The sequence below is a fragment of the Schlegelella aquatica genome (genome assembly GCF_026013905.1).
GTDB classification, from domain to species: domain Bacteria; phylum Pseudomonadota; class Gammaproteobacteria; order Burkholderiales; family Burkholderiaceae_C; genus Caldimonas; species Caldimonas aquatica.
This window is the reverse complement of record NZ_CP110257.1, coordinates 1-54,843: the sequence shown is the minus strand read 5'-3', so window position 1 is coordinate 54,843 and position 54,843 is coordinate 1. Positions and strand designations below refer to the sequence as shown.

Genomic DNA, 54,843 nt, shown 5'->3' with positions numbered 1-54,843 from the left:
CGAACCCGTCGAGCATCCGCGGGGTGTGCAGGCTCATCGCGCTCGCGAGCTTGGCCGTGCTGCCGGCATAGAGGCCGCGGCCGCCTCCGGCGTGCCGCGAGGGCGGCGCACACCGCCAGGGCCGCCAACCCCGCGCCGGAGGCGGCCCCGCCACCGGCCCCGGGGTCCTGACCCGTCGTCGGCTCGGGGCCCGCAGCGGTGCTGCCCGGCGCGCCCTCGCCCACTTCCACCGAAAAGCGCACCGCAGGCCCGGTCAGCAGGTCGTCGGCCGCCGCGACGGCGAAGGTGTAGGTGGCGCGCGCGGGCGTCGCCGGGACCTGCCACACCAGCTCATCGCCCTCGAGGCGAGCGCCGGGAGGCGCCTCCAGCAACAGCAGCGTGGACGGGTCGCCGTCCGCGTCGGTGACGGTGAGCCGCTGGCGCCAGCCGGCCCCGGGGGCCAGTCGCGCCGAGGGCACGGACGCCACCACCGGTGCGTGGTCGACCTGCACGGCGACGCGGTCGCGAGCTTCCACGCCGGTCGCCGAGGCGACGGTGACCTCGAACACCAGCGGCGCGCCGCGCACCGGCGGGGCGGCGAAGGCGGCCTGCGCCGAGTCGGCCCCGAGCAGCGCGACCGGGGCGCCCGACAGCTGCGCCCAGCGGTAGCGGTACGGGGCCGCACCCTGCGCGGCCTGGACGTCGAGCGACACCGTCGCCCCGCCGGCCACCACCGGCGAAGATGCGCTCACCCGCAGGGTGGGTGCCTGGCCGGCGCGCAGCAACGCGGCCTCGGCGTCCAGCAGGCCCGTGCCGCAGGTGCCGGGATGCAGCGCGCACCAACTGCCCGGCGGGTGGGGGCGCGCGCTGGAGACGAGCAGCGAGCGCACGTCCTGCGGGGTGAGCGCGGGATGCGTGGCCAGCACCAGCGCAGCGGCGGCGCTGACGTGCGGAGCGGCGGCCGAGGTCCCGATGAACTCGCTGTCGTAGGTGGGCACGCCGGGCTCATGGACGCCCGAGTTGCCGAGCGCAAGGATAGGGCGCGTGTCGCAGGCACCGGCCGCCTGGCAGCTGCCTCCGCCCGGCGCCGTGAGGGCCACGCCGGCCGCACGGTTCGAGTAGCGGGCCAGATCGCCCGAAGCGGTGTGCGCCGCCACCGCGATCACCCCCCGGCAGTTGGCTGGCGGCGGCAGGGCGCTCGCCGCCGCGTTGCCCGCCGCTGCCACGACCACGACGCCCCGCGCGACGGCGCGGTCGATCGCCGCCTGCAAGGTGGCGCCGCAGGCCACGCCGGGCGCCCCGCCCAGGCTCAGGTTGATGACCTGCGCAGGCGTCGGGTTGCCGGCCGCCGCCCCCGAGGCCCAGTCGATGGCGTCCGCGATGTCGGACATCCACCCACCGCAGCGGCCGAGCACGCGCAGGTGCTGCAGCGCCACCACCGGCGCGGCACCGCCGGCGATGCCGATGCCGTTGTTGGCGATGGCCCCGATCACCCCGGCGACGTGCACGCCGTGCCAGCTGGAGGGCAGCCCCTCGGCGAGGCAGTAGTCGCCCGGATCGGTGGGGTCGTCGTCGCGCCCGCCGGTGCCGTCTCCTTCGTAGTCCGGCGAGGTGACGAAGTCGCGCCCGGGCAGCTCCATGCCCTGCAAGTCCGGGTGCGGGCGCGATCCGGTGTCCAGCACCGCCACCCGCACGCTGCGGGCGCCGGCCAGGGGCCAGGCACGAAAGAGCCGCGCGCCGCCCAGGCTGTCGCCCCGCATCGACCAGCTCCCGACTGCCGCGCCGTCGTTGGGGACGGGTTCGACCTGGTGCGCTCGCATCCGCACGTCGGGCTCGGCCCACTCCACGGCCGGGTCGTCGGCCAGCCGCGCGGCCAGCGCGCGGGCCTGGGCGAGCGACACGGGCCCCTGCGTGCGGTACACCACGGAGCCGCCGGCCGTCTCGTGGGAGCGGTGCCACGCGAGGCCGGTGCGTTGCTGCCAGCGGGTCGCCGGGCCGGCCGCAGGCCCGGGGGCCGCGCGAGAGGCCGAGGCCCCGGGCACCCCCGCCCGGGCGGGCGCTTCGGTCGGGCGCAGCTTGACGACGAAACGGTCGGTGACGAGGGCCTCGGGGGCCGAGGCGCGCACCGGCCCGGCACCCGGGGGCGGAGCCGCCACGGCGGCGGCCACCCAGGCAGCCTGCGCCAGCCACACGGCGGCGCGCTTGGCGAGAGAAGGGATCGGCATGGCATCCGGGCGGCAGCAACCGAGGCCGCGCAAAGACAGAGCCCGGCAGTATGACCAGCGCCGCCCCGGCGGCCCAGGCAATAGTTCCGCCGCGCGGCCGCCACGTACACCCGCACACCCCCCGCGTGGAATCGTGCGCGCTTGCGGGCACGAAGGGCAGGTACGCCGTCTGCTCGCGGCTGCGAGGATGCTCTCATTGCGCTACCTCGTGATCTCACCCCATCTGGACGATGGCGTCTTCGGCTGCGGGCAGCTGCTGGCGGCGCACCCGGGCAGCACGGTCCTGACCGTGTTCGCCGGCGTGCCCGAAGCCGCCCCCGCTCCCGAATGGGACCGCCGGTGCGGCTTCACGAGCGCCCAGGCCGCGATGGCGGCGCGCCGAGAGGAGGACCGGCGGGCCCTCACGCAGCTCGCCGCGCGGCCCTTGTGGTTGAGCTTCCTCGACAGCCAGTACGGCCGGCCGCCGAGTCGCGCTGCCCTGTGCGACGCCCTGCGCGGTGCGATGCAGGCGCTCGCGCCCGGGGCCTTCGCCCCGCAGGGGCGACCACCCGCTCTCGCCGAGGACGCCGCGCCGCTCGCGGTGCTGGTGCCGATGGGGCTCTTTCACTCCGACCACGAGCTCGTGCACGAGGCGGCGCTCGCCGTGCTGAAGGAGCCGGGCGCGCCGCCCGCGCTGGCGTACGAGGACGCGCTCTACCGGCGCAAGCCGGGCCTGCTGCAAAGGCGCCTGGCGGCGCTGGCTGCGGCCGGCTGGTGCGCCACGCCGGCCACGCTGGGCCCGCTCGGTGCGCCGGCCGACAAGCGGCGCGCCGTGGAGGCCTACGCGAGCCAGTTGCGCGCTTTCGGCCCGGGCGGCTGGAGCGACGCGCTCGAGCCCGAACGCTATTGGCAGCTGACCCCGCCCCCGGCCACGCCGAGGTCCGGGGCCCGGGAGACCGCCGATGACCTTGCCCTTGCGACCCCTTGATGCAGCCCCCGCTGCAGCGCCTGCCTGCCGTGCCCTGCCCGAGCCGCTGCACCGACTGCACCCACCCCTGCACGAGCGCCTGAGCGTCGTCGTGCTCACCTACCGACGGCCCGACTCGCTGGCGCGTACGCTGCACGCGTTGCACGCGCTGCCGGACGTGCCCCGCATCGTCGTGGTCAACAACGACGCCCTCGACGCCCGGGTGGCCCGCGTCGTGGCCCGCTACCCCGGGGTGCAGTTGGTGCACTGCCCGCGCAACCTCGGCGCGGCGGGCCGCAACGAGGGCGTGCAACTCGTGCGCACGCCCTACGTGGCCTTTTGCGACGACGACACCTGGTGGGCGCCCGGCGCGCTCGAGCGGGCGGCCGACGCGCTGGCGGCCCACCCGCGGCTGGCGGCCGTCGCGGCCCGCGTGCTGGTGGAGCCGGCCGGCCGCGAGGACCCGACCTGCCATGTGATGGCCACCAGCCCGCTGGACGCCCAAGGGCTGCCCGGCCCGGCGCTCATCGGCTTCATGGCCGGCGCGGTGGTGATGCGCACCGAGGCCTACCGCGCGGTGGGCGGGTATGCCGAGCGGCTCTTCATCGGCTGCGAGGAGCGGCTGATGGGGCTGGACCTGCTCGCGGCCGGCTGGCGCATGGTGTACCTGCACGACGTGGTGGCCCACCACCACCCCTCGCCGCTGCGCGACGCGGTGGAGCGCCGCTGGCTCCATGCCCGCAACACGCTGTGGATCGCCTGGCTGCGCCTGCCCGCCGACAGCGCCTGGCACGAGACGCGACGCGTGCTGCGCGAGGCCCGGCGCGAGGGCCTGACTTGGCCGGTGCTGTGGCGCACGGCGCTCGGCCTGCCGTGGGTGTGGCGGCATCGACGGCCGGTGCCGCCGCAGGTGGAGGCCCTGCGCCGCCAGGTGCTCGGCGCGCCGCGGCCGTGGCGCGCCCGCGCGGCCGTGGCAAGCGCCTGAGCACGCCCCCGTCTCTGCCGGCTGCGCCCCGCACGACCATGGCCCGCCGCCACGTCAACGCGCGACCGACGCCCGCCATGCCCTCCACCGCGCCCGCCAGCGGCCTTTCCCGTCGGGCACCGGCGGCCGAGGACGCCCTCGTCCCACCCGACACCCGGACGGACCCCGAGGCCCGCTGGCAGGCGCTGCGCGCCCAGGCCGCCGGCTGCCGGGAGTGCCCGCTGGGCTTCCATGCGACGCAGACGGTCTGGGGCGAGGGCGACCTGCACGCGCCGCTGATGCTGGTGGGCGAGCAACCGGGCGACCAGGAGGACCGGCAAGGCCGCCCCTTCGTGGGCCCGGCCGGGCAGCTGCTCGCACGCGCCCTGCAGGCGCTCGGCTGGCCGCGCGAGCGGCTGTACGTCACCAACGCGGTCAAACATTTCAAGTACGAGTGGCGCGGCACGCGCCGCATGCACAAGACGCCCGGCCAGCGCGAGGCGGCCGCCTGCCTGCATTGGCTCGAAGGCGAGATCCAGACGGTGCGCCCGCGCGCCCTCGTCGCGCTGGGAGCGACGGCCGCCCGCTCGCTGCTGCACCGCGCCGTCCCCGTCACCCGCGAGCGCGGCCAGTGGCTCGTGCGCGCGGACGGCCGCCCGGTGCTCGTGACCTTGCACCCCTCGGCCCTGCTGCGGCTGCGGGGCCCCGACCGCGAGGCCGCCTACGCGCAGTGGGTGGAAGAGCTGCGCCGGGCCGAGACGCACCTGCCCCCGGCGGGCTGAGGCGCTGCGGCGTGTCCGGCGCCCACCGGCCCGTGACGACGCGCGGTCACGCCTGCACACGCCCTCCTCGGCCCGATCGGGGCATGCTGGGGGCGGACCTTGCCACGACTTCCGGAGGAAACCCCATGTCGATCGCCGACCGCGTGCGCGTGCGCCACGTCCAAGTCCTGTCGGACGACCACTACGTGCTGAAGAAGACGACTTATGACTTCCGCCGTCGCAACGGCCAATGGCAAGCGCAAACCCGCGAGACCTACGACCGCGGCAACGGCGTGACCGTGCTGCTGTACGACCCCACGCGCCGCACCGTCGTGCTCACACGCCAGTTCCGCTACCCGGCCTTCGTCAACGGGCACGACGACCTGCTGATCGAATCGCCCGCCGGGCTGCTGGACGACGCGGACCCCGAGGCGCGCGCCCGCGCCGAGGTGGAGGAGGAGACCGGCTATCGCCCGCGGGGGCTGCGCAAGGTGTTCGAGGCCTTCATGAGCCCCGGCGCCGTGACCGAGATCGTGCACTTCTACGTCGGCGAGTACCGCGCCGAGGACCGCGTGGACTCGGGCGGCGGGCTGGCCCACGAAGGCGAGGACATCGAGGTGCTCGAGCCCACGCTGGAGGAGGCGTTGGCGATGATCGAGGACGGCCGCATCAAGGACGGCAAGACCATCATGCTGCTGCAGTACGCCGCGCTGCACCTGCTGGCACGCTGACGGGAAGGCGCCCGGCCGTGTCGCCGACCCAGCCCGACCTCTTCGGCCCGCGGGCCGGCTGGCCCGAGGGGCTGGTGTACGAGCCCGCCTTCCTCACGCCGGAAGAAGAGGCGCACTGGATCGCGGTCGTGCAGGCGCTGCCCTTGCGCGAGGCCGACTACAAGGGCCACACGGCCCGGCGCCGGGTGGCGAGCTACCTGACCCGCTACGACTTCGACGGCAACCGCCTGCATGCGGGCGAGCCGTTGCCGCAGGCGCTCGCAGCGCTGGTGGAGCGCGTCGCGCAGTGGATGGGGGTGGCGCCGGGCACCATCGCCCATGTGCTGGTGGCCGAGTACCGTCCCGGCACGCCGCTCGGCTGGCACCGCGACGTGCCGTCCTTCGAGCGCATCGCCGGCGTCTCGCTCGCCGCCGATGCGCTGCTGCGCCTACGGCGCTACCCGCCGGTGGCCCGCGCGCCCACGCTCGACCTCACCCTCGAAGCCCGGTCGATCTACGGCCTGGCCGGCGAGGCCCGCTGGGGCTGGCAGCACGCGGTGCCTCCGGTGCCGGCGCTGCGCTACTCGATCACCTGCCGCACACGCGTGCGGCGCGGGTGAGCATTGCTGCACGGCACCGCCGGTTGCGTGAGCCCGGCGTCGGAGATGGCGCGCCGTCTCGCGCAGAATCGCGCCCGTCACCGACACACCGGAGTGCTTTCCCATGCGTTTGAAGGACAAGGTCGCCCTCATCACCGGCGCCGCCAACGGCATCGGTCTGGCCACGGCCCGGCAGTTCGCCAACGAAGGGGCCATCGTCGTGCTGGCCGACGTGCAACCCGAGGCGCTGGAGCGCGCGCAGGCCGAGCTGGCCGCCCGCGGGGCCCGCGCCGAAGCCCACCGCATGGATGTGACCGACCGGGCCCAGGTCGACGCGGTGGTGCAGCGCGTCCTGCAGCGCCACGGCCGGGTCGACGTGCTCGTCAACAACGCCGGCATCACGCGCGATGCGCGCCTGCAGAAGATGACCGAGGCGCAGTTCGACCTCGTGATCGACGTCAACCTGAAGGGCGTGTTCCACTGCACGCAGGCGGTCGTCGACTCGATGGTGGAGCAGGGCCGCGGCGTGATCCTCAACGCCTCCAGTGTGGTCGGCCTGTACGGCAACTTCGGCCAGACGAACTACGCCGCCACCAAGGCCGGCGTGATCGGCTTCACCAAGACGTGGGCGCGCGAGCTGGGCCCCAAGGGGGTGCGCGTCAACGCCGTGTGCCCCGGCTTCATCGCCACCGACATCCTCTCCACCATCCCCGAGAAGGTGCTGGAACAGATGCGCGGCAACTGCTGGATGCGCCGCCTCGGCGCCCCGGAGGAGATCGCCAAGGTCTACGCCTTCCTCGCCAGCGACGAGGCCAGCTACGTCAACGGCGTCGCGCTGGAAGTCAGCGGCGGCATGACGCTCTGAAGCGGCGGCGGCCGCTTCAGAGCGCGCCCACCCGCTACCGCGGCGGCCGGGGCCCCGCGGGCGGCTCGCTGTGGCCCGGGGGCGGCGTATGGCGGTCGTCGCGCGCGGCCAGCAGCCAGGCCCCGACGCGCTCGGGGTCGGTGCCCACCGCCCGCACCGCCTCGAGCAGCTGGGCCTCGCTCACCGCGAACTTCTCGGCCCAGCGGCGCAGGCTCGCCTCGTCGGCCGGGTCCAGCCGCTCGGGCTGCGGTTGATCCTGCACGGCCAGCATGGCGTCAATGCAGTGTCGGCGCGCGCGGACACAGCAACCGCGAGCCGCAGCTGCAGGGCGACGGCGGCGGGATCAGCTCGAAGGCGGTGTAGTCGGCGCCGCAGTGGGTGCAGTACCAGCGATAGCTCACCAACTCGCCGGAGGCGAGCGCCGCCTCGGTGATCTCGTCGTCCAGCTCCTGCAAGGCCTCGAGGAAGTCCTGCTCGTCGATCTGGTAGTACATGTCTACTCCTTTGCGACGCCCGTGGCCCGGGGGGGCTCGAAGCGTCTTGGGCTGTGGGTGCATTTCGCCACGTCGGGCTCGCACGCACAGTCGGCCGCGCACCGACAGGTGTGTCGGCGTCATCGCGCCCGGTGTCGGCGGTGGGGGCGGGCACGCCGCCTGCCGCACGGGGGAGCCGCCCTTGGCGTTCGTCCGCAGACCGGTCCGTCAAGGGGGTCGCTCATGAAGGAGCCGCCCATGACACGCCCCTCTCGCACCCGCCGCATTGCCGCGCTGGCCGCGGCCCTCTCTGCGGCCGCCACGTCGAGCGCCTGTGATCGCGAACGACCGCCCGTGCTGCCGCAGACCCCGGGCAATGCACCGGCGGGAACGCCGTCCGGCCCCGGCCCCGCCGCGACCGCACCGTCCGGGACCGCCAGCGCCCCGGGCGCGAGCGGCACCCCGGCGGCGCCCAACGCGAGCACCGGCCCCGCCGCGGGCTCCACCGCCCCGGGCGCCGGCACGGCCGCACCCCCGCCCGCGCCCGGCGCCAGCCGCTAGGAGGGGCGTGGAACTCCCGGGCGAAGCCAAGGTCCACTAGGATTCGATGCATACACGAACGCACCCAGGAGCCCGCATGAAATCGTGGTGGTTGGCCGGCATGATCGCCGCGATGAGCACCGGTGTCGCCCTCGCGCCCGTCGAGGCCGACGCGAGACGGCTGGGCGGCGGGAGCAGCGCCGGCATGAAGCGCACGCTGCCGGACCGCTCCGCGCCTCAGCAGCCGACCCAGCCTGCGCAGGGGCAGAACGCCTCGCCGACGCAGTCCTCGCCCACGCAGACCCCGCCGTCGCAGCAAAGTGGCACGCCTTCTCCCACCGCGCCCGCAGCGGCGGGAGCCACCGCCACCGGCGCGGCCGCGGCCCAGCAGGGCGCCCGGCGCTCGTGGATGGCGCCCCTCGCCGGCCTGGCCGCGGGGTTGGGCCTGGCCGCGCTGATGAGCCATCTGGGGCTCGGGCCCGCGTTCGCCAACTTCCTGATGCTGCTGCTGCTGGCCCTGCTCGCCGTCGTGGTGATCCGCTTCCTCCTGCGCCGCTTCTCGCCGGCCGCCCCGGCGCGCCGCGAGGCCTGGCAGGGGGCCGGCGCCCCAGGCGGGGCAGCGTTCGAGCGCGGCCCGGCGGAGAGCGCCGCGCGCGATCCCAGCGCCTGGACGCCTTCCGCGCGCACTTCGGTGGAGCGCGACACCGCCCCGGCGGCCTTCGTGCCCGGCGGCGGTGCAGCCCTGCCCGCCGACTTCGACCGCGAAGGCTTCGAGCGCCTCGCCAAGCTCGTCTTCATCCGGATGCAGGCGGCCAACGACGCCGGCAATCTGGACGACTTGCGACGCTTCACGACGCCGGAGATGTTCGCCGCCGCCCGGCTCGACCTGCAGGAGCGGCAAGGCCGGGCGCAGCAGACCGACGTGTTGCAGCTCGACGCGCAGATCGTCGACTTCACGCGCGAGGCCGAGCGCGACCTCGTGAGCGTGCGCTATCGCGGCCTGATCCGCGAGGAGGCGCAGGCAGCGGCCGAGCCGTTCGACGAAGTCTGGCACCTCGTGCGCCCGCACGACGGCAGCCGCGACTGGACGATCGCGGGCATCCAGCAAACGGGGACCTGAAGGCCCGGCGCTCGGCCGCCCGGAGCCGGGCCGACACCCCCGCGGGGGGTGGGGCGCAAGCCCCGGGGGCAAAGACATTCAGGCCCGAGCGCGCGCCGGGCCCCAGGCACCGGCGTTGCTGCCCGTCGGGAACATCCATCCCCACCGAGGAGTTCCCGATGGCCCCCTCCGACCCCACCTCCCACCCCCCTGAGAACGATCGCCGCGGCGACGCCGACCCGGGCGGCACTGCCGCCGGTTCCGGCCGCGTCGGTGGCGCCTACCCGAGCGGGCTGGCGGGCGACGTGCAGGTGCGTGAAGAGCGCATCGACCGCGGCCCGCGCGGCATGCTCGTCTCGCCCCTGGTGCGCTCCGACAGCGGAGGCCCGCTGCCCGCCGAGGGCCTGGACCGCGACAGCGGGGCGGGCGCTGCGGCCGGTCACGACACCGGCGGACGCGAGGCCTCGCGCGGCGCACAGGCCGCACTGCGGGCCGACGCCTCGACCGGGACGACCGCCCGCGCGCCGTCCCTGGCGTCCGCCTGGCAGCGGTTGCGCCGATGGAACGCCGAACGCGACAGCCTGCCCGGCGAACACTGGGCGGCCCTGGCCGCCGGCGCCTGGCTCTTCACGCGGCGCCCCGGCTCCGCGCTGCTGCGGCTCGCCTGCCTGGCGGGCGGCGCCGCGCTGATGTGGCGAGCCGCGAGCGGGCGCGACGGGCTGCGCGCCCAGTGGCAGGCTCGCCGCTCCGGCACCGCGCCACCGGAGCGGGCCCCCACCCCGGCGCGACGCCCCGCCGCGCAGCCGGACGACCTGCCGCCCAGCCCGCACCTCGCCGGCTCGCTGGAGGGCGTGCCGTGGGTGGACCGCCGGGAATGAGGCCGGCTTCGGGCGGCCGGGCGCCGGGCTTTGTGTTCGGCCCCCGGGGCTACGCCCCACCCCCCAAGGGGTTACGGCCCAGCTTCGGGCGGCCGGGCGCCGGGCTTTGTGTTCGGCCCCCGGGGCTACGCCCCACCCCCCAAGGGGGTTACGGCCCAGCTTCGGGCGGCCGGGCGCCGGGCTTTGTGTTCGGCCCCCGGGGCTACGCCCCACCCCCCAAGGGGGTTACGGCCCAGCTTCGGGCGGCCGGGCGCCGGGCCTCAGCGCGGCGGCCGGCCGATCAGCCCGAGGTGCGTGTGGCGAAAGCCGCTGGGGTACTTGAGCCCGTAGCCGAGCGCGCGGTCGAAGCCGATGTGCGCGGCCCAGATCAGGGCGGCCGGCACGGCCCATGGCACGGCGGCCAGCAGTCCCAGCGCGAGGCAGGCGGCCGGGCCGAGGTACGAATGGGCCGCGTTGTACAGGCGGGCGCCGACGCGGGGCCCGGCCAGGTAGCCGAGGAAGGACAGGTCCGGCGCGAGGAAGGCCGCGGCGAACAAGCCCCAGCCGGCGGCCTGCTGGTGGTAGGCCCACAGGGCCAGCGCGAGCACGGCCGCGCCTTCGAGCCGCAGCAGCCACCGCACGCCGCCAGTGGTGGCGCCCTCCGCAGCGCCCAGCGCCGCAAAGGGATGGGCGGCCGGTGCAGCGTCGGGCAGGGCCTGGGCGGCGTGGGGAGGAGCGGACGACGGGGAAGAGGAGGATGTGAGGACTGGCATGTACCCCAGTGTCGCACAGGGACATGGCGGGCACATGACGCCCCGGGCCAGCGCGCGTCCTCGGCCCGCTCAGAGGCGCCGCGCGCGATAGCCGCAGCCAATCTCGGGGCTTTAATCAATCAATGCACAACATGGTGCAGGTGTCCTAGGATGTGATCTCTGACACAACCTCAACCACCCCTCAGAGAGAGCAGAGACCATGTCACATCTCATCAACACCCAAGTTCAGCCTTTCAAGGCGCAGGCCTTCCACAACGGCAAGTTCGTCGAGGTCACCGAGCAGTCCCTGAAGGGCAAGTGGTCGGTCCTCATCTTCATGCCGGCCGCCTTCACCTTCAACTGCCCGACTGAAGTCGAGGACGCGGCCGAGCACTACGCCGAGTTCCAGAAGCTGGGTGCCGAGGTCTACATCGTGACCACCGACACGCACTTCTCGCACAAGGTGTGGCACGAGACCTCCCCGGCGGTGGGCAAGGCCAAGTTCCCGCTGGTCGGCGACCCGACGCACGCCCTGGCGCGCGCGTTCGACGTGCTGATCCCTGAGGAAGGCCTGGCGCTGCGCGGCACCTTCATCATCAACCCGGACGGCGTCATCAAGACCGCCGAGATCCACGACAACGCCATCGCCCGCGACGTCCGCGAGACGGTGCGCAAGCTCAAGGCGGCCAAGTACGTGGCCGAGCACCCGGGCGAGGTCTGCCCGGCCAAGTGGAACGAGGGCGCCAAGACGATCGCCCCGTCGCTGGACCTGGTCGGCAAGATCTGAGTCGCGTGAAGCGCGAACCGGCCGGGCACGCCCCGGCCGTGTCCCTGCGGGCAGCGGGCCGCCGGCTTGCTGCTCACCCGGCAGGGCCACACTGAAAGCCTCCGCGGGCGGTGAGTCCCGGTGGCTTTCGAGGTGGCCGGGCCTGCCACACCCTCTGAAAGCCAATCACCGAAGGACACCGCCATGCTGGACGACGCCCTCAAAGGCCAACTCAAGGCCTATCTCGAACGCATCACACAACCCATCGAACTCGTCCCGTCGGTGGACGAGAGTGAGGCCTCGCGCGACCTGCTGGAGCTGCTGCGCGAGATCGCCGAGCAGTCGCCGAAGGTCACGCTGCAGGCGAGCGTCGACGACGCGCGCAAACCCTCGTTCGTGATCCGCCGCACGGGCAGCGAGGTGCAGGTGCGCTTTGCCGGGCTGCCGATGGGCCACGAGTTCACGTCGCTCGTGCTGGCGCTGCTGCAAGTCGGCGGTTATCCGCCCAAGCTCAGCGACGAGGTGGTCGAGCAGATCCGATCGATCGACGGCGACTTCCACTTCGAGACCTACATGTCCCTGAGCTGCCACAACTGCCCGGACGTGGTGCAGGCGCTCAACGCGATGTCGGTGCTGAACCCGCGCATCCGCCACACGACGATCGACGGCGCGTTGTTCCAGGCCGAGGTGGAGGAGCGCCAGATCATGGCCGTGCCCGCCGTGTTCCTGAACGGCCAGTTCTTCGCCAGCGGCCGCATGGGCGTGGAGGAGATCCTCGCCAAGATCGACACCGGCGCGGCCCGGCGCGATGCGGCGCGACTGAGCGCCAAGGCGCCGTACGACGTGCTGATCGTGGGGGGCGGCCCGGCCGGCGCGGCAGCGGCCATCTACGCGGCGCGCAAGGGCATCCGCACCGGCATCGTCGCCGAGCGCTTCGGCGGCCAGGTGCTGGACACCCTGGGCATCGAGAACTTCATCTCGGTGTCGCAGACGGAGGGGCCGAAGTTCGCGGCCGCCCTGGAGCAGCACGTGCGCCAGTACGAGGTGGACCTGATGACCGCGCAGCGGGCGGACAAACTGGTGCCCGCCGCGGCCGAGGGCGGACTGGCCGAGGTGCACCTGGCCAACGGCGGCGTGCTCAAGGCGCGCTCGGTGATCCTGGCGACCGGCGCACGGTGGCGCAACGTCAACGTGCCCGGCGAGCAGGAGTACCGCAACCGCGGCGTGGCCTACTGCCCGCACTGCGACGGCCCGCTCTTCAAGGGCAAGCGCGTGGCGGTGATCGGCGGCGGCAACTCGGGCGTCGAAGCGGCGATCGACCTGGCCGGTATCGTGCAGCATGTCACGCTGCTCGAGTTCGCCGACCAGCTCAAGGCCGACGCGGTGCTCGTGCGCAAGCTGCAAAGCCTGCCCAACGTGACGATCCACACGAACGCGCAGACCACCGAGATCACCGGCGACGGCCAGAAGGTCAACGGCCTGACGTACACCGACCGCACCAGCGGCCAGTCGCACCACGTCGAGCTGGAGGGCGTGTTCGTGCAGATCGGCCTCGTGCCCAACACCGAGTGGCTCAAGGGCACGGTCGAGCTGAACCGCTACGGCGAGATCGTGATCGACGCGAAGTGCCACACGAGCGTGCCCGGCGTGTTCGCCGCGGGCGATGCGACCACGGTGCCGTACAAGCAGATCGTGATTGCGGCCGGCGAAGGCGCGACCGCGGCGCTCGGCGCCTTCGATCACCTGATCCGCACCAGCCCGCCGCAGGCGGCTTGAGGGCGGCGCCGAGGCGGCCCAAGCAGTATCACTTCAGCGCGGCCTCGGCACGCCATCTCAGCGCGCAGCCACCCGCACCCTGCGGCCGGACACGCGCGGTGGCGCAGCCGGCCGCGTCTGCCCGCGCAGCGAGCCGAGCGTGTGGGCGTACACCGAGGTGAACTCGGCCCCCAGCAGGAAGATCTGCGCCGAGTAGTACACCCACACGAGCAGCACCACGAGCGACGCCGCGGCGCCGAAGCCGGAGGCGACCGCGCTCGTGCCGAGGTACAAGCCGATCAGCGTCTTGCCGATGGTGAACAGGGCCGCCGTCACCACAGCGCCCACCCACACGTCGGGCCACTGCACGCTCACCCGCGGCATGAACTTGTAGATCATCGCGAACATCACGGTGATGATCGCGAAGCTGATCGCGAAGTTGAGCACCTGCGCGACGATCTCCCAGCCGCCGAGCATCGGCCCCCACCACTGCCCCAGGGCCGCGAGGGCGGCGCTGGCGATCAGCGAGACGAGCAGCAGGAACCCGAAGGCCAGGATGAGCCCGAACGAGAGCAGCCTCGCGCGCAGGAAGCGCCACAGGCCCTGCTGCGCGGGCGGCTCGGGCGCGCGCCAGACGAGGTCGAGCGCGCGCTGCAGCTCGGCGAACACCGTGGTCGCGCCGATCAGCAACACCGCGACACTGCCCACGGCCGCCCAGCCCGGGCGCACGCGCTCGCTCGCGCTTTCGAGCAGGCCCTGCACGGCCGCCGCACCTTCCTCGCCGAGCAGGCCGCGCAGCTGCGCGAGGATCTCGCCGCGCGCCGCCTCCTCGCCGAACACCAGCCCGGCGATGCTGACGACGATGAGCAAGAGGGGCGCGATCGAGAACACGGTGTAGTAGGCGAGCGAAGCGCCCATGCTGGAGGCGCTGTCGCGCGACCAGGACAGCACCGATTCCTTCACCAAAGGCCAGATCTGCGCGGATTTCATGGAGCCGGCGAGCCGCGGACGAAAGCCGCCTCGCCGTCGTTCTTCGCGGCAAGGCTTGTGCCTGCGGGCATCCCGTCTGCTATACCGGAAAGCGATGATCGTTCACCTGACCCTGCGGCGCCTGCGCGCCTGCATCACCGCCTCCCTCGGCCTTGCGGCCGAGCCGCCCCCACCCCGATTGCGCCCCTGGCGTGAACGCCTGCGCCCGGTGCTGCGCGCGGGCTCGCTGGCGGGATCGCTCGCGCTCGGGCTCGTCGGCTGCAGCGAGCCGGGCGGCCCGCTGGCCCCTGAGTTCCGTGCTCGGCCCGACGCTGCGGCCTCGGCCCCCGAGGCGCGCGCGACGGCGGCCGGTGGTGAGGCGGTCGAAGGCCGCGACGAGAAGCCCGCGGTGCTCGCCGCGCTCGGGGCGCTGAGAGCGAACGAGGCCGAACGCCAGGCCTTGCAGGCCCTGTATGCGCCCGAGGGCGGCTCGCGGTGGTGGACCGACGAGCGCGGCGGCCTCACGGCCCGGGGCCGGCAGGCGCTGGCGCTGCTCGCCGCCGCGGCCGACGACGGGCTGGAGCCGGCCGACTACCAGGCCCGCGAGCTGCAAGAGGCCCTCGCCCGCCCGGCCACCGCCGAGCAGGGCGCCGCCTTGGAGCTGCGCATCAGCCTGTCGGTGATGCGCTACCTGCGCGATCTGCAGGCGGGCCGCGTGGAGCCGCGCAGCGTGGGCTTCAAGCTGCACGGCGGCGGCCCGGGGCTGGACCTGGCGGCGCAGGTGCGGCAGCTCGCGACGGCGCCCGAATGGGATGCGGCGGTGGCGGCGCTGCGGCCGGCGTGGCCGCAGTACGCCGCCCTGCGCGAGGCCTTGCGCCAGTACCGGGATCGGGCCGCACGGGAAGGCGAGGCCCCGCCGGTGCCGGTCGTGACTCGCGTGCGGCCCGGCGAGCCCTATGCGGGCGTGCCGGCGCTGCGGCAGCGACTCGCCCTGCTCGGCGACCTCGAACCGGGCCTGGCAGCGGCGTCGAAGGCGCCAGCGTCGGCGCCCGCCGCGTCCGGCCCCGCCGACGGCGAGCGCGCCTCCACGCCGCGCTACGAGGGCGAGCTGGTGGAGGCCGTGCGGCGCTTCCAGGCGCGCCACGGGCTGGAGCCGGACGGGGTGCTGGGCAAGGCCACCTTCGCCGCGCTCGACGTGCCGCTGGCCGACCGCGTGCGGCAGATCGAGCTCGCGATGGAACGCCTGCGCTGGGTGCCGCGCATCGCCGAGCGCTTCGTGGCGGTGAACATCCCGATGTTCCGGCTGTGGGCCGGCGACAGCCCGGCCGCCACGTCGCCGCCGCTGGCGATGCGGGTGATCGTCGGGCGCGCACTGGACACCGAGACGCCGGTGATGTTCGACCAGATGCGCTACCTCGTCTTCAGCCCGTACTGGAACGTGCCGCGCTCGATCACCCGCAACGAGATCCTGCCGGCGCTGCGGCGCGACCCTCACTACCTGGAGCGCCATCAGATGGAGCTGGTGCGCGGCGATCGCGACGACTCGCCGGTGGTGGCGGCCACGCCCGAGGCGCTCGAGGCCTTGGCCCGCGGCGAGCTGCGTGTGCGGCAGCGCCCCGGCCCGAAGAACTCGCTCGGCCAGGTGAAGTTCATCTTCCCCAACGACGCGAGCGTCTATCTGCACGGCACGCCGGCGCGCGAGCTGTTCGGCCGCGACCGGCGGGACATGAGCCACGGCTGCGTGCGGGTGGAAGACCCGGTGGCGCTGGCCCAGTGGCTGCTGCACGACAAGCCGCAGTGGACGCGCGAGCGCATCCTGGAGGCGATGGAGGCGGGCCGTCCGACGCAGGTGGACCTCGGCCGGCCGGTGCCGGTGCTGCTGTTCTACGTGACCGCGATGGTCATGCCCGACACCGGCGCGGTGCACTTCGCGCAGGACATCTACGGGCACGACCGGCGGCTGCTGGAGGCGCTGGCGCGCAGGCGCCCGTCCTGACACCGGCCCCCGCGGTGCCCGCACTCCGAGGCGCGGCCGGCCTCACCAGAACCGCACGCGGCCCGTGTCCAGGTGCACGAAGTTCGACGCCGGGTAGTACCCCACACCGCCCGCGCGCAGCGCCAGCGCCGCGGCGCGCAGCTGGGGCAGCGCCACGTCGCCCAGGCGCACATCGATCGCGCGGCCGTCCATGTGCAGGCTGCGCGTGGCCACGCCATCGCTGCGCTCGCGCAGCGCCGCATTGGTGCGCGGCGAGCGGTAGCCCGAGATGATCTCGAACGGCCGCTGCGTGCCGGTGAGCGTGGCCACCCGATGCAGCACGTCCAGCAGCTCGGGGTCGATCGGATGCACGTCGTCGGTGCGGAAGTCGCGCAGCAGGCGGTTGACGGCCTCGAGCGCGTCGGGCAGGTAACGCCCGGCGTCGAAGTACTCGACGCTCAGGCGCTCGCCCGTGTGCAGGTGTAGGAATTGCAGGGCCCGGGGGGCGTCGGCGCGGGCCCGGGCCGCCAGCGGCAAGGCGGCAGCGGCGGCGCAGGCGCCGGCTTGGAGGAGGAAACGGCGGCGGGTCGGTGGTGTCACGGCCATGGCAAGCGGCAGGGCATCGCCAAGCGATGCTCGGTCGTAGGGGAGGATCGGGGCGCCCCGGCGGCCGTTGCACGCCACCGCCGCACGGGCGAAGGAGCGTGAGTCTGGCCTGGGCCGGGCGCAGGGGTCAACTCGCCAACATTTACCACGACGGCACGCGGGGTTGCTTGCGAGCAGGCAAGCAAGGGCGGCCCGGCCGTGGAATGCGCCCGCTCCGAGCCGGTGGTGCGCGAAGGCCATAGACCCCGCGCCCGGCCCGGAACGCCGCTTGCCGCACACGGGCGTCCCGTGCGCAGGGACGCCCGCAAGGAGGACGACGATGCGCCTGGTCGCCGACGTGATGACCCCCGCGCCCCGGTGCCTGGCCCCGGACGACTCGGTGCGGCAGGCCGCACAGGTGATGGACGAGCTCAACGTGGGGGTGCTTCCCGTGTGCGAGGGCCGCCGGGTGGTGGGCATCCTCACCGACCGCGATATCGCGGTGCGCGTGATGGCGCGCGCGCTGCCCGTCTCGACGACCCCCGTGCATGCGGTGATGAGCCGCGACGTGCTGTGCTGCTACGAAGACGTGCCGGTGGAAGAAGCCGCGGCCCTGATGCGGCGCGGGCGCGTGCGCCGCATGCCGGTGCTCGACCGCCGGCGTCGTATCGTCGGCATGGTCTCGCTCGGCGACGTGGCGACCAAGGCCAGCGCCGAGCTCGCCGGTCAGGCCTTGCAAGAGATCACCGAGCCGACTGCTGCCGGCTCGGGGCCCGACCAGGCCGTGCTGCCCCGGCGCCGCGGAACGCGCTCACCGGGCACGGTGCTGAAGTAGCCCCGAACACCTGGGGGTCGCCTGCCGATCGCCTGCTGATCCGGCTGCCCGTCGCCTGTGAGACCGGCCGCGGGGAGCCGGGCCGTGACCCCCTCGGGGGGTGGGGCGCACGCCCCGGGGGAAGACACACATGGCCGGCTCACGCCACGCTGCGCACCGCCGGGCGCGCGCAGGCGATCACTTGGCGGAAGAACTCGACGAGCTGCGGCACGTGCCGGTCGAAGCAGAAGTGCTCGCGCACCTGCCACACCCGCTGGCGCAGCCGCTGCATCGCTGCGACGTCGCGCAGCTGCGCCGCGAGGTCGTCCGGGTCGTCGAAGAAGAGCCCGATCCCCAGCTCGCGGCACAGCCTGTGCGTGGCCACCGTCGCGCCGTCGTTGCGCCGCTGGATCATCGGCAGCCCGGCGGCGGCCAGCGTGGCCATGCGCGCCGGGTAGTTGAGGTCGTCCCAGTTGGCACGGCGCAGCTCGCCCGCGTTGGTGCTGCGAAAGCTGTGCAGCCAACCGGCGTCATAACGCGAGAACTCCCGCACCCAGCCGCGCGCGTCGACGTTGGCATGCAGGTGCAGGTGGCGCGGCGCGAGGCGGCGGGTGCGCTCGATCCATTCGCGCCACTGGCCGTGCGTGAAGTCGCCGTAGAAGTGCAGGTGGATGCCGCGCTCGGCCAACGCGGCCACGTCCGGCGGATGCAGGCCGATCGGCCGCCCGGGCACCACCGTGTGGATCTCGCCGTCGCTCTCGCTGATCGGCACGCACCGCGGTGCGTCGAACCAGTCCCGCTTGGGCAGGTCGCCGTCCAGCACGTGCGTGGGTCTGCTGCGCGACAGGCCGGGCACCACGGTGTCGAACCAGTCGCGCATCTCCGGGCTGCTGAAGATCTGCCCGTCGCAGCCCTGGTGCAGTTCGATGAGCTCGCGCCACGTGCCTTTTTCGAGACAGATGAACGGCCCTTCCTTGAAATGCCACACGAACGGGATGCCGCGCGTGGCCTGCATCACCTCGTGCGCGAAAGGCACGGCCTGCCAGTTCAGCAGCGCATAGATGAGGTCCGGTTGCAACTCGCGCACGGCGCGCCGCCAGTCCTCGCGAGGCAGCTCGCGCACATGGCCGAAGGGCAGCGGCCCGACGCTGTTGTACCAGTAGGGTTTCGGCATCCACAGACCCCAGAGGCGATGCCCCGCCTCCTCCAGCGCGAGCACGCGGTCGGCGTTGTAGGCCAGCTCGCCCACCAGCAGGATCTTCAGCCCGTCGCGCGCGGCCGGCGTGTCGGCGCGCTCGCGCGCGGGGCCGTACTGAGCCGGCTCGTCGATCAGCTGGCCCACCGTGCTGTGGAAGCGCAGCGGCGTGCGCACGCGGTAGTGCTGCCGGAAGGGGTTGATGCCGCCCACCGGCTCGCGCATCAGCTTGTGACGCTGGTGCGGGTGGTCCACCCACTCGCAGCTCACGCGCGAGGTCGCCACGAACGCCCCGTGCGCACGCAGCTTGTGCCAGTACAGCCGCTCCAGGTCGTCGGACTCCAGCTCGTCGCGCTCCGTCCAGCGTTCGGGCAGGCGCCGGTGCATGCACTGCACCAGCTGCAGCGGCTCGCCGGGCACCGGGCCCGCGCACTCGCGGTTGTAGTGGTGGCGCACCCCGCTGTAGGCCAGCACGGCCTCGGGGTGGGCGTCCAGCGCCGCCTTCAGCCCGGCCAGGTGCTCGGGCCAGTACAGGTCATCGCTGGGCAGGTACGCCACGAGCGGCGCCCGGGCGCGCGCCAGTGCCTCGTTGATCGCGCGCCCCAGGCCCCCCTCGGCGATCCGCTCGTAGTGCACGCGGGGGTCGGCCAGCCAGGGCTGCACCGCCCGGGCCGTCGTGCCGCCGGGGCTCGCATCGACGATGACGAGCTCCCACTCGCCGTAGGTCTGCGCGCACAGGCTGTCCAGGGCGCGGGCGATGAACTCGGGCTGCTCGTAGGTGGGCATCAGCACGCTGACGCCCGGGCAGGCGGGGCGGGGCATACGCTCTCCTCATCGGCCGCGCGAAAGGCGCGCCGCGGCGCCAGCGGAGCAAGCCCGGTGCCCGCCGGCCCACGGGGTGCGCAAAGGGCCACGACCGCGCCGCGGCGGGCCGGCCCCCGGCACGGGCGGGCGGTTCAGCCGCGCCGTGACGACGAGTACAGCCGCTCGACCGCCCCCGCGTAGCGGGCCTCCAGGTTCTTGCGCTTGAGCTTGAGCGTGGGGGTGAGCAGCGTGTTCTCGACCGTCCAGGGCTCGAGCAGCAGGATCGCGCCGCGGGGCTGCGCGTAGTGCGGGAACGAGGCGGTCAGCTCTCGCATGCGGCGCACGACCGCCGCGCGCGCGGCCTCGGCCTCCAGGCTGGCGGGTTGCTGCGGGTCGAGGCCCAGCGAGCGGGCGAGCGCGGCCCAACGCGCGGGCTCCAGCACCGCTGCGCAACCGATGAAGGGGCGGTTGTCGCCGAAGGCCCAGACCTGCGCGAACAGCGGATCGGCTGCGATGGCCTGCTCCAGATCGGCGGGCGCGATCTTCTCGCCGGTGGAGGTGACGATGATCTCCTTGACGCGCCCGAGGATGCGCAGCCGGCCGTTTTCGATCGCCGCCTGGTCGCCGGTGCGCAGCCAGCCGTCCACGAAGGCGGCGCGGGTGTCGTCCTCGCGGTGCCAGTAGCCGCGCATCACGCTCGGCCCGCGCACCAGCAGCTCGCGGTTGTCGCCGAGGCGCACCTCGACGCCGGGCAGCACCCGGCCCACCGTGTAGGGGTCGTTGTCGTCCGGCGCGTTGGCCGCCACCACGGGCGAGGTCTCGGTCATGCCGTAGCCTTGCACGATGGGCACACCCAGGCCCAGGAAGCAGCGTGCGATGGCTGGCGGCAGCGGCGCGCCCCCGCTGACGGCGATGCGCAGCCGCCCGCCGAACTGCGCGCGCAAGGTGCGCGCCACCAGACGGTCGAGCAGCGGCCATTGCAGGGCGTCGAGCCAGGCCGGTGCGGGCTGCTCCAGCGGCAGCCCCTGCGCGCGGCAAAAGCGCCGCCAGCCGACCCGCACCGCGTGCTCGAACAGGCGCTGCTTCCACGGCCAGGCGGCCAGCACCGTCTGCACCTGCCCGTACACGCGCTCGTAGATGCGCGGCACCGACACGAGGATGGTCGGCCGCACGGTGCGCAGGTCTTCGGGCAAGTCCTTGACCGAGCGCGCGAAGGCCACGGTGCAGCCGGCCGCCACCGGCAGGTAGTAGCCGATGGTGCGCTCGAAGGTGTGCGACAGCGGCAGGAACGAAAGGAACACCTCGTGAGGCTGCGGCACGACGCGCTGCAGCGTCGCGCGCACGTTGGCCAGCACGTTGCGGTGGGTGAGCATCACGCCCTTGGGCTTGCCGGTGGTGCCCGAGGTGTAGACGATCGCCGCCAGGTCGTCTTCGCCCGGCCCCGCGGTCGAGGCCTCGCCGGGCGCCCGCGCGCCAGCCTCGTCGAGCCAGCGTGCCGCACCGACGACGCGCACCGGGCCCGATTCGTCCAGCTCCGGCGCCTCGACGACGACCACGTGCTTCAGCGCGGGCATCGGCTCGCCCAGGGCGGCGATCGCGTCCCACTGCCTGCGCGACTGGACCACGAGCACCGAGGCCTCGCTGTCGCGCAGGATGTAGGCGATGCTGCCCGGGTTGTCGATGAGGTGCATCGGCACCGGCACGCAGGCCTCGGCGAGCGCGGCCTGGTCGATGCACACCGCATCGAGCCCGTTGGGCAGCAGCACGGCGACGCGCGCCTGACGGGGCAGGTGCAAGGCGGCGAGCGCCGCGCGCCAGGCGGCCACGCGCTCGCCGATCTCGCGCCACGTCAGCTCGCGCCAGCGGCCGGTGGCCTCGGCCTGCCGGTAGGCCGGCCCATGTGGGGTGGTGCGCACACGCCAGGCGAACAGCTCGGCCAGCGTGCTCACGGCATCGGGAGGCAGCGCCGCGCCCGTCGAAAGGGCGCCTGCGCTCACGGAGGGATTGCTGTGCATGAATGAGACGACGAGCAAGGAGGCGGCACCCGGGTGCCGCGAAGGGCCGCCAGCATACCCGAGGGCGGGCGCACTGCCCGTCTCGTCTCGTGACGCCCGCCCCGGCGCCGCAAGGTGCCCGGGGCGGCCCGCCTCCCGAAGCCGGCGGCTTGCATGTTCGCCCCCGGGGCGTGCGCCCCACCCCCCAAGGGGGGTCACGGCCCAGTCTGTCTGCCATCGTGGCCTCGCTGCAGCGAAGCCGCACGCCCGGCGCATCCCGCGGGCTCACCTCGTGTGCAGGCGCTGCCAGCGCCGGCGCGCCTGCACCAGGCACAGCGCGAAGACGACGAAGGCCACCACATGGCCGAGTGCGCCGGCCGCGCGCCAGGCCGGACCCGCCCACGGTGCGACAGAACGCGCCACCAATGAGACCTGCAGCAACACCAGCGGCAGGTAGAACACCCCCGCGTACTCGAGCTTGACCCCGACGACGGCCGGCAGGATCACGAGGGCGTGGGCCATCACCATGCTGATGACGAACCCGAGGCCCAGCGCATGCAGGGCGATGTCGCGCACCGGCTCACCCACGGCCGCCAGGGCCCATGCGGCCCCGCCCACCGCGAGCCACGCATAACCGAGCAGCAGGCACACGGCCATGTAGCGAGGCAAGCCCGTCGCCCGCACCGTGCGCCGCGCGATGTCGAACGCGCCGAGCCACGCCGCCAGTGCGACGAGCGCTGCGCCGAAGACGAGGTGCCCCGCGCGCGCCGCGGCGAAGCTGACCGCGGCGCCCGCATACAAGGCCACAAGCACCGCCACGAGCAGCGGCGCCGCCGCGCGCCGGCGCTGCATCAGCCGCGTCATCTCCAGCCGTTCGGCCGCGATCGTCACGACGAGGAAGGTGAACCACCAGGCATGCACGCCGTCGTGCCGCACGCCGGCCGCCCACGCCCCCGCGCCCATCACGAAGGCCATCGCCGCAGCGAGCAAGAGCGCCGTGTGCAGTGCAGGCTGCCGGCGCACGATGAGGGCGCTGTCGAGCGTGAAGGCCAGCGCGCCTGCCACGAGCAGCCACGCACCGGCCGCTTGCGCACCGAACACGAGCAGCACCGCCGCCGCCGCGGTCGCCGCGGGCGCCGCATATGCGGCCGGGTGGCCCAGCGCCACGGCCCGCTCCAGCCCGATCACGGTGCCGAAGAAGGCGCCGATCATCAGCGCCGCATGCTGCACCCCGGCCCAGGCCCAGGCCGCCCCTTCGACCGGCACGCCGGCGCGCAGCAGGCCGCCGCCCACCCCCAGCACCAGGGCCGCGGCCGCCCCGAGCGCCAGCGCCACCCGCCACCGTGCCTGCGCGCGGCGCCGGTCGGCACGGCGGGCCGGGCCGGCGCTCACCATCCCATGAAGCGCCGCGCCCGGGGGCTCAAGCGCGCCGGCGTCCAGGCGGGCTCCCAGGTCAGTTCGACCTCGGGCTCGCGCTCCGGCAGGAGGCGTTGCAGCGCCGCCTCGACCTCCTCCAGGATGAGGCCGGCCGCCGGGCAGGCGGCCGAGGTCATCGTCATCAGCACGTGCACGCGCTGCGGCTCGACGCGCACCCGATAGACGAGGCCCACGTCCACGATGTCCAGCGCCATCTCCGGGTCCACCACGCCATGCAGCGCGCGGTCGATCGGCTCGCGCAGCTCGGGCGGGCCTTCGTACTCGTAGGCCGGCGGGGCGGGGGCATCATCGTCCAAGGGCATCGGGCCACTCCTTCGCAAGGGTCGGGGCGCCCGCGTCGTCGGCCGCGTCTGGGGGCGTGTGCGGCCCACTCGCACGCGGCACGAACAGCACGGCGCGCAGGCGCTGCGGCTCTTGCACCAGGTCCTGCACGGTGTGGCGGTCCAGCACGCCGAAGAAGGCCGCGACCGCCTCGCGCAGCACGCCTTGCAGGCCGCACATGTCGGCGATCGAGCAAGGCGTGCGCCCAGCCCCGGGCCGGTCGGCCGGCTCCAGGCCCTGGCGCGGGCGCGCCTCGAAGCATTCGGCGAACGCGCCCTCGCCCTCGGCCCGCCGCACCACCTCACCGACGCCGATGGTGCCGGCCGGCCGTGCGAGTTGCAAGCCACCGCCCTTGCCGCGCACCGTCACAACCCAGCCTTGCCGTCCCAGGAAGTGCGCCACCTTGGTCAGGTGGCTTTCCGAGATGTCGAAGGCGGCGGCGATCTCGCCGACCGTCGCGCGCGGCTCGCCGCGGCCCGCGGCCAGGAAGATCAGCACGCGCAGCGCATAGTCGGTGAAGCTGGTCAACCGCATGGCGTCCCCATCGAGCACGGTGGGCCGGGCCGGCACCCCCCGCGGGCGGGCAGTGCGCCCGCCCCGGGGACCAAGATGTAAGGCCTCACGACCGCGCCGCCTTGGCGGCGGGCACGTCCAGCGTGCGCGGCTCACCCGAGTGGCGGCGCAGCAGGGCCGCGCCGTAGACGGCCAGGAACACCGCACCGGCGGCGAACACCACGTCGCCCGGCACACGCAGCCACACCAGCGCTTCCATCAGCTTCGAGTGCACGATCTCGGGCGAGCGGGCGTACCACAGGCCCTGGGTCACGCTGGCCCAGGCCTGGTAGATGCCGGCCGGCACGAGCGACATGAACACCATCATCGCCAGGCCCAGGTTCAAGCCCCAGAAGGCCGGCTTGAGCCACCGGTCGGCGTGCAGCTCACGGGCATAGAGGCCGCGCAGGCAGAACAGCATCAGGCCGATGCCGAGCATGCCGTACACGCCGAACAGCGCCGCATGGCCGTGGGCGGGCGTGAGGTTCAGGCCCTGCACGTAGTACAGCGAGGCCGGCGGGTTGATCGCAAAGCCCAGCAGGCCCGCGCCCACGGTGTTCCAGAAGCCCACCGCGACGAAGCACAGGATCGGCCACTTGTACGCGGCGACCCAGGGCGCGGCCTTGGTGCGCTGGTAGGTGGCCCAGCCTTCCAGGCCGATCAGGGTGAGCGGCACCACTTCGAGCGCCGAGAACACCGCGCCCACCGCGATCACCGACGTGGGGGTGCCGGTGAAGTACAGGTGGTGCAGCGTGCCCAGGATGCCGCCGAACAGGAACACGATGGTCTCCAGCACGATCGCGCTGTTGGCGGTGGCCGTGCGGATCAGGCCCAGGCGGGTGAAGATCAGCGCGATGACGGCCGTGGCGAACACCTCGAAGAAGCCTTCGACCCACAGGTGCACCAGCCACCAGCGCCAGTACTCGATCATCGAGTAGTGCGTGCCCTGGCCCCAGGTGAGCGAGGTCGCGTAGAAGCCGCCGATGCAGGTGGCCGACAGGAACACCATCGCGATCAGCCCGCGCGTCTCCGACGGACGCTTGAGCGCCGGCCACAGCGCGCGGCCCATCAGCAGCAGCCAGAACAGCAGGCCCACGAACAGCAGGATCTGCCACACGCGGCCCATGCTGGTGAACTCCAGCCCCTGGTTGCCGATCCAGAACGTGAAGTCGGCGCCCTGGCGTTGCAGGTGGCCGAGCCAGCTCGTGGCGGTTGAGCCGACGACGATGGCGATCAGCGCCCAGAACAGCACGTCCACGCCCAGCTTCTGCAGCCTGGGCTCCTGCCCCGAGAGCAGCGGCGCGATGTACAGGCCCGTGGCCAGCCAGGCGGTGGCGATCCAGAAGATGCCCACCTGGGTGTGCGCCGTGCGGCTCACCACATAGGGCAGCACCTCGGCCAGCGGCAAGCCGAACAGGCTCTGGCCTTCGACCGCATAGTGCGCGGTGACGATGCCCATGCCGATCTGCAGCAGGATGAGGCCGATCACCGCGAAGAAGTACTTGCGCGTGGCCCGCATCGAGGCCGTGGCCTTCGCGCCGAAGAGCGGGTCGGTCTTCGGCGCGGCCGGCTCCTCCTCGTGCTTGCGCGCGCTGTGGAACCACAACATCGCGGCGATGCCGCCCAGCAGCAGCACCACGCTCACGATGGACCACATCGCCGCCGAGGTGGTCATCGTGTTGCCCACCAGCGGCTCGTGCGGCCAGTTGCTGGTGTACGACAGGCCCTGCTCGCCCGGCCGGTCGGTGGCCGCCGCCCAGGCCGACCAGAAGAAGAACGCCGCCAGCGCCTTGCGGTCGTCGGCCGAGGGCAGCGCGTCGGCCGTCATCGCGTAGGCCTCGCGCAAGCCGTCGAACTCGGGGGCTGCGCCGAACAGGCCCGCGTAGTGCTGCGCCGTCTGCTCGATGGCCCGGGCACGCTCGCGCGAGACGACGATGACGCCGCGCGACCCGTCGTAGGTGTTGCGGCGGAACTCGCTCTTGACCCACGCGTCGAGGGCGCCGCGCTGCTCGACGCCCAGCTGCTCGTAGGGCTTGCCGTAGCGTTGCGCGGCCCCGAGGTCGCGCAACGCCAGCGCCTCGCGGTGCAGCCAGTCGGCCGACCAGTCCGGCGCGACGTAACTGCCGTGGCCCCAGACGGTGCCCAGCTGCTGGCCGCCGGCGGCGAGCCAGGCCTGCTGGCCGCGCGTGACCTCGCCCTCGCCGAACAGCACCTGGCCGTCCTGGCTGACCACCGCCTTGGGGATGGGCGGGGCCTGGAGGTGGATCTGCCAACCCAGGAAGCCCAGGGCGGCGAACGAAAGCAGGAAGATGACGCCCAGCCATCTCCACAGGGTGCGGGTGGATCTCATCGGGGAACCTCGTCGGTGGATGGGGAAGGAGGGCCGGCCGGGCGAGCCGGCCCCCGAGGGCTCATTGGCAGGAGCCGCAGCAGGTGGAGCCCGCCGCCGGCGCCAGCTTGACGATGCGCACGCGCCAGACCTCCGGGCCGCGCTCGAGGTAGTCCCAGCCGAACGCGCCGGGCAGCTCGGCCTGGAACTGGTAGTACAGCGGCTTGGGATCGTGGTCGTTCACCAACTCCATGGCGTGGCCCGGCTCGAGCTTCGCGAAGGTGGAGAAGATGAGCGGGTGCCGCTCGCGCGGCACGATGGTTCGCACATCGACGGTGGTGACGGTGAGGGTCATGCAAACGCTCCAAAGATGTATCTCTGATACAGCTATTCTGGGCGAGCCCCCACCCCCAAAGCAATACGATGGGTACATCTTTTTGAGCGAGGTCAAGGAGCGGCACCGGGCTTCGTGGAAGAAGCCCCGCCGGCGTGGAGACGCGCCTCCACCCACTCCTGGGTGCACTCTTGCAGCCCGAGGGGCTCGGTGCGCCTGCCTGTGATGCGCGCCGGGCGCGCGACACTCAGCGGTTGCGACTGCGGGACGCGGAGCGGCTCGCCGGGCGAGGCCGCGTCGCGGCATGGGCTGCCGGCTGGCCGACGATGGGGATGGTCTTGCGGGCCGCTCGCACCGGCGAGGCGCCACGTGCCGGCGCAAGCTCCATCCCGAGCAGCTGGGCGGCCGCGGCGGTGGAGCCCACCGCGTCGGCGAGCGTCATGCGGTCGAGCTCGCGCATGAAGGCCTCGACGGCGCGCTGCAAGCCCCGCTTGAGATTGCAGGTGGCGAGGATCGCGCAGTCGTGGACGGCGCCGCGCTCATGGCATTGCACGACCGAGAAGTCCTTCTCGGCCATGCGCACCACGTCGCCGATGGAGATCTGAGAGGGGGCCCGTGCGAGGCGCGCGCCGCCTGCGCGCCCGCGCACCGTCTCGATGAAGCCGTGCTGGCCGAGCTCGTGCACGATCTTCATCAGATGGTTGCGCGAGATGCCGTAGGCCCGCGCCATCTCGTCGATCGTGGCCACGCCCCCTTCGCGGTGCTTGAGCGCCAGGTAGATCAGCACCCGCAGGGTGTAGTCGGTGTAGACCGTAAGGCGCATGGCGGGGGCTCGGCGAAAAGATGTGCGGCGCATACATTCTAACTCACCCGTACCTGCGCGCGCGCCGCAGGCACGAAGAATGCCTCCGGCCTGGGCGCATGAAGACATCGACAGACACGCCGCACCGTTGGCAATTCGAACGCGCCGGGGGCATGGACCAGGTCGTCTTTCGCTCGGGCGCCGACATCCTCCGTCTGGACGAGCTGGACCAGACCTTGTGGGCCGCACTCGCCTGCCCGACCCGGGGGCTGGCGCTCGACGACCGCACGCTCGACCTCCTCGACACCGACGGCGACGGCCGCATCCGCCCGCCGGAGGTGCTCGCGGCCACGCAGTGGATGCGCGAGCGCCTGAAGGACGCCGACCGCCTGCTGCTCGGCACCGATCGCCTGCCGCTGGACGCGCTGCGCGACGACACCGCCGCGGGCCGGGCCCTGCGCGACGAGGCCCGGCGCACGCTCGAACTGGCGGGCCGGCCGTCGGCCCCCGAGGTGGGGCTGGACGACGTGCTGGAGCGGCTGCGCAACGTCCACCGGCAGCGCGCCAACGGCGACGGCGTGGTGCCGGCGAGCGCCGCCGACGACGAAGACCTCGCGCAACTGATCCGCGACATTCAGCGCACGCACGGCAGCACGACGGACCGCAGCGGCGAGCCGGGCGTCGACCTGTCGCGCGTGGAGGCGTTCTTCCGCGACGCCGAGGCCTGGGTCGCGTGGCGGGCCCAGCGGCCGGGGCCGCAGGCGCAGGTGCTGGGCCCGCACACCGAAGAGGCGGCCGCCACGCTCGCGCGCATCCGCCCCAAGATCGAGGACTACTTCACCCGCTGCCGGCTCGCAGCATACGACCCGGCGGCCGTGGGCGCGATGAACCCGACGCCCGAGCAGTACCGCGCGCTGGCGGCCGCCCGGCTCACGCCCCAGGCGGCTGCGCTGGCCGAGCTGCCGCTGGCGGTGGCGGCCCCCGGCCGGCCGCTGCCGCTCGTGCGCGAGGCGGTCAACCCCGCGTGGGCCGACGCGCTCGACGCCTTGCGCACGCAGGTGGTCGAGCCGCTGCTCGGCGGCTCGCGCGAGCGACTCACCGAAGCCGAATGGCACGAGCTCGATCGACGGCTCGCGCCCTGGCGCCGCTGGCTGGAGGGCAAGCCCGGCGCGCCGCTGGACGTGCTGGGCACCGCCCGCATCGACGACGTGCTGCGCCGCCCCGAACTGCGCGAGCGCCTGGTGCAGCTGATCGAGGACGACCGCGCCGCCGCCCCGCAGCACGACCGGCTGGTCGATCTCGAGAAGACGCTGCGCCTGCAGCGCGACCTGCTCAGGCTGCTGCACAACTTCGTCTCGTTCCGCGACTTCTACAGCCGCCGCGGCGCGATCTTCGAGGCCGGCACGCTCTACCTCGACGCGCGGCGCTGCGACCTCGCGGTGGACGTGTCCGACCCCGCACGCCACGCCACGCTCGCCGGGCTGGCCAAGGCGTACCTCGCCTACTGCGAGTGCCGCCGCGGCGCGCACAAGCGCACCATCGCCGTCGCCTTCACGGCCGGCGACGCGGACTTCCTGCTCGTCGGGCGCAACGGCGTCTTCTACGACAACGACGGCCTCGACTGGGACGCGACGATCACCAAGGTGATCGAGAACCCGCTGAGCGTGAGGCAGGCTTTTCTGGCGCCGTACAAGAAGTTCCTGCGCCTGGTGGAGGAGCAGGTGGCCAAGCGCGCGGCAGCCGGCGAGAAGCGCGTGCAGGAGCGCCTGAGCGCGGCGGCCACCGGCGTGGCGACGCTCGACCAAGGCGCCAAGCCCGGCGCCCCGCCCGCTGCGCTGAAGCGCCGTGTGGACGTGGGCACGGTCGCGGCACTGGGCGTCGCGTTGGGCAGTATCAGCACGGTGCTCGTCGCCCTCGTCACGCGCTTCATCGAGCTGGGCTGGTGGATCCCGGTCGGCGTGCTCGGCTTGATCCTGGCGATCTCGGGCCCGAGCATGTTGATCGCGTGGCTCAAGCTGCGACAACGCAGCCTCGCCCCGATCCTCGACGCGAGCGGCTGGGCCATCAACGGCCGGCTGCGCCTCAATGTGCCGATGGGCCGCGTGGTCTCGCGCACGGCGCGCCTGCCGCGCGGCGCCCGCCGCCGTGCGCCCGCGCTGGACGCGCCCCCGGCCGCCTGGGCACGGGCCTGGGCCGTGGGCGCGCTGGCGCTCGCCGGGCTCGGTGTCGCGGCGGCGGCGATGTGGCTTCCTTGAGAGGCGGCAGCCGCTAGTTCGCCGGTGCGCCGGCCTCGAACCACCGCTTGATCAAGGCCCGCTCGTCCTCGGTGATCTGCGTCGCGTTGTTGAGGGGCATGAGCTTGAGCACGGCCACTTGCTGATACACGGCCTGCGCGTGCTGACGGATCAACTGCGGCGTGTGCAGGGCCACGTTCTTCTGCGCGAGCTGGGCGTTGTGGCACATCGCGCAGCGCTGCGCCACCACCGCCTGCACCTCGGCAAAGCGCACCGGCCGCTGGGCCTGTGCGGGCGCCGGGGCCTGCGGCGCGGGCGCGAGCCACAGCGCCAGCCCGACCAGCACCGCGGTGCCGACGAGCGCGTGCTCCCACGGCGTGCGCTTGCCCTGCACGTGCGCCTTGTGGCGCGCGACGAAGCTGTGGCGGATCAACGCACCGGCGAGCATCAGCAGCACCAGCACCAGCCAGTTGTGCGGCCCGCTGTAGAGCCAGCCATAGTGGTTGGACAGCATCGCGATCAGCACCGGCAGCGTGAAGTAGGTGTTGTGCACGCTGCGTTGCTTGCCGCGCTGGCCGTGCAACGGGTCGGGCTGCTGGCCGGCGCGCAGTGCCGCCACTACCTTGCGCTGGCCGGGGATGATCCAGAAGAACACGTTGGCGCTCATCGCGGTGGCGAGCATCGCGCCCACGAGCAAGAAGGCCGCGCGCCCCGCGAAGAGCTGGCAGGCCAGCCACGAGGCGAACACCACGAAGGCGGACACCAGCACGCCGACGACGAGGTCGCCCCGAGGCCGCTGCCCGAAGGTGCGGCAGATCGCGTCGTACACCAGCCAAAAGGCCACGAGGAAGCCGAGCGAAGCGACGGCGGCCGCCGCCGGCGACCAGTCGTGCACGCTCTTGTCCACGAGGAACGTGCCGGCGTTGAAGAGGTACAGCACCGTGAAAAGGCCGAAGCCGGTGAGCCAGGTGGAATAGCTCTCCCAGTACGACCAGTGGAGCTTGTCGGGCAGCGGCAGCCAGCGCGGGGCCACCATGTACTTGTTGGAGTGGTAGAAGCCCCCGCCATGCACGGCCCACATCTCGCCGTCCACGCCTTTGGCTTTGAGGTCATCGTGCGTCGGCGGCGTGAGGCTGTTGTCCAGCATCACGAAGTAGAACGAGGCGCCGATCCAGGCGATCGCGGTGATGACATGGGCCCAGCGCAGCAGCAGGTTGGCCCAATCGAGCAGGTAGGCGGTGTCCATCGCAGGGGGTCGGGGCGATCGGGGAAGAAGGGGGCCCGCTCAGGAGCCGCGATAGGTGCCGTAGCTCCAGGGGCTCACGAGCAGCGGCACGTGGTAGTGGGCCTGCGCATCGGCAATGCCGAAGTCCAGCGTCACGGTGTCGATGAAGGCCGGCTCGGGCAGGCTCACGCCCTTCGCGCGGAAGTAGGGCGCCACCTCGAACAGCAGCCGCCACCGGCCCACCGCCATCTCGTCGGGGCCCAACAGCGGCGCGCCGCCGGTGCGGCCGTCGCTGTCGAGGGTGACGGTCTTCACCGTCTGGGCATGCCCGTCGGCGCCGACCTTCTGCAGCGTGACCTTCATGCCGGCGGCCGGACAGCCGTGCGCGGTGTCCAGCACATGCGTAGTCAAGCGACCCATGGGCATCTCCTTGCGATCCGCCGAAGTGTATACACTTTGGCATTCAATTTCGCCGTTGCCGCCATGCCCCGCCCGACCTTGCCCCCGAAGGCCGCTCCTGCGACGTCCTCTCGCCGGCCCCCGCCCGCCCCGGCGGCCGAGGCCCGGGCCGCTCACCTGCGGCTGGCCGTGCCCGCCTCGGCCGCGCCGGCCGACACACGGCGCGCGGCGGCGGCGCTCGCGCCCGGCGCCGCCCCCGGCAGCGCGACGGCCCGCATCGTCCAGGCCGTCACCGATGCGATCGTCGAGCGGCGGCTGATGCCGGGCACCAAGCTCGTGGAGCAGCAGATCGCCGACATCTTCGCCGTCTCGCGCACCGTCGTGCGGCAGGCGCTCAACCAGTTGAGCCGCGACCGGCTCGTCACGCTCGAGCCGGCGCGCGGGGCCTTCGTCGCGATGCCGAGCGTCGAGGAGGCGCGCCAGGTGTTCGAGGTGCGCCGCATGCTGGAAAGCGCGATGGTCCGGCAACTGGCCGCGCGCATCACCGATGCGCAGGTGGCGCAGCTGCGGCAGCACCTGAAGGACGAGCGCGCGGCGGTCGCCCGCATCGACGTGCCCGGCCGCACGCGGCTGCTGGCGGACTTCCACGTGGTGCTCGCGCGGCTGCTGGGCAACGAGGTGCTCGCGGAGCTGCTGGCCGACCTGCTCAAGCGCTCGTCGCTGATCTCGCTGATGTACCAGTCCTCGCACTCGGCCGAGCATTCCCAGCAGGAGCACGTCGAGATCGTCGATGCGCTCGAGCGCCGCGATGCCCGCGCCGCGGTGCGCCTGATGGAACGGCACCTCGCCAGCGTCGAGCGCAACCTGCGCCTCGACCCGCGCGCACCGGACCTCGCCGCGGTGCTCCAGCCGCGCTGAAGGCCCTTTCCACCCTGGACGCACGCCCGATGAGCCACCCCCGCTACCCCCGTGACCTGCGCGGCTACGGCCGCAACCCGCCCCACCCGCAATGGCCGGGCCGCGCCCGCGTCGCCGTGCAGTTCGTGCTCAATTTCGAGGAGGGCGGCGAGATGAGCGTGCTGCATGGCGATGCCGCCAGCGAGCAGTTCCTCTCCGAGATGTTCAACCCCGCCGCCTACCCGGCCCGGCACCTGAGCATGGAGAGCATCTACGAGTACGGATCGCGCGTGGGCGTGTGGCGGCTGCTGCGCGAATTCGAGCGGCGGGGCCTGCCGCTCACGGTGTTCGGCGTGTCGATGGCGCTGGAGCGCTGCCCCGAGGTGACCGCCGCCTTCGTCGAGCTGGGGCACGAGATCGCCTGCCACGGCTGGCGCTGGATCCACTACCAGACCATCGACGAGGCCACCGAGCGCGAGCACATGGCACGCGGCCTGGAGATCATCGAGCGGCTCACGGGCCAGCGCCGGGGCGACCCCGGGGCCGTGCACGGCGTGGGCTGGTACACCGGCCGCGACAGCCCGAACACGCGCCGGCTCGTGGCCGACCTGGGCGGCTTCGAGTACGACAGCGACTACTACGGCGACGACCTGCCCTTCTGGCTGCAGGTGCGACGCACCGACGGGCAGCTGGTGCCGCACCTGGTGGTGCCGTACACGCTGGACTGCAACGACATGCGCTTCGCGCTGCCGCAAGGCTTCTCGCACGGCGACCCGTTCTTCCAGTACCTGCGCGACGCGTTCGACGTGCTGTGGGCCGAAGGCGACGAGCGGCCGGCGATGATGAGCGTCGGCATGCACTGCCGCCTGCTCGGCCGCCCCGGCCGCCTGCGCGCCCTGCAGCGGTTTCTCGACCACATCCAGTCGCACGACCGCGTGTGGATCACCCGGCGCATCGACATCGCACGGCACTGGAAGCAGGTGCATCCGTTCGATGCGGCCACGGCCTTCGTCTGGGAGTGACGATGCTCACGCTCGATCGACTCAACGCCTGCGCGCCGGACGAGTTCGTCCGGCTGCTGGAAGGCATCTACGAGCACTCGCCCTGGGTGGCCGAGGGGGCATGCGCCCGGCGGCCGTTCAAGTCGCTCGCGCACTTGAAGCGCGCGATGGCCGAGGTCGTGCGTGAGGCTGGCCGCCAGCGCCAGCTCGCGCTCATTCGCGCCCACCCCGAACTCGCGGGCAAGGCGGCGATCGCGGGCGAGCTCACCGCCGAGTCCACCGGCGAGCAGTCGCGCGCCGGGCTTGCGCACTGCACGCCCGAGGAGTTCGCCACGCTGCAGCGGCTCAACGCCGAGTACAACGCCAAGTTCGGCTTCCCGTTCATCCTCGCGGTGCGCGGCCCACGCGGCACCGGCCTGGCGCGGCAGGAGATCATCGCCACGTTCGAGCGCCGGCTCGCCCATCACCCCGACGTCGAGTTCGCCGAGGCGCTGCGCCAGATCCACCGCATTGCGGAACTGCGCCTCAACGACAAGTTCGGCTTCGCGCCCCGCGAAGGCGAGCAGGTGTGGGACTGGGCCGAGCAGCTCGCGCAGCACACCGACCGGGGCTGCGAAGGCACCGGCCAGCTCACCGTCACCTACCTCACCGAGGCCCACCGGGCTTGCGCGCAGCGCCTGGCGCACTGGATGAAGGCCGACTGCGGCTTCGACGAGGTGGAGATCGACGCGGTGGGCAACGTGGTCGGCCGCTATCACGCCAGCCGCCCGGGCGCGCCGCGCCTGCTCACCGGCAGCCACTACGACACCGTGCGCAACGCCGGCAAGTACGACGGCCGCCTGGGCATCTTCGTGCCGATGGCCTGCGTGCAGGCGCTGCACCGCGCCGGGCGCCGGCTGCCGTTCGGCATCGAGGTGGTCGGCTTCGCCGAGGAAGAAGGCCAGCGCTACAAGGCCACCTTCCTCGGCTCCAGCGCGCTCACCGGGCAGTTCGACTCCGCCTGGCTGGACCAGGCCGACGCCGACGGCATCACGATGCGCGAGGCCATGCGGCAGGCGGGCCTGTGCCTCGACGACATCCCCAAACTGCGGCGCGACCCGGCCCACTACCTCGGCTTCGTCGAGGTGCACATCGAGCAGGGGCCGGTGCTGCACGAACTCGACCTGCCATTGGGGGTGGTCACCTCGATCAACGGCGGCGTGCGCTACCTCGGCGAGGTGGTGGGCCTGGCCAGCCACGCCGGCACCACCCCGATGGACCGGCGCCGCGACGCCGCCTGCGCGGTGGCCGAGCTCGCGCTCTACGTCGAGCGGCGGGCCGCGGCCGACGGCGATTCCGTCGGCACGATCGGCCTGCTCGAGGTGCCCCACGGATCGATCAACGTGGTGCCCGGGCGCTGCCGCTTCAGCCTGGACCTGCGCGCCCCGAACGACGCGCAACGCGACCGGCTCGCCCAGGACGTGGTGGCCGAACTCGCGCGCATCTGCGAGCGGCGCGGCGTGCAGCACCGTGTGGAGGAGGCGATGCGCGCCTCGGCCGCACCGAGCGCGCCCGCGTGGCAGGCGCGCTGGGAGCGCGCCGTCGAGGCCCTGGGGCTGCCGGTGCACCGCCTGCCCAGCGGCGCTGGCCACGACGCGATGAAGCTGCACGAGCTGATGCCGCAAGCGATGCTCTTCGTGCGCGGCGGCAACGGCGGCATCAGCCACAACCCGCTCGAGACGATCACCGCCGACGACGCGCAGCTCGCCGTCTCGGCCTTCTCGCACCTGCTCGAACAACTCGCGGCCGAACACGCATGAACGCCCCCGTCGCCCCCTCCACCGACCTCTACGGCGCGCTGGACGCCTGGATCGACGCGCACTTCGACGAGGAAGTCCGCTTCCTGCAGGAGCTGGTGCGCGTGCCCACCGACACGCCGCCCGGCCACAACGCGCCGCATGCCGAGCGCACGGCCGAACTGCTCGAGAGCTTCGGCCTGGCGGCCGAGAAGCACCCCGTGCCCGCCGAGGCGGTGCGCGCCCGCGGCCTGCGGTCGATCACCAACCTCGTCGTGCGGCGCCGCTACACCGAAGGCGGCCCCCTCGTCGCGCTCAATGCCCACGGCGACGTCGTGCCGCCCGGCGAAGGCTGGACGCGCGACCCCTACGGCGGCGAGGTGGTCGACGGCAAGCTCTACGGGCGCGCGGCGGCGGTGAGCAAGAGCGACTTCGCCACCTACACCTTCGCGCTGCGCGCGCTCGAATCGCTGGGCGCGCCGCTGGCGGGCGGCGTCGAACTGCTCTTCACCTACGACGAGGAATTCGGCGGCGAACTCGGCCCCGGCTGGCTGCTCGACCACGGCCTCACGCGGCCCGACTACCTCGTGGCCGCCGGCTTCAGCTACCAGGTGGTCACCGCGCACAACGGCTGCCTGCAAATGGAAGTGACGGTCCACGGCGTGATGGCGCACGCGGCCATCCCCGACACCGGCGTCGACGCCTTGCAAGGCGCCGTGCGCATCCTCAACGCGCTCTATGCACAAAACGAGCGCTACAAGGCCGTGCGCTCGCAAGTGCCCGGCATCACCTGCCCCTACCTCAACGTCGGCCGCATCGAAGGCGGCACCAACACCAACGTCGTGCCCGGCAAGGTGGTGTTCAAGCTCGACCGGCGCATGATTCCCGAAGAAGACCCGGCCGAGGTCGAAGCCGACCTGCGCCGCGTGATTGCCGACGCGGCCGCCGGCGTGCCGGGCCTGACGGTGGAGATCGAGCGCCTGCTGCTCGCCCAGGCGTGGAAGCCCGACGCGCGCAACGCGCCGCTGGTGCAGGCCCTGCAGCGGCACGGGCAGGCGGTCTTCGGCGAACCCATCCCCACCTCGGGCACGCCGCTCTACACCGACGTGCGCCTCTTCGGCGCGCGCGGCATCCCCGCCGCGATCTACGGCGCCGGGCCCCGCACCGTGCGAGAGAGCAACGCCAAGCGCGCCGACGAGCACCTCGTGCTCGAGGACCTGCGCCGCGCGACGAAAGTGGTGGCACGCACGCTGCTGGATCTTCTGAAGGGCTGAGGATTCAGCCCGCAGGCACCGAAGACACAGGAGGCGCGAAAGCCGCCGAAGACGTCTGGCGATCGCCAGCGATCGCCACCGCCCGCCACCACCGTCTCCCGGCGGGTGTCGGGGGCGCGGTGCACCAAGCGATTACCGAGGAGCGACTGCACCGCGGCCCCGGCACCCGCCGCGCTCCGCTCCACGCACCCGCACGGCGCCCGCAAGCTCCCGTCACTGCGGCTGGAAGCCGCTCTTGCGGATGATCTCCGCCCAGCTCTTCGCATAAGCCCGCTCGCGCGCGGCCAGCTGGGCCGAGTTCATGAACTCCACCGTCAGCCCCAGGTCCGTCAGCCGCGTGCGCACCTCCGGCTGCGCGATGACTTTCGACAACGCCTGCGCGAACTCGTCGATCACCGCCTTGGGCGTGCCCGCCGGCGCGAACACGCCGTAGTACGGCAGGTCCTCGAAACCGGCGATGCCCAGTTCGGCCAGCGTCGGCACGTCCGGCAGAATCGCCTGGCGCTTGGGGCCCAGTACGGCCGCCACACGCAGCCGCCCGGCCTTGTGATGCTCGATGAAGTCCGGCACCGAGCCGGTGCCGGCGGCGATCTGGTTGCCCAGCATGTCGCCGATCAATGGCGCGCTGCCGCGGTAGGGCACCGGCACCAGGTCGAGGTTGTAGCGCTCGCCCAGCACCTTCACCAGGAACTCCGGCGTCGAGGCCGGCGCGGGCACGCCGATGGTGCCCTTGCCCCCGCCCTGGCTTCTGACCCAGTTGACATACTCCGGCAGCGACTTCGCCGGTGTGCCGCTGGACAGCGCGAACGCATTGACGAAGCTCGCAAAGCCCGCCACCGGCACGAAGTCGCGCGCCGAGTCGTAGCCCGGGTTCTTCATCACCAGCGGCAGGATCGAGATCGTGTGGTCGTGCGAGAGGAAGTAGGTGCTGCCGTCCGGCGGCGAGGCCTTCAGCGTCTGCGCCGCGAGCTGGCCGCCCGCGCCCGGCTTGTTCTCGACGATGACCGGCCGGCCCAGCTCGTCCTTCAAGCGATCGGCCAGCGTGCGCGCGATCGCATCCGTGCCGCCACCCGCGGGAAAGCCCACCAGGATGCGCACCGGCTTGGCGTCCGCCCACGCGCCTGCGGCTGCGGCCATCGAGGCGGCGAGCAGCGAACCGAGGAAGAGGCGGCGGGTGAAGTGCGTCATGGTGGTCTCCGGCAGTCAGGCAAGCAAAGGCCTTACTGTAGTGCCACTGCACGCGCCGCGGACCGCCCGCAAACCCACCCCCGGGGCGACCGCCCTACCCCCCGTGGGGGTCACGGCCCGGCTTCGGGCGGCCGGGCGCCGGGTCTGATGTCCTTGCCCCCGGGGCGTACGCCCCACCCCCCGGGGGGGTCACGGCCCGGCTACGGGCGGCCGGGCGCCGGGCCTGATGTCTTCGCCCCCGGGGCGTGCGCCCCACCCCCCGTGGGGGTCACGGCCCGGCTACGGGCGGCCGGGCGCCGGGCCTTAGACGTCGACGACCTTGCGGTTCGATGCGCCCGGCAACACCTTGAGGCTCTTGTCGAGGCTCGCGGCGGCGCTGCGCGCGGCAATGGTGTCGACGAAGTACCAGTCCGCCCGGCATTCGGCCGGCGTCGCCGTCACGACCATGAAGCCGCGGCGGCTCGTCTCGGCGTACCGGAGCGGGTCGATCAGCGCCTCCAGCGCCGGGGCCAGCGTGGCCGGGAGCACCGACGGCAGGTAGGCCTCGAAGCCCGGCGAACTGACGGACGAGGTGGCGAACTCCACGCCCACGGCCGCGCCGGCCTGCGTGGCGAGGTCGCTCGCCCACGCGTTGTGCGTGTCGCCCGCCAGCACCACGAGGTTCTTGTCGGCCCCGCGGGCCACCTCGAACACCGCTTCGCGCTGGGCCGGATAGCCGTCCCAGGCATCGAGGTTGTAGGGCAGGGCGGGTTGCTCGAGCACCGCCAGCTCCTCGGGCGTGAGGCTCGAGGGATCGGTCTGCTGCTTGGCGAGCAAGGCAAGGTAGTCTTGCAGCGACACGCCCATCTGCCCGCCGGTGCGCAAGTTCAACAGCACGGGCGCCGGCACCTCCATGCGACCCATGAGCACCTGCTGGCCCAGCACCTGCCATGTGGCCGTGGACGACTGCAATCGCTGCTGCAACCACGCCGCCTGCTCGGCGCCCAGCAGCTGGCGGTCGGCCGCGCCCACTTCGGCCTGGAAGCGCGCCTGGTCGAAGCTGCCGTCTGCGCGCACGTAGCTCATGAGGTCCCGCGGCTCGTCGCGCCCGATGAGCCGGGTGTCGAGCATGTGCAGCGACAGCAGGTTGCCGAAGTCGAAGGAGCGATAGATGCGCAGCGGGTTCGCCGGGTCCGGCGCGCGCACCGGCATCCATTCGTAGTACGCCTGCAAGGCCGCCGCGCGGCGTTGCACGAAATCGCCCTCGGTGGCGGGCTGATGGTTCGCGGCGCCCTGCTTCCAGGCGTTGTCGGCCACTTCGTGGTCGTCCCACACGGCGATCATCGGCACCGCCGCATGCAGGGCCTGCAAGTCCGGGTCGGTCTTGTACTGCGCGTGCCGGGTGCGGTAGTCGGCCAGCGTCACGAGCTCGGTGGCCGGTTGCGACTCGCGCCCCAGCTGCGCCGCGTTCTGGTCCGCGTAGCCGCCGCGCTCGAACTCGTAGATGTAGTCGCCCAGGTGCACCGCGACGTCGAGGTCGCCCATCTGCGCCGCGGCCGCATAGACGTTGAAGTAGCCCGCAGGGTAGTTGGAGCACGAGAACACCGCCATGCGCACCCGCTCCACCGCGCCGGTGGGCAGCGTGCGCGTGCGCCCCACCGGCGAGACCGCCTCGCCGTGCCGAAAGCGGTAGAAGTACGACCGGCCCGGCTGCAACCCGGTGGCATCGACCTTCACGGTGTAGTCGGCCGCGGCGCTGGTGGTCGCCTCGCCGCTGGCGACCAGCTGCGAGAAACCCGCGTCCGTCGCCACCTCCCAGCGCACGCGCAAGGTCTCCTCGCGTGAAGGCGTGGCCCGCGTCCAGAGGATCACGCGGTCGGCCAAGGGGTCGCCGCTGGCCACGCCGTGGACGAAGGTGACGGTCGTCCCGCGGTCATCGTCGTCATCGCCGCCGCCACAACCGGCCAGGCCCAAGCCGCTGCCCAGGGCCACTCCACCGACGGCGAGGTCACGGATGAAACGACGCCTCGAAGCGTCTGCGAGCAAGGAGTGCGGTCGTTCTTGCATGGGTCGAGCCTCTGGGGGGTGAGCCTGTGAGAAGAAGGGCGGCGACAGCCTGGGCCGCCAGCGTGAACGCCTCGTGACCCGAGGCGTGCGGCTTCAGCCGTCTTCCTGATCGCCCGCCATGCCGCCTGCGCCCAGGTAGTCCTTGATCTTGTCGATGCGCGGGCCGACCTCCTGCACCGCCTTGAGGAGGGCGGAGTCCGGCACGCCGAGCGCCTGGCTCCACCGCTCGACGGCCGCCTTGTCGTTCACATCGATCTCGGCCTGCGAATGCGGGTTCTCGGCAGCATCACGTGCAGTGCTCATGGCGGGCTCCTGGAGGGCTGCGCAAGCCACGGCAAGCCGCGTGCCGGGCGCCATCGCGCCGGGCGTGTCAGCTCTGTCCGACAGCGCCACGGGCGGCTGCCCGACATGGGCGAACCCCCCTTGGGAACAGGCGTTGCCGGATTGCGGGTACGGCCGCCAACCCGCCAGCCGGGATGCCCCGGTCGACATTGACCCCAACGCAATCCGACAGGAGATCGACATGAGCAAGATCCGCATGAGCATCGCCGCGGCCGCGGCGTCCCTGATGGCCCTTTCCGGCGCGACCTTCGCGCAGACGGCCAACACCGACGAACGCACCTCGCAGTCCGAGATGCAGCGCGGTGTGCCGGGCGTGGACGTGGACGCCGGCCGCAACGCCCGTGGCGCCGTGGACGTGGACGTCAACCGTGACACCCGCACCGAGCGCGACCGCGGCGTGCCGGGCGTGGATGTGGACGTCGGCCGCAACGCGCGAGGCGCGGTGGACGTGGACACCGGCACCCGCGCCCCGCGCGCCGACCGCAACTGACGCCCACGGTCAGGTCCCGACAGAAGGCCCGGCGCCATGCCGGGCTTTTTCTTGCGCAGGGGCACGAGCCCTGTTCCGTCCGTCCCTCGTGCAGCGGACGGGCCGGCTCGCGGCCGCCCTCACATCGCCGCCATGCGGCGGCACTCCTCGGCACAGCGACGGCACGCCTGCGCGCATTGCTGGCAGTGATCGTGCTTGTGCTGGGCGCACTCGTCGCCGCAACGTTGGCAGATGTCGGCACACAAGGCGCAGATCGCCTTCGCGTTCTCGCTGCCGCGCGCCATCGCGCCCGCGGCCAAGCGGCAGATCGCCGCGCAGTCGATGTCCAGCGCAATGCACCGGGCCATCATCTTCACGTCGTTTTCCTGCAGGCAGGCAGTGGCGCAGTGGTCGCAGGCGTCGGCGCACGCATTGCAGGCCGCAATGCACGAAGCATAGGTCTCGTGAGCCATGGCGCAGTCTCCTCACTGAAGCAAAGAAGGGGTGACACGCTCCTCCGCCACGCCCCTGCGGCGAGGGGACCCCGCCATCCGGTGCGGGCGCCACGGAAGAGCTCGGGAGAGACGACCTCGGGGGCAAGGTTCTCCCGCCAGGGCAGGGGCAAACCGTGTTCCGGGAGAGACTCGCGGCGCCGCCTGCGCTGGGCCGTCATCCCCAGGCCCAGGCCGTGTTGCTTCAAGGGCGATAGGGTCTCAGCAGCTCAGGCACCAGCCAAGCACGGCGGGGGTAGATTCGTGCTGAGGTCTCCTGGCATGGCGGAGACGGTGAGATTCGAACTCACGGCGCCCGGGAAGGCGCTGCGGGGTTCAAGCCCGCTGCAATCGACCGCTCTGCCACGTCTCCGATGCGAATGAACTTCGGCCGTCGAGGCCCGACGGCTCATGATCGAAAGACGGTGTGGGCGGACACGGGTGGGGCATGCTACCCCGGCGGGCCCGGCGCTTGTCAAGAGCGTCTGCCCGCCCTGGGGGGCGCCTCGGCCACCTCGGGGTTCGCCTCGCAGTGGCGTGGCGGGTGGTGAGCGAGGAGGGCCGGCACCGCTGTAACCGATCGGGCCCGTGGAGCGAATAGCCAGCAAGGGCCGCCGTGTCGGCCCTGGTTTGCGGTTCACCCACCCCCAAGGAGTTCGTCATGACCCACCCCCGCCCCGGCGCTGCCACCTGCGCCACCCTCGCCCTGGCCCTCGGGGCCGCGCTGCAACTGGCGCAGGCGCAAGGCGATTCGAAGGCCAACGTCGGCGCCGGCGAGAAGGAAAAGTGCTACGGCGTCGCGATGAAGGGCAAGAACGACTGCGCGGCGGGCCCCGGCACGACCTGCGCCGGCACCTCGGTGCGCGATCACCAGGGCAACGCCTGGTCGTACGTGCCCAAAGGCACCTGCGAGAAGACGCCGTCCAAGACGTCGAACACCGGTCACGGGCAGCTCAAGCCCTTCCAGGAACGCCAAGGCTGACGGCCGCCGCCCCGCGATGCATGCCGCCGCGCCGCCCGGGCTGGCACTGGCCGGCCTGGGCCTGAGAACGCCCCACCTGCCGCAGGTGCTGGACACCGGCTGCGCGGCCGGGTTCGTCGAAGTCCATGCGGAGAACTACATGGTCGCCGGCGGCCCGATGCTGCGGCAGCTGACCGCGGTGCGTGCCCGCTACGAGCTGTCGTTGCACGGGGTGGGCCTGTCCGTGGGCGGCGAGTCGCTCGACGAGCCGCACCTGGCCCGGCTGGCCGAGCTGGTGCGCCGCTTCGAGCCGCGCTGGGTCTCCGAGCACCTGGCGTGGTCGCGCCACCAGGGCCGCTGCTTCAACGACCTGCTGCCGCTGCCTTACGACCGCCCGACGCTCGAACGCGTGTGCCGGCACGTGGACCGCGTGCAAACCGTGTTGAAACGACGCCTCTTGCTGGAGAACCCGAGCACCTACCTGCGGCTGTCCTCGTCGACCCTGGACGAGGGCGAGTTCCTGGCCGAGGTGGTGCGCCGCACCGGCTGCGGCCTGCTGCTGGACGTGACCAACGTCTGGGTCAGCGCGCACAACCAGGGCGCCGATCCCCAGGCGTGGCTGGAGGCGTGGCCGCTGCAGGCGGTGGGCGAGATCCATCTGGCCGGGTGCGAGGCCGTGGTCGATCCGTGCGGTCGGCCGCTGCTGGTGGACACGCACGGCGCGCCCATCGACGAGGCGGTCTGGCGCCTGTACGCGCACGTGCTCGCCCGCACCGGGCCGCGCCCGACCTTGATCGAGCGGGACCGCCGGCTGCCGCCGTTGAGCGAACTGGAGCGCGAGGTGCGGCGTGCCGCCGGGCTGCTGGCGCACGTCGCGCCGTCGACGGTCGCCGCCCCGGCCGGCGGCACGGGCACCCGGGGCGCGCCTGCCTTGCGATCGGAGGGGCCGGCATGAACGACATCGACCGCTTCGCCGCCCTGCTGATGCAGCCCGGGCAGCCGCTGCCCGACGGGTGGTGTCGTGCGGCGCCCGGCGCCGACCTGGCGTTTCGCTTCGACGTGTACCGGCGCAACGTCCACGCCTCGCTGATCGAGGCGCTGGCCGAAGGCTTTCCGGTGGTGCGCCAGCTGGTGGGCGAGGACTGCTTCGCCACGCTGGCGCGCGATCACCTGCGCGAGCACCCGCCGGCTTCGCCGGTGCTCACCGAGTGGGGCGGTGCGTTCGCCGACATGCTGGAGCCGTGGGCGGTCCAGGCGGGGGTGCCGTACGTCCCCGACGTGGCCCGGCTCGAGCGGGCGCGGGTGCGCGCCTTCCATGCCGCGGAGGCGCCGACGCTGGCCGCCAGCGCGCTGGCCGACTGTCTGGCCCGGCCCGAGCGCCTGGGCCGGCTGCGCTTGCGGGTGCATCCGAGCGTGTCGCTGATCGAATCGCGCCATGGCGTGGCGTCGCTGTGGCTGGCGCACTCGCAAGGCGCCGACGCCGACGCGCTGGCCCGCGTGCCGCTGTGGCAACCGCAGGCCGCGCTGGTGCTGCGGCGCGACGACCAGGTGCCGGTGCACGTGCTGACGCCGCACGAGGCGCGGCTGCTGCGGCGGCTCCTGCGCGCGGACCGCCTGGGCGACGCCGCCCACGCGATGGACCCGGGCGACCTGGCCCGCGCCCTGGCCACCTTGCTGGTCCACGGCGTGTTCGCGGGCCTGGACGACGGCCCGGCCGAGGGCCCCTGGGGGTGGCGATGAAGCCCGCGCCGACCGGCCGCTGGCGCCGCACGGCCGCGGCGCTGGACCGGCGCCTGCAGCGCCTGTGGTCCGCGCTGCCGGAGTCGGCCATTGCGCTGCTCGGCCGGTTCTCGATCGCCGCGGTGTTCTGGCGCTCCGGTCAGACGAAGGTGGAGGGCTTTGCGCTGGACCTCGTCGAAGCGCACCTGCAATGGGGCTGGCCGCGGCTGGCGCCGCAGGCGGTGGACCTGTTCCGCGACGAGTACCGGCTGCCGCTGTGGGAGCCGCACACCTGGGCCGTGATGGCGGCCTGGGCCGAGCACCTGCTGCCGGCCCTGGTGCTGCTGGGGCTGGGCACGCGGCTGGCCGCCCTGGGGCTGCTGGGCATGACGGTGGTGATCCAGCTGTGGGTGTATCCCGGCGCCTACCCGACCCACGGCGTGTGGGCCGCGGTGTTGCTGGGGCTGATGGCCCGCGGGCCCGGCCGCTGGTCGGTGGACGCGTGGATCGCGAGGCGCCTGCGATGACCGCGCGCGCCTGTCCGGGCGGGGCCCTCTGGTCGAACGGCGGCGGCGGCCACACACTGCGCACGATGGACGAGCCCGCGCCCGACCCGCCCGCCGACATGCCCCCCGCCGACGGCGACCCCGCGCTGCGGGCCTGGTGGCTGCAAGCGCAGGCCGGCGACGAAGCGGCCTACCGGCAGGCGCTCACCCATCTGGCCGGCCGGTTGCGGCGGTACTTTCGGCGGCGCCTGGGCCCGGCGGCCGACGAGGCGGAAGACCTGGTGCAAGAGACCTTGCTGGCCTTGCACCTCAAGCGCGGCAGCTACGACCCGGCCTGGCCGGTGGAGGCCTGGGCGTTGGCCATCGCGCGCCACAAGCTGGCCGATGCCTGGCGCGCCCACGCGCGGCGGTCCGGCCGGCAGGTCTCGTGGCAAGAGCTGGACGAGGACGCCTGGCCGGCCCCCGAGGACGCGTCGCCCGCCCAGCGCGACCTGGCGCGCCTGATGGACGGGCTGCCGCCGGCGCAGCGGCAGGCCATCGTGCTGACCAAGGTCGAGGGGCTCTCGGTGGCCGAGGCGGCCCTGCGCGCGGGCGCGACCGAATCGGCGATCAAGGTGCAGGTCCACCGCGGGTTGAAGCGGCTGGCCGCGTGGGTGAAAGAGCGAGGAAGGTGAGGACGCGATGAGCACCGAGGAACTGATCGATCGGCTGGCGCGCGGCGCGGGCCCCGCGCGCCTGCAGCGCCCGGGCCGTGCGCTGGCGCCGCTGGCGGTGGCCGCCGCCCTGGGCGCCGCGGCGGTGGCCGTCGCGCTGTGGGGGGCGATCCCGGCGCCGATGTGGCACTCGCCGGCCCCGTGGATGAAGCTGGCCTACGCGGGCGCACTGTTGGCGCTGGGTGTGGCCGCCAGCGCCCGCCTGGCCGCGCCGCTGGGCGATGCGCGGCGCTGGTGGCGCGCGGCGATCGCCGTGGCGGCCGCGATGGGGGCCTGGGGCCTGGCCTCGCTCGTGGGGCCGGGTGCCGGCTCGGTGCCCGAGCGGGTGCTCGGTCACTCCTGGGCGCTGTGCCCGGTGGCCATCGTGGGGCTGGCGCTGCCGCTGCTGGCGCTGGCGCTGGCGGTGCTGCGCCGCTTCGCGCCCACGCGGCTGGCGCAGGCCGGCGCCGCCGCCGGGCTGTGGGCCGGGGCCGCCGCCGCGGCCGGCTATGCGGTCGCGTGCACCGAGGGCTCGCCCGCCTTCGTGGCGGTGTGGTACACGCTGGGCATCGCGCTGGCCATCGCCGTAGGCGCCGGGGCCGGGCCGCTGCTGCTGCGCTGGCGCTAGCCGCCGCAGGCCGCGGTCGGCGCTGCGGGCAGTGCGCCGCATGCCGGGCCTTTTCATGCGGGCTTTCGTGCCGGCGGCGGCCGGTTACGCACCGGTGCGCCGACCGGCGTAACATCGCTCGGTCTCCGCCGCCCGGCGCGGGCCGGCGGCGCAGGTCCGTGACGCCCCCATGCCTTTCAGCTCGCCTCTGAACCCGCTGCAAGACGTCTGCGAAAACGCCACCGTGGCGCTGTTCGTGATGGATGCCCGCCAGCACTGCGTCTACATGAACCGCTCGGCGGAGCTGCTGACCGGCTACACGCTGGACGAAGTGCAGGGCCGCCCCTTGCACGAGTTCGTTCACCACCATCGGCCCGACGGCTCGTACTACCCGATCGAGGAATGCCCGATCGACCGCGCCGCGCCGGCCGACAACCAGCAGCAGGGCGAGGAAGTGTTCGTGCACAAGGACGGGCATTTCTACCCGGTCGCGTTCACCGCCAGCCCCATCCGGCGCGACGGCAAGGTGGTGGGCACCGTCATCGAGGTGCAGGACATCTCGGCCCGCAAACGCCAGGAAGCCGAACGCGACGCGCTGCACCGCCTGGGCATGATCATCCTGCAGGAAATGCAGCTCGAGCAGATGGTGCAGGCGATCACCGACGCGGCCACCGAGCTCACCGGCGCCGAGTTCGGCGCGTTCTTCTACAACGTGCACGATGCGCCCGGCGACGGCTACATGCTCTACACGCTCTCGGGCGCCCCACGCGAGGCCTTCGCCGGTTTCGAGATGCCGCGCAGCACCCCGCTGTTCGCGCCCACGTTCCGCGGCGAGGGCACCGTGCGCTGCGCCGACGTGCTGCAAGACCCGCGCTACGGCCAGATGGGCCCCCACCACGGCCTGCCCCCCGGCCATCTGCCGGTGCGCAGCTACCTCGCCGTGCCGGTCAAGCTGGGCGACGGCACGGTGGTGGGCGGGCTGTTCTTCGGCCACTGCGCGCCCGGCGTGTTCACCGAGGAACACGAGCGCGTGGTCGAAACCCTGGCCGCCCAAGCAGCGCTGGGCCTGCACAAGGCGCGACTGCTCGAGGAGGCCCAGCAAGCGCGCGCCCGCGCCGAGCAGGAAGCCGCCGAGAAGGAACGGCTGTACCGCCAGGCCCAGGAAGCCAACCGCCTGAAGGATCAGTTCCTCGCCACCGTCTCGCACGAGCTGCGCACGCCGCTGACCTCCATCCTCGGGTGGACCAAGATGCTCGCCAGCGGCAAACTGCCGGCCGACATGGTCGAGCGGGCCGTGCAGACCATCGATCGCAACGCCCGCGCCCAGGCGCAGATCGTCGAGGACCTGCTCGACATCTCGCGCATCGCCAGCGGCAAGCTGCGCCTGAACGTGCAGGTGTTCAACCCCGCCCAGGCCATCGAGGCGGCCGTCGACGCCGTGCGCCCGGCCGCCATCGCCAAGGACATCCGGCTGCAACTGCTGATCGATCCGCGCGCCGGCCCGATCTCGGGCGACCCCGAACGCCTGCAGCAAATCGTCTGGAACCTCGTCTCCAACGCCGTCAAGTTCACGCCCAAGGGCGGGCGCGTGCAGGTGACGGTGCAGCGCGTCAACTCGCACATCGAGATCGTCGTGCAAGACAACGGCGCGGGCATCGAGCCCGAGTTCCTGCCCCGCATCTTCGAGCGCTTCAGCCAGGCCGACGCCGGCACCACCCGCTACCACGGCGGCCTGGGGCTCGGCTTGGCCATCGTGCGACAACTGGTCGAGATGCACGGCGGCACCGTCGGCGCCGAAAGCGCGGGCCTCGGCCAGGGCGCCACGTTCCACATCCACCTGCCGCTGGCACCGCTGCGCGCCGAAAGCGCGCCGGCCGCCCGCGTGCATCCCACCGCGCAGAGCACCGTGCCCGCCGGCGAGCTGCGCAAGTTCTCGCTCGAGGGCTGCCGCGTGCTGCTCGTCGAGGACGACGAGGACGCGCGCGACCTGCTGGCCGCCGTCATCGCCGCGGCCGGCGCCGAGGTCGAAAGCGCCGCCTCGGCCGACGACGGCCTCGTGCTCGCGCGCGGACTGCCGTTCGATGTGATCGTCAGCGACATCGGCATGCCCGGCCGCGACGGCTACCAGTTCATCGAAGCCCTGCGCAACGAAGAGCGCGCCGCCGGCAAGCCGCCCGTGCCCGCCGTCGCGCTCACCGCCTACGCGCGGGTGGAAGACCGCATGAAAGCGCTGTCGCAGGGCTTCCAGATGCACGTGGCCAAGCCGGTCGAGCCGGCCGAACTGCTCGCCGTGATCGCCAACGTGCGCGGCTGGCGCATGCACGTCGGCTGAAGCGTCGCGCGCTACAGCTGATACGCGAGCGCCCGCGCGTGCCGCTCGGCCAGCTCCTGCGCCAAGCGTGCGCGGCTCTTGTGCTCGTCGCCCCAGAACAAGGCACCCGCGGCCCGCAGGTCGGCGTGGCGCTGCTCCACCGCCTCGCACAGCCAAGCCAGGCGCTGCAGCGTCAGCGGCGTGCACGACTGTCCGCTCAGATCGTCGTCCACGTCCAGCAGATGCGAGCGCCACGACTCGGCCAGAAAGAGCGCCTGCGCGTCGCCGCCGCGCAGCGCCTGGCGCCACCGCGCCTGCACGCCGTCCAGCCAGTCGAGCACCTGCGCGCACGCCCCCCGCGAGGCGATCGTCGCCCGCATGCGGCCGTACGCGTCCAGCGCGATCTCCTTTTCCAGCCGGAAAGCCGCGAGCGCCGCCGCCTCGCCGTCGCGCGCCTGCACCTGCAGCAGCCACGCCGAAAACGCCCGCGTCTCGAATCGCTCGGCCGGATGGAACATCGGCTGGTCATCGCCGCGACCGGCGGTGTTGAACTGCCGCCGCGGATCGAAGGCATACAGGTAACCGAAGTCGAAGAGCCACACCTGCCGGCCGTCGTCCAGCATGTTGCCCGGCGAGTAGTCCCATTCGAACAAGCCCTCGCACCACAGCTGACAGGCCGCCTCGAGCAACTGCCCGATCTGCCGCGGCCCCCACTGTGCCACCGGCTCCCCGTCGATCCACGGCGAGACGATCAACCCCTCTCGGAACGACGCATACCGCGTGTCCACGATCGCCCGCCAGCGCTCCGGACCGCCCGGCTGCCGCTTCAACCGCTCCAGATCCACGCGCCGCTGCACCTCGTTGAGGAACGAGGTCTGGCCATCCACGTTGCGCACCCGGGCGGGCCGACGCGCCCGCTTGAGCGTCCACCGCCGCGCGCCATCGTGCAGGACATACACCTCGGCCGTGAGCCCCCCGTCGTACCGCTGCACCACCCAGGGCTCGTCGCCGCGAAGCCCCTGCAAGTCCGCCGCCCGCCAGGGCAGCCCCTCCAGCGAACCGAGCCGCAACTGCCCGCCCCCTTGCACGAAGGCCAATTGCCGCGTTTGACGCTGCGCGGCGAGCGAAGTGCGATCCGTGACATCCATGGCGGGTGCGCATGACAGCGCGTCAAGAGGCGATCCGCCCAGTCTAGAAGGGTAACCGCGCGGTAACCCGGCCGCCGCTCGCGCACGTTCTTGCGCTCTTTGCCAGGAGCCCACCTGGCACGCAGGCGAGAGTCGCAACTGCGTTCTCGACCTGCGGTGCCTGAACGTCCTCACACGTCGATATTCGCCGCCCGCAGCGCATTGCTCTCGATGAAGTCCCTCCGCGGCTCGACCTCGTCGCCCATCAGCATCGTGAACACCCGATCCGCCTCGATCGCGTCTTCGATCTGCACGCGCAAGAGACGCCGCACGTTCGGGTCCATCGTGGTTTCCCACAGCTGCTCTGGGTTCATTTCGCCCAGGCCCTTGTAGCGCTGGCGGCTCACGCTGTTTTCGGCCTGGCCCATCAGCCACTGCATGGCCTGGCGGAAGTCCGCGACCTTCTGTTCCTTCTGCTTGTCGCCCTCGCCCTTCTTGATGACGGCCTCGGGGCCGAGCAGGCCCTTGAACATTTCGGCGCTCTTGGCCAGCACCTCGTAGTCGGCGCCGTGCACGAAGTCGGCGCTGATGACGCTGGTGCGCAGGTTGCCGTGGTGGCGGCGGCTGATGCGCAGCATGTGCTTGTCGGTGCGCTCGTCGTAGGCGGCCTCCACCTCGGCGCCGTGCAACGCGGCCTTGAGAGCGGCGGCGGAGGCCTCGGTGTGCTCGCGGGTGTCGAGGTTGATTGCCACGCCGCCGGCCAGCGCGCGCAGGGCCTCGGCGTCCATCCAGTTCGACAGCCGCTGGATCACGTTCTCGGCCAGCACGTACTGCCGCGCCAGCTGCTCGAAGGCCTCGCCCTTGAGCACGGTGCCGTCGATGCCGGTGTGCAGCTCGGCATCGGCGAGCGCCACCTTGAGCATGAAGGCATCGAGCTCGTGCGCGTCCTTGAGGTACTGCTCGTGCTTGCCATGCTTGACCTTGTACAGCGGCGGCTGCGCGATGTAGATGTGGCCGCGCTCGACCAGCTCGGGCATCTGCCGGTAGAAGAAGGTGAGCAGCAGCGTGCGGATGTGGGCGCCGTCCACGTCCGCGTCGGTCATGATGATGATGCGGTGATAGCGCAGCTTGTCGGGGTTGAAGTCGTCCTTGCCGATGCCGGTGCCCAAGGCGGTGATGAGCGTGACGATCTCGTTGGACGACAGCAGCTTCTCGTAGCGCGCCTTCTCGACGTTGAGGATCTTGCCGCGCAGCGGCAGAATCGCCTGGAACTTGCGGTCACGCCCTTGCTTGGCCGAGCCGCCGGCGGAGTCGCCCTCGACGATGTAGATCTCGCACAGCGCCGGATCCTTCTCCTGGCAGTCGGCCAGCTTGCCGGGCAGGCCCAGGCCGTCGAGCACGCCTTTGCGGCGCGTCATCTCGCGCGCCTTGCGCGCGGCCTCGCGGGCGCGGGCGGCCTCCACGATCTTGCCGCAGATGATCTTGGCGTCGTTGGGGTTCTCCAGCAGCCAGTCGGTCAGCTTCTGGCTCACCACCTCTTCCACGGGGCCGCGCACCTCGCTGGAGACGAGCTTGTCCTTGGTCTGGCTCGAGAACTTGGGCTCCGGTACCTTGACGCTCACCACGCAGGCCAGGCCCTCGCGCATGTCGTCGCCCGAGATCTCGACCTTGGCCTTCTTGGCGAGCTCGTTGTCCTCGATGTACTTGTTGATGACGCGTGTCATCGCCGCGCGCAGGCCGGTCAGATGCGTGCCGCCGTCGCGCTGCGGGATGTTGTTGGTGAAGCACAGGACGTTCTCGTTGTAGCCGTCGTTCCACTGCATGGCCACTTCGACGCCGATGGTCGTGCCCTGTTCGCTCACCTTCTCGCCCACCGCGTGGAACACGTTGGGGTGCAGGACTTTCTTGCCCTGGTTGATGAAGTCCACGAAGCCCTTGACGCCCCCGGCAAAGGCGAAGTTGTCCTCCTTTGCGTTGCGCTCGTCCACCAAGCGGATCTTGACGCCGTTGTTCAGGAACGAGAGCTCGCGCAGCCGCTTGGCCAGCACGTCGTAGTGGAAGTCGACGTTGGAGAAGATCTCCTCATCGGGCAGGAAGTGCACCTCGGTGCCGCGCTTGTCCGTCTCGCCGATGACCTTCATGGGGCTCACCGCCGCGCCGTCGCGCGTCTCGATGATGCGGTCCTGCGGCACGCCTTTGCGGAACTCCATGAAGTGCACCTTGCCGTCGCGGCGCACCGTGAGCCGCAACCACTTCGAGAGCGCGTTGACGCAGCTCACCCCCACGCCGTGCAGGCCGCCCGAGACCTTGTAGCTGTTCTGGTTGAACTTGCCGCCCGCGTGCAGCTCGGTCAGCGCGATCTCGGCCGCGCTGCGCTTGGGGTCGTGCTTGTCGTCCATCTTGACGCCGGTGGGAATGCCGCGGCCGTTGTCGATGACGGAGATCGAGTTGTCGGTGTGGATCGTGACGACGATGTCGTCGCAGTGGCCGGCCAGCGCCTCGTCGATGGAGTTGTCGACGACTTCGAACACCAGGTGATGCAAGCCCGTGCCGTCGGAGGTGTCGCCGATGTACATGCCCGGGCGCTTGCGCACCGCCTCCAGGCCTTCCAGGATCTGGATGCTGCTCTCGCCGTAGCCGTCGGAAGGCGGCAGGTTGGGTTGCTCGTTGGCTTGGTCGCTCATGTCGTTCTCGATTCGATCTCACGGCCGCGCGCGGGATCGCCGCGGCGGCGCTACAAAACGCTCGAGCGGACCGTAGGGCCCGCGTCGGCAGGTGCCTGCCCGTGTCGGGGGCGGCCCGTTCAAATCCTCATCGGCATCACCACGTACTTGAAGCCGGCGTGCTCGGGAATGGTCATGAGCGCAGAGCTGTTCGGGTCCTGCAGTTCGATCTTGACCATCTCCTGGCTCATGTTCGCCAGCGCATCGACCAGGTACGTGACGTTGAAGCCGATTTCGATCGGCTCGCCGGTGTAGTCGATCTCCAGCTCTTCCTTGGCCTCCTCCTGCTCGGCATTGCTGGAGACGATGCGCAGCAGCCCGGGCTCGAAGTTGAGCCGCACGCCCTTGAACTTCTCGCTCGTCAGGATGGCCGCGCGCTGCAGGCTCGCCAAGAGCGGCGCACGGCCGAGCGTGACGCTGTTCCTGTGGTTCTTCGGGATCACGCGGTTGTAGTCGGGGAACTTGCCCTCGACCAGCTTGGTGACGAACTCCATCCCGCTGAAGGTGAACTTGGCCTGGTTACCGGCAAAGCGCATCTCGATCGGGGTGTCCTCGTCCTTGAGCAGGCGCTGCAGCTCCAGCACCGTCTTGCGGGGCAGGATCACCTCCTGACGCGGCATCTCCACGTCCAGTGTCGCACTCGCCAGCGCGAGTCGGTGACCGTCGGTGGCCACCAGGGTCAGCTGCTTGCCTTCGGCCACGAACAGGATGCCGTTCAGGTAATAGCGGATGTCGTGCACCGCCATCGCGAAGTGCACCTGACCGATCAGGCTCTTGAGCGTCTTCTGCGGCACGCTGAAGGTCGGGCCGAAGTCCGCCGCCTCCTGCACGAGCGGAAAGTCCTCGGCCGGCAGCGTTTGCAGCGTGAACCGGCTCTTGCCGCCTTGCAGCGTCAGCTTGTTCTGGTTGGCGGTGAGGCTCACCGTCTGGTCGGCAGGCAGCGCGCGCAGGATGTCGATGAGCTTGCGCGCGCCGACCGAGGTGTTGAAGTTGCCGGCGTCGCCTTCGAACTCCACCGTGGTGCGCACCTGGATCTCCAGGTCGCTGGTCGTGAACTCTACCTGGGCCCCCGTCTTGCGGATCAACACGTTCGCCAGGATGGGCAGGGTGTGCCGGCGTTCGACGATGCCGGAGACCGCCTGCAGTGCGCCGAGCACTTTTTCCTGGGGTGCTTTCAACACAATCATGTCAACCTCTTGAATTGGTAGCCGTGGTAGAGCGGCCAGTTGGGTGTGGAAAACGCTATTTTGTCTTGTGCGTTCAACGATTTAGCTGCGTGACAACCATGTGAACGTCGACAGGGTTGTCGTGAGGGACGACACACAACAACTTCGGTTCTCGCGCTTTCGCTGTGGACAGCCGGCATGTTGTTCTGAAATTGTCCCCAGGTTTGTCACTTGACCGCATTCGGCCCTTCGTGGCTGGCGAGCGAAAAGCGCCCGGCCGAGGCCACGTGGGGGGCCGCCGGGCGGTGCCCGGCGCGGGTGGTCAGTCGGAAATGCTCAGCCCTTGAGGGTCTGCTCCAGCACGTGCAGTTGCTGGTTCAGTTCGGTGTTCTTGGTCCTCTCCCCGCCGATCTTGCGCACGGCATGCAGCACCGTCGTGTGGTCGCGCCCGCCGAAGAGCTCGCCGATCTCCGGCAGGCTCTTTTGCGTCAGCTCCTTGGCCAGGTACATCGCGATCTGGCGCGGCCGCGCGATCGAGGCCGGGCGCTTCTTCGAGTACATGTCGGCGACCTTGATCTTGTAGAAGTCGGCCACCGTCTTCTGGATGTTCTCCACCGAGATCTGGCGGTTCTGGATCGACAGCAGATCCTTGAGCGCCTCACGGGCGAGCTGGATGTTGATTTCCTTGTGGGAAAACCGTGAATAAGCCAGGATCTTGCGCAGTGCGCCTTCGAGTTCGCGCACGTTGGCGCGCACGTTCTTGGCGACGAAGAAGGCCACGTCCTCGGGCATCTGCGCGCCCTCGGCCTCGGCCTTCTTGATGAGGATGGCCACGCGCATCTCGAGCTCGGGCGGCTCGATCGCCACCGTCAGCCCCGAGTCGAAGCGGCTGGTCAGGCGCTCGTCGATGTCCACCAACCCCTTGGGGTAGGTGTCGCTGGTCATGATGATGTGCGCGCGTTTGGCCAGGAGCGCCTCGAAGGCGTTGAAGAACTCCTCCTGCGTGCGGTCCTTGCCGGCGAAGAACTGCACGTCGTCGATCAGCAGCAGGTCGAGCTGGTGGTACTTGGCCTTGAGCTCGTCGAAGGTCTTGCGCTGGTAGTTCTTGACGACGTCGGAGATGAACTGCTCGGCGTGCAGGTAGAGCACGCGCGCGTCCGGCCGGTCGGCCAGCAGCGCGTTGCCCACCGCGTGGATCAGGTGCGTCTTGCCCAGGCCGACACCGCCGTAGATGAAGAGCGGGTTGTACATCTGCCCCGGGGCGCCCGCGACGTGCAGCGCCGCGGTGCGCGCCATCTGGTTGGCGCGCCCGGGCACCAGGGTGTCGAAGGTGAGGCTCGGGTTGAGCCGGCTGCGGGTGTAGGCGTTGGGCTCGGCCGCGGTGCGCGCCGCAGCCGGGGCCGACACCGCCGCCGGCGCGAAGGGCGCCCCAGGGGCCGCGGCCGCCGAAGCGGCGGGCTGGTGCAGCGCGAGGCCCTGCAGCCCGGGCTGCGGCGTGCTGCCCGAGGGGGCCGGGCGGGCGGGGGTCGCCTCGCGCGGGGCGAGCGAGAGCTCCAGGCGCACCGGGCGGCCCGCCAGATCCGCCAGCACCGACTCGATGCGCGGCGCGTACTGATGGCGGATCCAGTCGAGCTTGAAGCGGTTGGGCACCCGCACCGACACGACCGGCCCGTGCTCGGCGTCCGAGACGACGCCGGGCGGCAAGGGGCGGATCCAGGTGTTGAATTGCTGTTCGGGCATCTCGGCGGCGAGTCGTTCGCAGCACCGCTGCCACAGGTCGGGGCTCATTCGTCTTGTGGAAATCTTCTTCTGGAGCCGGGCGATTCTACCCCTCGCCGGGGGCTCGGCAAGCGAGTTATCCACAGTTCGCACGACCGCGCGCCTCGGCGGCGAGGGGGGCCGAATTCAGGGCTTTTCGTTGACCGGGGGAGAGGGTTTTGCTGTAATAGAGGGTTTCCCGGATAGCCCTTGGCTTTCCGGGCGATCAGCCCGCCCTGGGTGGGGCCGCCGGGTGACGGTGCGGCGGCCCTGCGCACAGGTCGCGGGCTTTGCTTTGGGTGGCCGGCCAACCGGCGCCCGGCACATGGGCATCGCCGCGGCGCCCGTCGCGCCCGCGGCCCTCAAGGACTGGACTCATCATGAAACGCACCTATCAACCTTCCAAGGTTCGTCGCGCCCGCACGCACGGCTTCCTGGTCCGCATGAAGACGCGCGGTGGCCGCAAGGTCATCAACGCGCGCCGCGCCAAGGGCCGCAAGCGCCTGTCCGTCTGAGCGGGCTGCTCGCGC

50 protein-coding genes and 1 tRNA gene (1 of these 51 only partly in view) are annotated in these 54,843 nt (G+C 72.3%); 26 read left to right on the top strand and 25 right to left on the bottom strand.

What is annotated here, in order from left to right:
* Positions 1-2,204, bottom strand: partial view of a S8 family serine peptidase gene (locus OMP39_RS00260; RefSeq protein WP_264892825.1) — the 5' portion only. It extends 79 nt beyond the left edge of the window; only the first 2,204 of its 2,283 coding nucleotides appear in the window; the start codon lies at positions 2,202-2,204; its stop codon lies off the left edge, out of view.
* A gap of 187 nt (positions 2,205-2,391) precedes the next feature.
* On the opposite strand from OMP39_RS00260, the gene OMP39_RS00255 reads away from it, so the two are divergent.
* The 6 genes from OMP39_RS00255 (at position 2,392) to fabG (ending at position 7,049) form a co-directional block, all read left to right on the top strand.
* Entirely contained in the window at positions 2,392-3,171 is a 780-nt protein-coding gene (locus OMP39_RS00255) for a PIG-L deacetylase family protein (RefSeq protein ID WP_264892824.1), read from the top strand.
* Positions 3,146-4,135, top strand: a complete 990-nt coding sequence (locus tag OMP39_RS00250) for a glycosyltransferase family 2 protein (protein WP_264892823.1) — start codon at positions 3,146-3,148, stop codon at positions 4,133-4,135. Before OMP39_RS00255 ends, OMP39_RS00250 begins: the two co-directional genes overlap by 26 nt.
* A 77-nt stretch (positions 4,136-4,212) precedes the next feature.
* A complete protein-coding gene (locus OMP39_RS00245; RefSeq protein WP_264892822.1) occupies positions 4,213-4,896 on the top strand; it encodes a UdgX family uracil-DNA binding protein in 684 nt (227 codons plus the stop codon).
* Positions 4,897-5,021: 125 nt separating this feature from the next.
* On the top strand, positions 5,022-5,606 hold the full coding sequence (locus tag OMP39_RS00240) for an NUDIX domain-containing protein (protein ID WP_264892821.1): 585 nt from the start codon (positions 5,022-5,024) through the stop codon (positions 5,604-5,606).
* Between the two features lie 17 nt (positions 5,607-5,623).
* Complete coding sequence (locus tag OMP39_RS00235; RefSeq protein ID WP_264892820.1) at positions 5,624-6,205, top strand: alpha-ketoglutarate-dependent dioxygenase AlkB; 582 nt, start codon at positions 5,624-5,626, stop codon at positions 6,203-6,205.
* A gap of 103 nt (positions 6,206-6,308) precedes the next feature.
* Complete coding sequence (gene fabG / locus OMP39_RS00230; protein ID WP_264892819.1) at positions 6,309-7,049, top strand: 3-oxoacyl-ACP reductase FabG; 741 nt, start codon at positions 6,309-6,311, stop codon at positions 7,047-7,049.
* A 34-nt stretch (positions 7,050-7,083) separates the two neighbouring features.
* On the opposite strand, the gene OMP39_RS00225 is transcribed toward fabG, so the two are convergent.
* Positions 7,084-7,320: a DUF3606 domain-containing protein gene (locus OMP39_RS00225; protein WP_264892818.1), complete on the bottom strand. Its 237-nt coding sequence runs from the start codon at positions 7,318-7,320 to the stop codon at positions 7,084-7,086.
* A gap of 4 nt (positions 7,321-7,324) precedes the next feature.
* Entirely contained in the window at positions 7,325-7,543 is a 219-nt protein-coding gene (locus OMP39_RS00220) for a hypothetical protein (protein ID WP_264892817.1), read from the bottom strand.
* A gap of 616 nt (positions 7,544-8,159) precedes the next feature.
* On the opposite strand from OMP39_RS00220, the gene OMP39_RS00215 reads away from it, so the two are divergent.
* A complete protein-coding gene (locus OMP39_RS00215; protein ID WP_264892816.1) occupies positions 8,160-9,182 on the top strand; it encodes a Tim44 domain-containing protein in 1,023 nt (340 codons plus the stop codon).
* Positions 9,183-9,340: 158 nt separating this feature from the next.
* Positions 9,341-10,039 carry a hypothetical protein gene (locus OMP39_RS00210; protein ID WP_264892815.1) on the top strand — a complete coding sequence of 233 codons (699 nt, stop codon included), beginning with the start codon at positions 9,341-9,343 and terminating at the stop codon, positions 10,037-10,039.
* Between the two features lie 260 nt (positions 10,040-10,299).
* Here the strand turns inward: OMP39_RS00210 and OMP39_RS00205 are convergent, their stop codons facing one another.
* Entirely contained in the window at positions 10,300-10,791 is a 492-nt protein-coding gene (locus OMP39_RS00205) for a DUF4260 domain-containing protein (RefSeq protein WP_264892814.1), read from the bottom strand.
* 199 nt (positions 10,792-10,990) lie between these two features.
* Between OMP39_RS00205 and ahpC the strand changes: the two genes are divergently transcribed.
* Together ahpC and ahpF are read left to right on the top strand one after the other, a co-directional pair.
* Positions 10,991-11,557, top strand: coding sequence for an alkyl hydroperoxide reductase subunit C (gene ahpC / locus OMP39_RS00200; RefSeq protein WP_264892813.1), 567 nt, complete (start codon positions 10,991-10,993; stop codon positions 11,555-11,557).
* Positions 11,558-11,740: 183 nt separating this feature from the next.
* On the top strand, positions 11,741-13,312 hold the full coding sequence (ahpF, locus tag OMP39_RS00195) for an alkyl hydroperoxide reductase subunit F (protein ID WP_264892812.1): 1,572 nt from the start codon (positions 11,741-11,743) through the stop codon (positions 13,310-13,312).
* Between the two features lie 57 nt (positions 13,313-13,369).
* Here ahpF and OMP39_RS00190 read toward each other — a convergent pair whose 3' ends face one another.
* Positions 13,370-14,281: a YihY/virulence factor BrkB family protein gene (locus tag OMP39_RS00190; protein ID WP_264892811.1), complete on the bottom strand. Its 912-nt coding sequence runs from the start codon at positions 14,279-14,281 to the stop codon at positions 13,370-13,372.
* Between the two features lie 94 nt (positions 14,282-14,375).
* On the opposite strand from OMP39_RS00190, the gene OMP39_RS00185 reads away from it, so the two are divergent.
* Positions 14,376-16,256, top strand: coding sequence for a L,D-transpeptidase family protein (locus tag OMP39_RS00185; RefSeq protein WP_264892810.1), 1,881 nt, complete (start codon positions 14,376-14,378; stop codon positions 16,254-16,256).
* Between the two features lie 42 nt (positions 16,257-16,298).
* Here OMP39_RS00185 and mepK read toward each other — a convergent pair whose 3' ends face one another.
* The gene (gene mepK, locus OMP39_RS00180; protein ID WP_264892809.1) at positions 16,299-16,841 is read right to left on the bottom strand and encodes a peptidoglycan L,D-endopeptidase MepK; all 543 of its coding nucleotides are present in this window, start codon (positions 16,839-16,841) and stop codon (positions 16,299-16,301) included.
* Between the two features lie 319 nt (positions 16,842-17,160).
* Here mepK and OMP39_RS00175 point away from each other — a divergent pair, with 319 nt between their 5' ends.
* Complete coding sequence (locus tag OMP39_RS00175) at positions 17,161-17,655, top strand: CBS domain-containing protein (protein ID WP_264892808.1); 495 nt, start codon at positions 17,161-17,163, stop codon at positions 17,653-17,655.
* Positions 17,656-17,794: 139 nt separating this feature from the next.
* Here OMP39_RS00175 and OMP39_RS00170 read toward each other — a convergent pair whose 3' ends face one another.
* From OMP39_RS00170 to OMP39_RS00135, 8 genes are all read right to left on the bottom strand, one after another.
* Positions 17,795-19,651 (bottom strand): glycosyltransferase, encoded by a 1,857-nt coding sequence (locus tag OMP39_RS00170; protein WP_264892807.1) that lies wholly within the window; start codon positions 19,649-19,651, stop codon positions 17,795-17,797.
* Between the two features lie 134 nt (positions 19,652-19,785).
* Positions 19,786-21,630: an AMP-dependent synthetase/ligase gene (locus tag OMP39_RS00165; RefSeq protein ID WP_425340647.1), complete on the bottom strand. Its 1,845-nt coding sequence runs from the start codon at positions 21,628-21,630 to the stop codon at positions 19,786-19,788.
* A 282-nt stretch (positions 21,631-21,912) separates the two neighbouring features.
* Positions 21,913-23,022, bottom strand: a complete 1,110-nt coding sequence (locus tag OMP39_RS00160) for a hypothetical protein (RefSeq protein ID WP_264892805.1) — start codon at positions 23,020-23,022, stop codon at positions 21,913-21,915.
* Positions 23,016-23,366 carry a metal-sulfur cluster assembly factor gene (locus OMP39_RS00155; protein ID WP_264892804.1) on the bottom strand — a complete coding sequence of 117 codons (351 nt, stop codon included), beginning with the start codon at positions 23,364-23,366 and terminating at the stop codon, positions 23,016-23,018. Before OMP39_RS00155 ends, OMP39_RS00160 begins: the two co-directional genes overlap by 7 nt.
* Positions 23,350-23,919 (bottom strand): RrF2 family transcriptional regulator, encoded by a 570-nt coding sequence (locus tag OMP39_RS00150; RefSeq protein ID WP_264892803.1) that lies wholly within the window; start codon positions 23,917-23,919, stop codon positions 23,350-23,352. Before OMP39_RS00150 ends, OMP39_RS00155 begins: the two co-directional genes overlap by 17 nt.
* 85 nt (positions 23,920-24,004) lie before the next feature.
* Positions 24,005-26,287 (bottom strand): nitric-oxide reductase large subunit, encoded by a 2,283-nt coding sequence (locus OMP39_RS00145; protein WP_264892802.1) that lies wholly within the window; start codon positions 26,285-26,287, stop codon positions 24,005-24,007.
* A gap of 61 nt (positions 26,288-26,348) precedes the next feature.
* Entirely contained in the window at positions 26,349-26,621 is a 273-nt protein-coding gene (locus OMP39_RS00140; RefSeq protein WP_264892801.1) for a DUF2249 domain-containing protein, read from the bottom strand.
* A gap of 226 nt (positions 26,622-26,847) precedes the next feature.
* Positions 26,848-27,423 carry an Rrf2 family transcriptional regulator gene (locus tag OMP39_RS00135; protein ID WP_264892800.1) on the bottom strand — a complete coding sequence of 192 codons (576 nt, stop codon included), beginning with the start codon at positions 27,421-27,423 and terminating at the stop codon, positions 26,848-26,850.
* Between the two features lie 98 nt (positions 27,424-27,521).
* Between OMP39_RS00135 and OMP39_RS00130 the strand changes: the two genes are divergently transcribed.
* On the top strand, positions 27,522-29,657 hold the full coding sequence (locus OMP39_RS00130) for a hypothetical protein (protein ID WP_264892799.1): 2,136 nt from the start codon (positions 27,522-27,524) through the stop codon (positions 29,655-29,657).
* Positions 29,658-29,670: 13 nt separating this feature from the next.
* Here the strand turns inward: OMP39_RS00130 and OMP39_RS00125 are convergent, their stop codons facing one another.
* Positions 29,671-30,882, bottom strand: a complete 1,212-nt coding sequence (locus OMP39_RS00125; RefSeq protein ID WP_264892798.1) for a urate hydroxylase PuuD — start codon at positions 30,880-30,882, stop codon at positions 29,671-29,673.
* Between the two features lie 39 nt (positions 30,883-30,921).
* Positions 30,922-31,281, bottom strand: a complete 360-nt coding sequence (gene uraH / locus OMP39_RS00120) for a hydroxyisourate hydrolase (protein WP_264892797.1) — start codon at positions 31,279-31,281, stop codon at positions 30,922-30,924.
* A 63-nt stretch (positions 31,282-31,344) separates the two neighbouring features.
* On the opposite strand from uraH, the gene OMP39_RS00115 reads away from it, so the two are divergent.
* From OMP39_RS00115 to OMP39_RS00100, 4 genes are read left to right on the top strand one after another with little or no spacing between them, the layout of a single operon-like run.
* A complete protein-coding gene (locus tag OMP39_RS00115) occupies positions 31,345-32,178 on the top strand; it encodes a GntR family transcriptional regulator (protein ID WP_264892796.1) in 834 nt (277 codons plus the stop codon).
* A gap of 29 nt (positions 32,179-32,207) precedes the next feature.
* On the top strand, positions 32,208-33,179 hold the full coding sequence (gene puuE, locus OMP39_RS00110; RefSeq protein WP_264892794.1) for an allantoinase PuuE: 972 nt from the start codon (positions 32,208-32,210) through the stop codon (positions 33,177-33,179).
* 2 nt (positions 33,180-33,181) lie between these two features.
* The gene (gene uraD, locus OMP39_RS00105; protein WP_264892792.1) at positions 33,182-34,957 is read left to right on the top strand and encodes a 2-oxo-4-hydroxy-4-carboxy-5-ureidoimidazoline decarboxylase; all 1,776 of its coding nucleotides are present in this window, start codon (positions 33,182-33,184) and stop codon (positions 34,955-34,957) included.
* A complete protein-coding gene (locus OMP39_RS00100; protein ID WP_264892790.1) occupies positions 34,954-36,207 on the top strand; it encodes a M20 family metallopeptidase in 1,254 nt (417 codons plus the stop codon). The genes uraD and OMP39_RS00100 overlap by 4 nt, the downstream gene beginning before the upstream one ends.
* Before the next feature lie 213 nt (positions 36,208-36,420).
* Here OMP39_RS00100 and OMP39_RS00095 read toward each other — a convergent pair whose 3' ends face one another.
* The 3 genes from OMP39_RS00095 to OMP39_RS00085 all read right to left on the bottom strand — a co-directional run bounded on the left by OMP39_RS00095 (position 36,421) and on the right by OMP39_RS00085 (position 39,744).
* Entirely contained in the window at positions 36,421-37,395 is a 975-nt protein-coding gene (locus OMP39_RS00095) for a Bug family tripartite tricarboxylate transporter substrate binding protein (RefSeq protein ID WP_264892788.1), read from the bottom strand.
* Between the two features lie 303 nt (positions 37,396-37,698).
* Complete coding sequence (locus OMP39_RS00090) at positions 37,699-39,441, bottom strand: alkaline phosphatase D family protein (RefSeq protein ID WP_264892786.1); 1,743 nt, start codon at positions 39,439-39,441, stop codon at positions 37,699-37,701.
* A 93-nt stretch (positions 39,442-39,534) separates the two neighbouring features.
* A complete protein-coding gene (locus OMP39_RS00085) occupies positions 39,535-39,744 on the bottom strand; it encodes a DUF3606 domain-containing protein (protein ID WP_264892784.1) in 210 nt (69 codons plus the stop codon).
* A gap of 220 nt (positions 39,745-39,964) precedes the next feature.
* Here OMP39_RS00085 and OMP39_RS00080 point away from each other — a divergent pair, with 220 nt between their 5' ends.
* Positions 39,965-40,273, top strand: a complete 309-nt coding sequence (locus OMP39_RS00080; RefSeq protein WP_264892782.1) for a hypothetical protein — start codon at positions 39,965-39,967, stop codon at positions 40,271-40,273.
* 119 nt (positions 40,274-40,392) lie between these two features.
* Here OMP39_RS00080 and OMP39_RS00075 read toward each other — a convergent pair whose 3' ends face one another.
* On the bottom strand, positions 40,393-40,725 hold the full coding sequence (locus OMP39_RS00075) for a four-helix bundle copper-binding protein (RefSeq protein WP_264892780.1): 333 nt from the start codon (positions 40,723-40,725) through the stop codon (positions 40,393-40,395).
* Positions 40,726-41,026: 301 nt separating this feature from the next.
* Positions 41,027-41,116, bottom strand: a tRNA-Ser gene (locus OMP39_RS00065).
* A gap of 288 nt (positions 41,117-41,404) precedes the next feature.
* Between OMP39_RS00065 and OMP39_RS00060 the strand changes: the two genes are divergently transcribed.
* The 7 genes from OMP39_RS00060 to OMP39_RS00030 all read left to right on the top strand — a co-directional run bounded on the left by OMP39_RS00060 (position 41,405) and on the right by OMP39_RS00030 (position 47,560).
* The gene (locus OMP39_RS00060; RefSeq protein WP_264892778.1) at positions 41,405-41,725 is read left to right on the top strand and encodes a BufA1 family periplasmic bufferin-type metallophore; all 321 of its coding nucleotides are present in this window, start codon (positions 41,405-41,407) and stop codon (positions 41,723-41,725) included.
* Between the two features lie 16 nt (positions 41,726-41,741).
* Complete coding sequence (gene bufB / locus OMP39_RS00055; RefSeq protein WP_264892776.1) at positions 41,742-42,659, top strand: MNIO family bufferin maturase; 918 nt, start codon at positions 41,742-41,744, stop codon at positions 42,657-42,659.
* Positions 42,656-43,444, top strand: coding sequence for an HvfC/BufC N-terminal domain-containing protein (locus OMP39_RS00050; RefSeq protein ID WP_264892774.1), 789 nt, complete (start codon positions 42,656-42,658; stop codon positions 43,442-43,444). Before bufB ends, OMP39_RS00050 begins: the two co-directional genes overlap by 4 nt.
* On the top strand, positions 43,441-43,950 hold the full coding sequence (locus tag OMP39_RS00045; RefSeq protein ID WP_264892772.1) for a DoxX family protein: 510 nt from the start codon (positions 43,441-43,443) through the stop codon (positions 43,948-43,950). Before OMP39_RS00050 ends, OMP39_RS00045 begins: the two co-directional genes overlap by 4 nt.
* Positions 43,947-44,603: a sigma-70 family RNA polymerase sigma factor gene (locus OMP39_RS00040; protein WP_264892770.1), complete on the top strand. Its 657-nt coding sequence runs from the start codon at positions 43,947-43,949 to the stop codon at positions 44,601-44,603. The genes OMP39_RS00045 and OMP39_RS00040 overlap by 4 nt, the downstream gene beginning before the upstream one ends.
* A 7-nt stretch (positions 44,604-44,610) precedes the next feature.
* Positions 44,611-45,249, top strand: coding sequence for a DUF1109 domain-containing protein (locus tag OMP39_RS00035; RefSeq protein WP_264892768.1), 639 nt, complete (start codon positions 44,611-44,613; stop codon positions 45,247-45,249).
* 169 nt (positions 45,250-45,418) lie between these two features.
* Positions 45,419-47,560 (top strand): hybrid sensor histidine kinase/response regulator, encoded by a 2,142-nt coding sequence (locus OMP39_RS00030; RefSeq protein WP_264892766.1) that lies wholly within the window; start codon positions 45,419-45,421, stop codon positions 47,558-47,560.
* 11 nt (positions 47,561-47,571) lie between these two features.
* Here the strand turns inward: OMP39_RS00030 and OMP39_RS00025 are convergent, their stop codons facing one another.
* From OMP39_RS00025 to dnaA, 4 genes are all read right to left on the bottom strand, one after another.
* Positions 47,572-48,687, bottom strand: a complete 1,116-nt coding sequence (locus tag OMP39_RS00025; RefSeq protein ID WP_264892763.1) for a protein kinase family protein — start codon at positions 48,685-48,687, stop codon at positions 47,572-47,574.
* A gap of 170 nt (positions 48,688-48,857) precedes the next feature.
* On the bottom strand, positions 48,858-51,350 hold the full coding sequence (gene gyrB / locus OMP39_RS00020; protein WP_264892761.1) for a DNA topoisomerase (ATP-hydrolyzing) subunit B: 2,493 nt from the start codon (positions 51,348-51,350) through the stop codon (positions 48,858-48,860).
* Positions 51,351-51,469: 119 nt separating this feature from the next.
* Positions 51,470-52,576: a DNA polymerase III subunit beta gene (gene dnaN, locus OMP39_RS00015; protein WP_264892759.1), complete on the bottom strand. Its 1,107-nt coding sequence runs from the start codon at positions 52,574-52,576 to the stop codon at positions 51,470-51,472.
* 315 nt (positions 52,577-52,891) lie between these two features.
* Positions 52,892-54,343, bottom strand: a complete 1,452-nt coding sequence (gene dnaA, locus OMP39_RS00010; protein WP_264892756.1) for a chromosomal replication initiator protein DnaA — start codon at positions 54,341-54,343, stop codon at positions 52,892-52,894.
* 350 nt (positions 54,344-54,693) lie between these two features.
* Here dnaA and rpmH point away from each other — a divergent pair, with 350 nt between their 5' ends.
* Positions 54,694-54,828 (top strand): 50S ribosomal protein L34, encoded by a 135-nt coding sequence (gene rpmH / locus OMP39_RS00005; RefSeq protein WP_264892754.1) that lies wholly within the window; start codon positions 54,694-54,696, stop codon positions 54,826-54,828.
* Positions 54,829-54,843: the final 15 nt, after the last annotated feature.

Coding starts and splice junctions, on each gene's coding strand:
- OMP39_RS00255 (WP_264892824.1), top strand. CDS start 2,392: ATGCTCTCATTGCGCTACCTCGTGATCTCACCCCATCTGGACGATGGC.
- OMP39_RS00250 (WP_264892823.1), top strand. CDS start 3,146: ATGACCTTGCCCTTGCGACCCCTTGATGCAGCCCCCGCTGCAGCGCCT.
- OMP39_RS00245 (WP_264892822.1), top strand. CDS start 4,213: ATGCCCTCCACCGCGCCCGCCAGCGGCCTTTCCCGTCGGGCACCGGCG.
- OMP39_RS00240 (WP_264892821.1), top strand. CDS start 5,022: ATGTCGATCGCCGACCGCGTGCGCGTGCGCCACGTCCAAGTCCTGTCG.
- fabG (WP_264892819.1), top strand. CDS start 6,309: ATGCGTTTGAAGGACAAGGTCGCCCTCATCACCGGCGCCGCCAACGGC.
- OMP39_RS00225 (WP_264892818.1), bottom strand. CDS start 7,320: ATGCTGGCCGTGCAGGATCAACCGCAGCCCGAGCGGCTGGACCCGGCC.
- OMP39_RS00220 (WP_264892817.1), bottom strand. CDS start 7,543: ATGTACTACCAGATCGACGAGCAGGACTTCCTCGAGGCCTTGCAGGAG.
- OMP39_RS00215 (WP_264892816.1), top strand. CDS start 8,160: ATGAAATCGTGGTGGTTGGCCGGCATGATCGCCGCGATGAGCACCGGT.
- OMP39_RS00210 (WP_264892815.1), top strand. CDS start 9,341: ATGGCCCCCTCCGACCCCACCTCCCACCCCCCTGAGAACGATCGCCGC.
- OMP39_RS00205 (WP_264892814.1), bottom strand. CDS start 10,791: ATGCCAGTCCTCACATCCTCCTCTTCCCCGTCGTCCGCTCCTCCCCAC.
- ahpC (WP_264892813.1), top strand. CDS start 10,991: ATGTCACATCTCATCAACACCCAAGTTCAGCCTTTCAAGGCGCAGGCC.
- ahpF (WP_264892812.1), top strand. CDS start 11,741: ATGCTGGACGACGCCCTCAAAGGCCAACTCAAGGCCTATCTCGAACGC.
- OMP39_RS00190 (WP_264892811.1), bottom strand. CDS start 14,281: ATGAAATCCGCGCAGATCTGGCCTTTGGTGAAGGAATCGGTGCTGTCC.
- OMP39_RS00185 (WP_264892810.1), top strand. CDS start 14,376: ATGATCGTTCACCTGACCCTGCGGCGCCTGCGCGCCTGCATCACCGCC.
- mepK (WP_264892809.1), bottom strand. CDS start 16,841: ATGGCCGTGACACCACCGACCCGCCGCCGTTTCCTCCTCCAAGCCGGC.
- OMP39_RS00175 (WP_264892808.1), top strand. CDS start 17,161: ATGCGCCTGGTCGCCGACGTGATGACCCCCGCGCCCCGGTGCCTGGCC.
- OMP39_RS00170 (WP_264892807.1), bottom strand. CDS start 19,651: ATGCCCCGCCCCGCCTGCCCGGGCGTCAGCGTGCTGATGCCCACCTAC.
- OMP39_RS00160 (WP_264892805.1), bottom strand. CDS start 23,022: ATGGTGAGCGCCGGCCCGGCCCGCCGTGCCGACCGGCGCCGCGCGCAG.
- OMP39_RS00155 (WP_264892804.1), bottom strand. CDS start 23,366: ATGCCCTTGGACGATGATGCCCCCGCCCCGCCGGCCTACGAGTACGAA.
- OMP39_RS00150 (WP_264892803.1), bottom strand. CDS start 23,919: ATGCGGTTGACCAGCTTCACCGACTATGCGCTGCGCGTGCTGATCTTC.
- OMP39_RS00145 (WP_264892802.1), bottom strand. CDS start 26,287: ATGAGATCCACCCGCACCCTGTGGAGATGGCTGGGCGTCATCTTCCTG.
- OMP39_RS00140 (WP_264892801.1), bottom strand. CDS start 26,621: ATGACCCTCACCGTCACCACCGTCGATGTGCGAACCATCGTGCCGCGC.
- OMP39_RS00135 (WP_264892800.1), bottom strand. CDS start 27,423: ATGCGCCTTACGGTCTACACCGACTACACCCTGCGGGTGCTGATCTAC.
- OMP39_RS00130 (WP_264892799.1), top strand. CDS start 27,522: ATGAAGACATCGACAGACACGCCGCACCGTTGGCAATTCGAACGCGCC.
- OMP39_RS00125 (WP_264892798.1), bottom strand. CDS start 30,882: ATGGACACCGCCTACCTGCTCGATTGGGCCAACCTGCTGCTGCGCTGG.
- uraH (WP_264892797.1), bottom strand. CDS start 31,281: ATGGGTCGCTTGACTACGCATGTGCTGGACACCGCGCACGGCTGTCCG.
- OMP39_RS00115 (WP_264892796.1), top strand. CDS start 31,345: ATGCCCCGCCCGACCTTGCCCCCGAAGGCCGCTCCTGCGACGTCCTCT.
- puuE (WP_264892794.1), top strand. CDS start 32,208: ATGAGCCACCCCCGCTACCCCCGTGACCTGCGCGGCTACGGCCGCAAC.
- uraD (WP_264892792.1), top strand. CDS start 33,182: ATGCTCACGCTCGATCGACTCAACGCCTGCGCGCCGGACGAGTTCGTC.
- OMP39_RS00100 (WP_264892790.1), top strand. CDS start 34,954: ATGAACGCCCCCGTCGCCCCCTCCACCGACCTCTACGGCGCGCTGGAC.
- OMP39_RS00095 (WP_264892788.1), bottom strand. CDS start 37,395: ATGACGCACTTCACCCGCCGCCTCTTCCTCGGTTCGCTGCTCGCCGCC.
- OMP39_RS00090 (WP_264892786.1), bottom strand. CDS start 39,441: ATGCAAGAACGACCGCACTCCTTGCTCGCAGACGCTTCGAGGCGTCGT.
- OMP39_RS00085 (WP_264892784.1), bottom strand. CDS start 39,744: ATGAGCACTGCACGTGATGCTGCCGAGAACCCGCATTCGCAGGCCGAG.
- OMP39_RS00080 (WP_264892782.1), top strand. CDS start 39,965: ATGAGCAAGATCCGCATGAGCATCGCCGCGGCCGCGGCGTCCCTGATG.
- OMP39_RS00075 (WP_264892780.1), bottom strand. CDS start 40,725: ATGGCTCACGAGACCTATGCTTCGTGCATTGCGGCCTGCAATGCGTGC.
- OMP39_RS00060 (WP_264892778.1), top strand. CDS start 41,405: ATGACCCACCCCCGCCCCGGCGCTGCCACCTGCGCCACCCTCGCCCTG.
- bufB (WP_264892776.1), top strand. CDS start 41,742: ATGCATGCCGCCGCGCCGCCCGGGCTGGCACTGGCCGGCCTGGGCCTG.
- OMP39_RS00050 (WP_264892774.1), top strand. CDS start 42,656: ATGAACGACATCGACCGCTTCGCCGCCCTGCTGATGCAGCCCGGGCAG.
- OMP39_RS00045 (WP_264892772.1), top strand. CDS start 43,441: ATGAAGCCCGCGCCGACCGGCCGCTGGCGCCGCACGGCCGCGGCGCTG.
- OMP39_RS00040 (WP_264892770.1), top strand. CDS start 43,947: ATGACCGCGCGCGCCTGTCCGGGCGGGGCCCTCTGGTCGAACGGCGGC.
- OMP39_RS00035 (WP_264892768.1), top strand. CDS start 44,611: ATGAGCACCGAGGAACTGATCGATCGGCTGGCGCGCGGCGCGGGCCCC.
- OMP39_RS00030 (WP_264892766.1), top strand. CDS start 45,419: ATGCCTTTCAGCTCGCCTCTGAACCCGCTGCAAGACGTCTGCGAAAAC.
- OMP39_RS00025 (WP_264892763.1), bottom strand. CDS start 48,687: ATGGATGTCACGGATCGCACTTCGCTCGCCGCGCAGCGTCAAACGCGG.
- gyrB (WP_264892761.1), bottom strand. CDS start 51,350: ATGAGCGACCAAGCCAACGAGCAACCCAACCTGCCGCCTTCCGACGGC.
- dnaN (WP_264892759.1), bottom strand. CDS start 52,576: ATGATTGTGTTGAAAGCACCCCAGGAAAAAGTGCTCGGCGCACTGCAG.
- dnaA (WP_264892756.1), bottom strand. CDS start 54,343: ATGAGCCCCGACCTGTGGCAGCGGTGCTGCGAACGACTCGCCGCCGAG.
- rpmH (WP_264892754.1), top strand. CDS start 54,694: ATGAAACGCACCTATCAACCTTCCAAGGTTCGTCGCGCCCGCACGCAC.